This window comes from Ruegeria atlantica (assembly GCF_013032455.1).
Classification (GTDB): domain Bacteria; phylum Pseudomonadota; class Alphaproteobacteria; order Rhodobacterales; family Rhodobacteraceae; genus Ruegeria; species Ruegeria atlantica_B.
In genome coordinates, this window is sequence record NZ_WQCF01000003.1 from 335,533 (window position 1) to 386,890 (window position 51,358).

Here is a 51,358-nt window from a genome sequence, read left to right on the forward strand (position 1 = left end):
CGCGCGCGCGTGCGGGCCCGATCAATGAATGAGTTCGACGGCTGGGTGCGCCATGACGGTGAAGAATTCCTGTATGTTCTTACCGGAGTCGTAAAACTGTACACCGAGTTCTACGAACCCGTTGAAATGCGTCGCGGCGACAGCGCCTATTACGACGCGAGTATGGGGCACAACGTAATTTCCATCAGCGACGAGGATGCGACGATCCTTTGGGTCACATCACTTGCTTAAAGACCGGCTGAACTCTTGGTTCAGGCCTTCGGTAAATAAAAAATCCTCTAGCTCTTCATGCGCTTCGTTTACGGTCAGGTGATGGCGTTCGGCCAGATACGCTTCAAACCCTTTTCGATCTTTACTCAGCCGCAACTTGTCCTGATCACGCAGATTTGGAAAACGCCGTTTAGCGCGGGAATACATTGCATCCCAGTCTTGCGTCAGGTCGGTCCACTTCAACATTTGTCAGCTATCCGTAGTTCGGGTTTCACGGCTGCTCGGCCCTTATTTCAGGGTACGGATCACATGGCAATCAGCGCGCATGACAAAATGTCGCACCCACGCATGGGTGACGTTAGGTAAAAAGGCCCGTTGAGCTAAGCGCACAACGGGCCTACGGACCTAAGTTTGGAGTGAGTGGAGGCCGGTCCGCAAAATTCTCGTTTTGCGCGTCAGGTGAAAAGCTATCTACTGAATATATCATAAATATTCCGTTCACACGGCGCGTCTTAATACAGTTATGTTACATCGCAAACGGGTGGTCCGTAAAGTCCCTTGTATGTGTTCCAAGGCTTTTCACTGGAATTAGGTTCCGTCCCAACATCTGGCGGTTTGTGGGGAAAGTTAATTCTATATTTAGGTAGTTATGGCAGATGTGCCGAAATCCGCCGAAAGACGCCAGCCACGAGCATGGCGTTTAAGCGAATGGTAATATGCGCAGGTAATCATTCGATACAGGAAAGCTCCCTGATTTGATGTCTTCGGCGACGTGCCACAGATGGCTATTCTTCGTACCACCAAACCTGCGGCATATATTCTGGCCCATCGCCATAGATCGGTAGGGTTTTGGGTTGCTTAAGCTCTTTCGCATGAGCGATGCGCCCCACATCGAAATTCCAGATCGGAATCACATAACGACCAGCGGTCAGAACACGGTCCAACGCGCGGGTGGCGGCGACGAAGTCCTCATGGCTTTCTGAAGACAGCATTGTGTCGATCAACCCGTCCACGGCCAGAGATGCGACACCCATCAGATTGCGCGTGCCAGGAGTATCCGCGTTTTCACTGCCCCAATACAGACGCTGCTCGTTGCCGGGTGACAGGGATAGTGCACGCCGAAAAACTGTCATGTCGAAATCCAGTTCGGCGGTGCGGCCGGTGAACTGGGCACTGTCCACCTGTTCGACAGTGACTTTTACACCCAGACGTTCAAGTGCTCGGGAATAGATTTCGATGGCGGTCTGACTTTCGCTGTCGCCTTGTTGCAGCAACACGGTGATGGTGAAATCCTTACCGTCTTGATTGCGCAAAACGCCATCTTGAACGGTCCAGCCAGCCTCGGACAGTAGCTTGTTGGCCTTGCGAATGTTGGATCGGTTGCGGGCCGAGCCGTCCCCGACAGGCAGGGCATACCCCTCCAACGTTCCTGGGGGCAAGCCGTCTTGGTAGGTCTCCAGCAACTCGGCAACTTTGCCTGTGGCCGGACCAGGTTGCATGCCCAGATCGGAGCCAGAGAAAAACGAGGTGATCCGAGGCTGTGCGCCACCTGTGATCGTGTCGTTGATGTATTCGAAGTTAAACGCCAGCAAAAGCGCCTCACGCACGCGCCAGTCGTCAAATGGAGCTTTGCGCGTGTTCATGACAAAGCCTGTCATGCCCGAAGGCTTGCCGTGCGGGATTTCGGTTTTGACGACATCGCCGCGTTGCACCGCAGGAAAGTTGTATTGCGTGTCCCACTTGTCGGCGTTGAATTCGCGGATGGCGGTCAGTTCTCCGGCTTTGAAGGCTTCGAACAAGACTGTGCCATCGCCGTAGAATTCGATCCGTATTTCGTCGAGGTTCATGGTGCCTTGGCGGAACGGGATATCCGCACCCCAATATTTGGGGTTGCGGCGCAGGTTCACATAGCGTCCAGCCTCGTAGCTATCGACAAAGTAAGGTCCCGAGCCCACTGGAACATCGTGCAGCGCGGCATCTGCGAAATCCTTCCCCTCCCACTGAGCTTTTTGGAGGATCGGGCGCAGACCGGCGATCAGGGCAAGCTCTCGATCCGGTTCATTGAAGCTAATTCGAACGCTGCGTGGGCCAGTTTGCTTGATGCTATCGATCTTGCCCCAAAGCCCCCGATACCGCAGGTGTCCTTCGGTGCCCAAGGTCTCATACGACCAGATAACATCATCAACGGTCACAAGACTGTCATTCGAAAACCGGGCGTCTTCGCGCAGGGTAAATTCGACCCAAGACCGGTCCGGCGCAGTCTCAACTGATTCGGCTAACAACCCGTAAAGAGTGAAAGGTTCGTCCCAGGATCGACCCATCAGGCTTTCGTGGGTCCAAAATCGCAATTGCCAGGGCGAGGTGCCTTTTTGCACAAACGGGTTCAAGCTGTTATAGCCCCCGGTATTTCCGAAAACGACTTTACCGCCTTTGGGTGCATCCGGGTTGGCGTAAGGAAGAGACACAAAATCCGGTGGTAGGGCAGGGTCGCCATACATAGCTATGCCATGACTCGATTCTGCACTGGCAATTGTGGCGGCAAAAACAGAGGCGATTCCCGCAATCACATGACGGACGGGGCGTAGATAATCGGGGCTCATTTTGGAAACAATCCTGCTCAGGCCTTATTTTGTTGGTGTTCAACGTACTGATGATTTTTCATATTTTCAAACTTTTAGCTTGGACGGATGCAAGAAATTGCTTATAAAGGTTGCACTGCTCGATAGGTTTCTTGCCTGTATGAAACCTGCCTCAATAACTTAACGCCCGCTTCGTGCGGGCGTTTTTTTTGGGCTAATCGCATCAAGGGTGCGGAACCCTGATGTTTCCCCGTTCCCTTTGCAGATGCAGCATGGCACTGTGCCGCCAAATCGGACTTTGAGGGAGAGAGCATATGAGCCTTTCAGGAAAAACAGCGATCATCACAGGGTCGAACTCGGGGATCGGGTTGGGTGTTGCGCGTGAACTGGCCAAGGCCGGCGCCGATGTCGTTCTGAACTCGTTCACCGACCGGGATGAGGATCACGCCCTGGCTGCTGAGATCGCGCAAGAGACCGGAACCAACGCGCGCTATATCAAGGCGGACATGTCCAAAGGGGATGAATGCCGTGCGCTGATTGAAAAGGTCGGTGCCTGTGACATTCTCGTGAACAATGCGGGCATCCAGCATGTCGCGCCGATTGATCAGTTTCCGACCGACAAATGGGACGCGATCATTGCGATCAACATGAATTCGGCTTTTCACACAATGGCTGCGGCGTTGCCAATGATGCGCAAGGCGGGTTGGGGTCGGATCGTCAATATCGCCTCGGCACATGGTCTGACGGCCTCGCCGTTTAAAGCGGCCTATATTGCTGCGAAACATGGTGTCGTTGGGATGACCAAGACCGTGGCGCTGGAGACCGCGCAGGAACCGATTACCTGTAATGCAATCTGCCCGGGTTATGTACTGACCCCGCTGGTTGAGGCACAGATTCCGAACACGATGAAAGAATACAACATGAGTCGCGAGGATGTGGTGAAGAACATCCTGCTGGAACGCCAACCCTCGAAAGAATTTGCGACGGTCGAGCAACTGGGCGGCACCACGATTTTCCTGTGCTCGGATGCAGCGGCGCAGATCACTGGAACGACGATCTCGGTTGACGGAGGCTGGACGGCGTTGTGAGGGTTCATGGGGGCTCTGTCCCCATACCCCCGGAGTATTTCGGAAAAGATGAAAGGGCGGCGTTGTGAAACGGATCAATCTGGCCCTTCAGGGCGGCGGGGCGCATGGGGCGTTCACCTGGGGCGTTCTGGATCGTTTGCTGGACGAAGAAGATATCGAGGTGGCAGCAATCACTGGAACTTCGGCCGGGGCGTTGAATGGCGCTGCATTCAAATCCGGCATGGTTCATTCGGGCCGGAAAGGCGCGCGAGAAAGCCTGGACAGGCTGTGGCAGCGGATGGGCGCGACTTCGGATATGCGCGTGTCAAACTGGTTCCGGGGGATTGAACCCGGCAGTATCTCTCGGGCCATTGAGTATTCGCTGCCTTATTCAATTGGCGATGCGTGGTCGCGGATGGTGTCACCCTATGCTTATGGTCCGTTTTACAGCAACCCGTTGGAACCTGTGGTGGACAGGTTCAATTTCGATGAGATTTGTGCCGATGAAGGTCCACGTCTGTTTGTCTGCGCAACCTGTGTGCGCAGCGGTAAGATTCGGGTTTTCACCGGCGATGAGATCTCGACGGATGCTATTCTGGCTTCGGCTTGTTTGCCGACCCTATTTAAAGCTGTCGAGATTTACGACCCTGCGACCGACCGGATCGAGGCTTATTGGGATGGTGGCTATACCGGAAATCCGGCGCTGTATCCTTTGTTCAACGATGACTTGCCGGATGACGTAGTAATCGTGAATATCAACCCGCTTGAGAGGGACGAAATTCCCATCACACCGCAACAAATCCAGAATAGGATCAATGAGATAGGATTTAACTCATCGCTGTTTCGGGAACTGCGGGCCATCAACTTTGTGCAGCGCTTGCTGGCCGAAGGCAAGCTGAAGGCAGGTGAGATGAGCCGGGTTCTGGTGCATATGATTGCCGACAACGAGTTGATGAATAGTCTGTCGGTGGCAACCAAGACCGTGCCCAACCCTGTGGTCTTGCATAAACTGAAAGAGGCCGGTCGCGCGGCGGCAGATGGGTTTCTGTCGCGCCACAAGAATGACCTGGGGCAGAACAGCACCGTCGACCTGCCAACGATGTTCGGTTGATCACTCGGGCGGCTGGGTCGGGTCCTTGCCGTTCGGATAGACCAGACCGGCTGAGATCACCAGTTTGGCTGCATCTTCGATACTCATGTCCAGCAGGATCACGTCTTCGGCCGGGAAGAACAGTAAAAAGCCCGAAGTCGGGTTGGGCGTGGTCGGAATGAACACGCTCAGCAATTCCCCGGCTGTTTCAGCGCGGTGCGTGACCTCACCTTTTGCTGTGGTTGAGACAAAGCCGATGGCCCAGATACCCCGGCGCGGATACTGCACCAGGCAGGCTTTCTCAAAGGACCGTTCGGTCTGGGCAAAGACGGTCTCGGATATTTGCTTGATCCCGGAATAGATCGAGCGGACGACTGGCATCCGGTCCACCAGACTTTCGGTGAACGAGATGAAGGACCGCCCCAGAATACCCTTGGCGATCCAGCCCACCAGAACGGTGAACACCAGAAAGATGATGACACCGACGCCACGGAGGTTGATACCCACATATTCCTGCGGCTGGAACTGCTGTGGTATCAGCGGCAGGACGGCACTGTCGATCCAACCGACCACCGACCAGATCAGCCAGATCGTCAGCCATACAGGTGCAATGACAACGATGCCCGTCAGAAACGACGCGCGCAGCCGGGAAAACAGGCCCGGGCGGCGATGGGGTTCTTCGTCAAACGGTGTGTTCATTACGATCCTGAATGGTTTGCGGATTTAGGTAAGCTGTCAGGGGCTTTGGTGCAATAGGCCAGTCTTACGTGCCTTTGGCCAGCGCTATTGCGATACCTGACGCCAGCCGCGCATTGTTGCGAACCAGTGCGATATTAGCGGTTAGTGAGCGACCCTCGGTCTGTTCATAAATTCGTTGCAGCAAGTAAGGCGTGACGCCTTTGCCGGTGATCCGGTGCGTATCAGCATCGGCCTGGGCCGAGGCGATGATTGGGGCTAGTTCCTCGGCCGGGATTTGATCTGCGATAGGGATGGGGTTGGCAACCAGCTGGCCACCAGGCAGGCCAAGCGCACGACGTGTGGAGTGGGCCTTGGCGATGTCCGTGGCGCTGTCCATGCGCAGTGGCGCAGCGTAGGGGGATTTGGCTGACCAGAAGGCAGGGAAATCGTCCTGACCATGCGCGATGACGGGAACGCCCAACGTCTCAAGAACTTCCAGCGTTTTGGCCAGATCAAGGATCGCCTTCGCGCCAGCGGCCACAACAGTAACCGGTGTTTGCGCCAGCTCGTGCAGGTCTGCAGAGATATCGAAAGAGGTTTCCGCCCCTTGATGCACGCCACCAATGCCACCAGTGGCGAAGACTTCAACCCCGGCATAGTGTGCAGCAATCATGGTGGCCGCCACCGTCGTGGCCCCGGTGCCGCCAGTGGCAATGCAGGTGGCCATATCTGCGCGTGACAGTTTGGCGACGCCCTGTGCCTGACCCAAGGCGCTTAGTTCATCGGCTTCCAGACCTACATGCAGTTTGCCGGTAATCACGGCAATCGTAGCCGGAACAGCACCCGCGTCACGGATATCCTGTTCAACCTGCGCCGCAACCTCAATGTTCTGAGGGTAGGGCATGCCATGGGTGATGATGGTGCTTTCCAGCGCAACGATGGGTTGGCCCGCGTCCTTGGCTGTGCGAACCTCGGCAGAGTATTGGATATCAATCACAGTGGGGTTTCTCCGGAAACGTATGTGGCGGCGGCGTGCAGGGCGCGGCTCAGGGCCTCGTCGTTGGTTGCTCCGCCGGATTCTGAGGCGATATGGGCCGCCATGAAAGTATCGCCTGCGCCGGTCACACGCGTGACCAGAACGGACGGGGGTGTCTGGGTCAGGATTTCGTCTGCACTGCCGATGGTGGCCGAGTTGCCGCCGTCGGTGACCAATACCCGCAGCGCACCACGGTCCAGCAGGCCTTTAGCGGCGCTTTCGGAATCGGTGAACTCGCGTTGGCACAAGATTCCCGCCTCTTCGAGGTTCACATAAAGCGTTGCACGGGCGTGTTTCAGAAACGGAAGCAAACGCTCGGCCTTACCAGGTGAGGCCGGGGCCACACGCAGGTCGGCCTTCGCAAAGGCGGGACTTTGAGCGATTTCTTCCAGCAGGTTAAGCGTCAGATTGCCATCCAGCGCGATGGGGCCTTCGAAGGGGGCGTATTCAGTTCCCAGCGGCCCATGCATCAGTGGTCGCAGGATTTTGGCCCCGGCGGCCTCAAGCGAATGGGCATCAGCGATTGCGGCGATCAGACCGTTCGCCCCCTCGACGGCCATATACCGGTCGGTCGGCAAATCCTGCGAGCGGTAGATGTGGTCTGTGACCATTCCCAGACGCGCGCAGGAATTGACCAGTTCGTCGCCCTCGGGATCGCGGCCAATAGCGGTCAGCAAGGTCGGTGTCATTCCGAACCGCACCAATGTCATAGCGATGTTCATAGCCACACCGCCGGGCAGGCGGGTGATCCGCCCCGGCACGTCCGAGCCCTGCCGCATCGCGCTGGCCGAGCGTCCGATCACGTCCCACAGGACCGAGCCAATACACAGGATTTCGCTGTTCTGAGTCATGACAAACTCATGCCGTAGCCCCGGCCCGGGCGCAAGGGTTAACGCTCACATCTCGTCGGTCAGGGCCTTGAGTGCGGCCAGCGGGTCTTCTTGTGACCAGATCTCATCGCCGATGCCGAAGAAGTCAGTGTGGGGAGACAGCTCGCGGACCAGTTTGGGGGTCAGACCGCCTTCGGCCACAACTGGCACCTCGATCATCTCGGACCACCATTGAAACAGGTCCTTTTCGGCTGTGGAGCCGTCGCCCAAGGCCGACGCGCCGACGGGGCCGAACGCCACGTAATCCGCGCCTGCTTCACCGGCGGTCATACCATCATGGCTGGAGGCACCGCAGAAACTGCCAACGATGGCATCCGCGCCCAGCTCTTTACGCGCGGCCCGGACGGAACGTGCGGCGTCGTCCAGATGCACACCGTCCAACCCCAGTCGTTGCGCCAGCAGGACATGGTTTGAGATTACCAGAGCCACGTCCCGGGCATGAGCCACCTCACGGCAGGCATCTGCAGCACGCGCGATTGCGTCTTCGTCATTTCCACCCAAGGCCATGCGAATGCAGGCGATCTCGGCCCCGTCCAGTACGCGCCCCAGCTGGGTGGGGAATGTGCTCAACGAGATGGTCGGCGGGGTGATCAGGTAAATCTGCGGCTGCTCGGGGGTGTCCATTGGCGCGTCCTTCGCTTTCAGTCTTTGGCGCGGTTTAGCGGATTGCGCCGGGGAAGCAAACTTTTATGCCGGAATAACGCGCGATTGAAGCCCCGGACGGCTTGCCCTGCGTCGGCGCGCCGATTACAGCAGGCGCAGTTTTCCGGAGACAGCCATGCCCAGCGATAAATCTCAGCCTTCCTTTGTGCTTGTGCGCCCTCAGATGGGGGAAAACATCGGCGCTGCCGCGCGAGCGATGTGGAATTTCGGGCTGGACCGAATGCGGATCGTGGCGCCGCGCGACGGCTGGCCGAACCCCAAGGCGGTGGCGATGTCCAGTGGGGCCGGGCGGCTGCTGGATGAGGCGCAGTTGTTTGATGATCTGGGTGGAGCACTGGCCGACAGTACCTTTATCTTCGCGACCACAGCGCGGCAGCGGGGCCTGACAAAGCCTGTTTACAGCCCTGAACGTGCCATGCAGATCGCGGCCGAGAAGGTCGCGGCGGGTGAGAAGGTTGCCGTTCTTTTTGGCCCCGAACGGGCGGGGCTTGAGAATGAGGATATCGCCAAGGCCAATGCCATCATCTCGGTGCCGGTAAACCCGGAATACGCGTCGCTAAACCTCGGCCAATGCGTGCTGCTGACCGCGTATGAGTGGATGCGCCAGACCGGCGATGTGGTGCACGAAGCCACCGATCTGGGTAAGGGCGACTGGGCCACGGGGATCGAGGTCGAAAAGCTGGTCGAACATTACGAAGATCGGCTGGACGAGGCAGGCTTCTTCTATCCTCCCGAAAAGGCCGAGGGCATGAAGACCAACCTGCGCAATCTGTGGTCTCGAATGCGGATGACGCGGGCCGATGTGCAGATGCTGCACGGGATCATGCGTCAGATGGTCCGCTGGAAGGAAAAGGGCTGAGGCTGGACCTATCTCCACTCAAGCCCTAGCTTGCGACGAAATCCAAGGCACAAGAGGACAGCATGAGCGGCAAGCGCAGCATCTTCGAAGAAGTCTCAGACACTGAAAAACAACAGGCGGTTCAACCGGGAATGATTGATCGGGGCCGGGGCGGCGCCCGCGGGGCCATTCGGGTCTGGTTGATGATCCTGTTTGCGTTGGTCGTAGTCATGATTGCCGTTGGTGGATTGACCCGCCTGACCGACAGCGGCCTGTCAATCACTGAATGGCGCCCGATCACTGGGGCCATTCCGCCGATGACCGAGGCCGACTGGCAATCCGAATTCGACAAGTACAAAGAGATCGACCAGTGGCGCATCCAGAACCAGTGGATGGAGCTAAGTGATTTCAAATCCATATACTGGTGGGAATGGGGTCACCGCCAACTGGGCCGCTTGATCGGCCTTGTCTGGGCGCTTGGATTCTTCGGTTTCCTTGTGGCGCGTAAAATCCCAACCGGATGGACCGGCAAACTGCTGATCCCCGGTGCTCTGGGCGGTGTTCAGGGTGCGGTCGGCTGGTGGATGGTGGCTTCGGGCGTGACGCAGGGTGAGGGCATGACCGCTGTGGCCAGCTATCGACTGGCAGTGCATCTGGGGCTTGCCTTTGTAATCCTTGGATGTCTTGCTTGGTACATCTTCGAACTGGGCCGCGAGGAACGTGACCTGATGCAGGCCCGGCGCGCGAAAGAGGCAAAACTGTTCTCGCTGTCGACCGGCCTGATGCATTTCGCCTTTTTACAAATACTCATTGGTGCGCTTGTTGCAGGGATCGACGCTGGACGCTCATACACCGACTGGCCGCTGATCGGTGGACAAATCCTGCCGCCCGACGCGACGATGCTGGAGCCCATGTGGCGCAATTTCTTCGAAAGCCCCGGTCTGGTGCAATTCATTCACCGCTGTGCTGGCTATCTGCTCTTCATCTTCGGCGTTATCGTCTGGCGGCGTGGCAATACCAGTGCCCACCCGCAAACGCGCTTTGCCTTCAACGCAGCCTTTGCAGCACTGTCGCTGCAGGTGGTCATCGGTATCGTGACAGTGGTCTACGCCGCACCCTGGCAGATCGCCATTCTTCATCAGTTCATGGCTGTCGTCGTCTGGACCCTGATCCTGCGCGCGCGCTTCCTGACAGCTTATCCTGTCGCCACTTCAATCCGCGGAGCCTGACCTTATGACCGCCTATGACGACCTGATGGCCTTTCAACGCGAAACCTCGGCCCTCGGTCAGATTGCCGGGCGGCTGGGTTGGGATCAGGAAACAGTGATGCCGCGCGGCGCGGCGCCTCAACGCGCCGAGGAAATGGCCGCGATCGAAGCTGTTCTTCATGCCCGCCGCTCAGACCCGCGAGTGGCTGAATGGTTGGATCAAGCCGAACCTCTGGACGAAGTAGCCCAAGCCCAACTGCGCGATATACGCCGGTCCTACGAGCGAACGGTCAAGGTACCTGCCGATCTGGCCAAAGCCATTGCGCGCGTGACATCTGCTGCGCAAGGCACCTGGGCCCAAGCCCGCGCAGATGAGGACGTGGCTGCGTTTTTGCCTGTTCTGCAAGAGGTCGTGGCGCTCAAACGTGAAGAAGGTGCTGCCCTAGCGCAAGGTGGTGACGTCTATGACGCCATGGTCGAGGACTATGAGCCTTATACAACCGGTTCGCAGATCGCTGACATCTTTGACCAGATGCGCCCGCGTCTCGTGGCCCTGCGTGCGGCTGTTCTGGACAGGCCCGGGCCACAGGCTTTGACGGGAAGATTTGACGAACAGGTCCAAATGCAGCTTTCGCAGAAACTGGCGACGACCTTCGGCTATGATCTGAACACTGGCCGCGTGGACAAGGCTGTACACCCATTCAGTTCGGGCAGTGGGCTGGACGTACGGATTACCACCCGAACCAGCGAGACCGACCCTTTCAACTGTTTCTATTCGACCATTCACGAGGTCGGCCATGCTGCCTATGAGCAAGGTATCAACCCGGCCTATGCGTTGACGCCGCTGGGGCAGGGAGTGTCGATGGGCGTTCATGAAAGCCAAAGCCGCATCTATGAAAACCAACTGGGCCGTTCACGCGCCTTCACCGGCTGGCTTTTCGATCAAATGGTCGATGCATTTGGCGATTTTGGTGTCACGGATGCTGATGCCTTTTACGTCACGGTAAATGGCGTTCATAACGGGTATATCCGGACCGAGGCCGATGAGGTGCAATATAACCTCCACATCATGCTGCGTTTTGATTTGGAACGCGCCCTTATGAGCGGCGACCTTCAGGTCAGCGATCTTGAGGCCGCGTGGAATGATCGGTTTAACGCGGATTTCGGATATGCTGTCGACAAGCCGTCGAATGGGTGTCTGCAGGACGTTCACTGGTCGGTCGGGCTGTTCGGTTATTTTCCGACTTATTCATTGGGCAATGTCTATGCCGGTTGCCTCTATCAGGCATTGCGAGCAGCAGTGCCGGATCTGGACGCGCAATTGGCTGAGGGGAATACTTCGGGCGCGACCGGTTGGCTGCGAGAGAATCTTCAGCGTCATGGTGGGCTTTACACTCCACGCGAGACCATCCAACGCGCCAGTGGGATTGAACCGGGACCGGAACCCCTGTTGGAGTATCTGGAACAGAAGTTTGGGGTTCTCTACGGTCTGTGACAATTGGCCGAAGTAAGCCTGCCAGAAGAATAGCACAATCTCTCACACAGATCGAAAAAGGTGACGGAAGTCTGCTGTGAGCCCTTACCGGAGGCGCCCGTAAAACTGTGCGTGCATTAGCAGCATTCTCTTCGTCGCCATGCAGATAGGTTTAAAGCCGTGGTGCAGCAAAATAGCGGCCGTAGATGCGGCGTACAGCGCGGTTCAGGTTGTTGGCGACGGGTCCGCGAACCAATCGGCCGTTCGTATCAGAACCATTTGTTGTGCTTAAAAATTCGGCGACGGCTGAACCGGGCTGCGGCTACAGTCATTTACCTTTGTTATTGAATAACAGCTTACACAGGCCCTAGCCTCGGATTCGGATGTGGGCCTATCGATGACTACGGACTCTATATCGGTGCTCAAAATAGTTAGAAGGGTATGTTGATGAAGCGAGCTGTATTGGTATTGGCTGTATCGGTGTTGGCAGGATGCGTATCGACCACCGCTCCTCCATCGGCTCCTCCATCGGCACCTATCCCAAACCCCGGTCGCGCGAGCGCCCCTGTCAGTTCAAAGCAGGCGCAAATAAGATTTCGTCAGGTCGCTTCTCGTATTGAGCCAGTGGCAGAGCGAGAATGCCGTCGCCGTACTCAGGGTGTGAATTGCGATTTTCTGATCCGCATAGATCCAAACAAAAAAGCCCCCTCGAACGCTTATCAGAGTCTAAGCAAGTCGGGGCGCCCGATGATCACAATGACCCAAGCGCTGACACGGAATGTGAACAATACCGATGAACTTGCATTTGTGATGGCGCATGAAGCCGCTCACCACATTCAAGGGCATTTAGCTCGACGTGCTCAAAACGCTGCGGCTGGTGCGGTGATTTTGGCGGGTCTGGCAACAATAGCCGGAACTGGGCCGAATGATATCGCCGCAGCACAAGATCTTGGAGCCTTTGTTGGTGGACGCAGTTATTCAAAGAACTTTGAATTGGAAGCTGATCAACTGGGCGCAGTAATTGCCTACAAAGCGGGTTATGATCCACTCAAAGGTGCGCTGTACTTCGCACGAGTTCCTGATCCTGGTGATCGCTTTCTAGGAACGCACCCGCCCAACTCTCAAAGATACCATGCGGTTCAGGCTACAATGTCCCGGATCGGTGGCTGATAATCTAGAGCAATAGATTTTCGTAGAACTGCGTCAGCAATAGCTGATTGTGTAGAACACTGCTTTGTCCCGTAGCGCAGCCACTGGAAAAAGACCGAGGCTAGTGCACCTCGGCCTTCTGTTGTTTATTCGTTCACTTCGTCCTCGTCGCCCTGATCGGCGATCCAGGCGACGCTGACTACTTCTTCGCCTTTACCGGTGTTGAATACCCTCACACCGCCGGCGCTGCGCGAGCGGAACGAAATACCGTCGACCGGCACCCGGATCGACTGACCCTTGGAGGTGGCCAGCATGATCTGGTCGTCGATCTCAACCGGGAAGGAGGCAACAAGTTCACCACCCCGCATGGCCTTGTCCATGGCAGCGACGCCCATGCCGCCACGTCCGCGGACCGGGTAGTCGTGGCTGGAACTGAGCTTGCCTGAACCGCCCTTGGTGATGGTCAGTATCAGGTTCTCAGCGGCTGACATCTCGGCATAGCGTTCCTGAGTGATTGAACCGGGCGCGGCTTCGTCCTCATCCGTTTCGCCATCATCCGTAATACCTGCCACGGCGCGGCGCATCTTGAGGTACGCGGCCCGTTCATCCGGGTCGGCCTCGAAATGGCGGATTACGGACATCGAGACGACGCGGTCACCATTGCTCAGCCTGATGCCACGCACACCGGTAGATTCGCGTGAATTGAAGACACGCACATCGGTGGTGCGGAATCGGATCGCGCGGCCCGAATTGGTGACCAGCATCACGTCTTCATCTTCCGAGCAGATGCGGGCGTTTACCAATTCCACACCGTCGGGCAGTTTCATTGCGATCTTGCCGTTGCGGCGCACGTTGGTGAAATCCGACAGGCGGTTGCGACGCACGTCGCCAGCGCTGGTGGCGAAGACGATTTGCAGGTTCTCCCACTCTTCATCCGGCACATCCACGGGCATGATCGCCGCAATGGAAACTCCGGTCGGGATCGGCAGGATGTTGACGATCGCCTTGCCCTTACCGGTCCGGCTGGATTGCGGCAGACGCCAGGTCTTGAGCTTGTAGACCATGCCTTCGGTGGTGAAGAACAGCAGCTGAGTATGCGTGTTCGCCACGAAGAGGTTCGTGACAACATCCTCTTCCTTGGTCTGCATACCCGACAGGCCTTTGCCGCCACGCTTTTGCGCCCGGAAATCGGCCAGCGGGGTGCGTTTGATGTAGCCGCCTGAGGTGACGGTCACGACCATATCTTCGCGTTCGATCAGATCTTCGTCTTCCATGTCGCCAGACCAGTCGACGATCTCGGTGCGGCGGGGAACGGCGAACTGCTCGCGTACGCTGCGCAGCTCATCGGCGATGATGCCCATGATACGCTCGCGCGAGGACAGAATATCCAGATATTCCTTAATCTTGGCGGCCAGTTCTTCCAGCTCATCCGTGACCTCTTTGACACCGATCTGGGTCAGACGCTGCAGGCGCAGGTCGAGGATGGCGCGGGCCTGAACTTCGGTCAGGTTATAGGTGCCATCGTCGTTCATCTTGGACAGAGGGTCGTCGATCAGACGCAGGTAGCCTTCGATTTCTGAGGCAGGCCAACGGCGGGTCATCAGCTTTTCGCGGGCCTGAGCGGCATCTGCGGACGACCGAATGGTGGCAACCACCTCGTCCACGTTCGATACGGCTACGGCCAGGCCACACAGGATGTGGCTGCGTTCGCGTGCTTTGCGCAGGTCGTACGCGGTACGTCGGGCAACTACGTCTTCGCGGAAGTCGATGAACGAAGTCAGGAACCGGCGCAGGGTCAGCTGCTCAGGCCGGCCGCCGTTCAGGGCCAGCATGTTGCAGCCAAAAGACGTTTGCATCGGCGAGAAGCGATAGAGCTGGTTCAGAACCACCTCGGGCGTTGCATCGCGTTTTAGTTCGACCACAACACGTACGCCGTTACGGTCGGATTCGTCCTGAACGTGGGCCACGCCTTCGATGCGCTTTTCACGAACCGCTTCGGCGATCTTTTCGATCATCGCAGCTTTGTTCACCTGATAGGGGATCTCGTCCACGACAATGGCGTAGCGGTCGCGGCGGATTTCCTCCACGCGTGTCTTGGCGCGGATGATGACGCTGCCTCGGCCCTCAAGATACGCTTTGCGCGCGCCGGACCGGCCAAGCATCACGCCGCCGGTCGGAAAATCGGGGCCGGGCACGTATTCAATCAGTTGTTCAGACGTCAGGTCCGGGTCGTCGATCAGGGCCAGCGTGGCATCAACCACTTCGCCGAGGTTGTGCGGCGGAATATTCGTCGCCATACCCACCGCGATACCGCCGGCACCGTTGACCAGCATGTTTGGGAAACGGGCGGGCAGGACGGTCGGTTCCCGGTCCTTGCCGTCATAGTTGTCCTGAAAGTCGACCGTCTCTTTTTCGATATCGGCCAGCAGGGATGCGGCGGGCTTGTCCATCCTTACTTCGGTATAGCGCATGGCCGCCGGGTTATCGCCGTCCATCGAACCAAAGTTGCCCTGACCGTCCAGCAGCGGCAGCGACATCGAGAAATCCTGCGCCATCCGCACCAGCGCGTCATAGATCGCGCTGTCACCATGCGGGTGGTATTTACCCATCACGTCGCCAACCGGGCGCGCCGATTTGCGGTACGCTTTGTCATGCGTGTTCCCGGTTTCGTGCATCGCATAGAGAATGCGTCGGTGCACCGGTTTCAGGCCGTCACGCAGGTCGGGGATCGCGCGTGAGACGATAACCGACATCGCATAGTCCAGATAGGACGTGCGCATTTCGGATTCGATGGACACCGTCGGGCCGTCATAGACTGGGCGCTCGGGCGGGGTTTCATCCATGTTTTCTGGGGTTTCTGGCGTATCGCTCACGTAAACTGCCCGTTCTTTGTGCAGGGTCTATATCTTGTGGATGTACCTTATCAGACCCGGCACATAAGGTGCAAGCAAGCAACCTTTATGAGTGCGAAAAACCCCCGTAACATCCAAGTAACATATTGTTAACTAAGGGTTAGGAGGTTTTTGTGTTACCCTTAAGAGACCTTGCAACAAATTTGGAGGTCTGCATGGCGCAAAGCGAAACCGAGTTGATGCTTAAAGGATACGGGCTGACGACGGCTGAATTCTTCTACCACATGCCCGACTACATCCACGTTCTGAACACGTTCATCTGGCAGGAGTATGACTTGGCGCCAGATCACCCAAAGCTATTTGAATTCATTGATTTTTGGCAGCGCGAGATCGAAGGCCCGCTGCATTCAGTTCGATTCACGCATCGAAAGATGATTGCACCAGGCGAATGGCGCAACATGGTGGGTGAGTTCAGGGTGAACTGAGTACCGTTTTTTTTAATCGGTAACGATCAAGGCCAGTTATTTTTTTATGTCCTTAAGCTAAGGTGTCGACCAAACCATTGGTCACACATGGAATCGTTCTATGCACCGTTATTTGCTTTTAGCTGCCGTTTTATTGATGTGCGGCCCTGCCTCAGCCGAGGGCGTTCTGGATAAAATCAAGAAAGGCGCTGAAAGCACTGCCGATGCAATTGGGCGCGGGGCGGAAACCGTGGGCGACACCATCGGGAAAGGCGCGGATGCCGTGGATGAGACCCTCGATTCAACAACTAATCTTGTAACGAACGAGGCCACCCCGGAAGAGACGCGCGCCAAGTTGGATACAATCGCCAACGAAGTACTTACTCAACTTATGGCGGAAAATCCTGATGCCAAAGCGCTGTATGACATCAGCGCAGGCTATGCGGTATTTGATTCACGCAAGGTTACGGTATTTCCCGTTTCGGCCGGATATGGGCGCGGTGTAGCGGTGTCAATGGATACCGGCCAACGCACCTATATGAACATGGGTACCGGAGGTGTTGGTGCGGCCGTAGGTATTGGTGGTTTCGTTACCAAATTCGTGATCCTGTTCGAAACGCAGGCAGATCTCGAAAAATTCATTGAAAACGGTTATGACGCCACCGCCGAAACCGGGGCCATGTATGGCGACGAGAGCAAGGGCGAAACGGTTCGCTTTACGGATGGTCGGTCATTTTTTGTTTTGGGCAAGAAAGGTTGGCGTGTCTCTGCCGGGGCCTCTGGAACGAAGTTCTGGAAATCCCCCGAACTGAACTGATCAACCCGAGCAACTCGCGCCGCCCAGAACGCAAAACTTGGCGCAGTGGGGGTGGTTGAGGTGCACATCAGCTTCGGCTTCGGCCAATGTATGGCCCATCTCGAATTCGGGCGCGTATGGAAGCAAGGTACAAGCCAGAACTGCCGGGCGATCAGCTCCTTTGCGTTTTACCACCATTCGGGCACTTGCACACATCACGGCGTCTGGTGATTTGTTCAGAATGCCCCAGCAGGCTGTTGTTATTTCGGGTACTTCCACGTTTTCGTCCATCTCTGGGAACAAAACGGTTTGGCCAGGGTTTTGTGCGTCGATGTCAAAGTTGTTGTCAGCAAAAAACGCCGCGTAGCCAGCTCGGCTTTCGGCGTCGTTTTCACCCCAGACCGTTCGCCCGGCAATGGCCATGTTGAACCCGTTATCGCGCAGCCACTCCATCCCTGTAAGGGTTCTGGCAAAGCTACCTTTCCCACGTTCTTCGTCGTGCAATTCCGGGCGATAATGATCGACCGAAATACGTAGGGTCAGCTTGTTTCCATAGTCGTGCTGAAGTTCCAGCAGCCCTTCACGCATTTTGCGGCGCATCATGGGTAGCATCGCATTGGTCAGTATCAGCACTTCGTAGCCGCGTTCCAGCGCCGCGCGGGTCATGTCGATCATTTCGGGATTCATGAAGGGCTCACCCCCCGTGAAACCGATTTCGCGGATCGGCCAATTGCGGGCCTCTATCTGATCCAGATAGTCCCGTACTTCATCCGCACTGATATAGACCAACGCATCATTGGTCGGGCTACTTTCGATGTAACAATTAACGCATTCGATGTTGCACAGGGTGCCGGTGTTGAACCACAACGTATCGGGATTGCTGAGAGCCACCGAGGCGCGCGTTTGCCCGTCGGCTGTCACCAGTTTGTCCTGAAACTTGCCGATATTGGCGGTTGGAAGGGCGTTGTCTTTCATTCCGGTATCCGGTTCTTTGAAATCTCTATGCTGACTTAGTCTCTGGGACGAAGTTAGTTAAGAGCAACACGCCGGACCTGACGGAGTTTTGATGATAGGAAAAAATTAAAAAATGATTGCGCTAACATTGGACATGCAAACGGCGGTAAGGTAGGGAAAATTATGGTTTCTCGTGTCATACCTGTTGATCCGTTCGATCTGATCATCTTTGGCAGTACCGGCGATCTTGCGCTACGCAAGATTTTGCCAGCACTGTTCCGGCGGTTTTGTGCTGGGCAATGGCCCAAAGACGTACAGATTATCGGTGCGGCCCGGGCTGCCTATGATCGGGGGGCGTTCCATGAAATCGTCGCCGAATCGTTGCGTAAACACGCGCCATATCAATGTAATGATGCAAAAATGCTTGCCTCATTTCTGCAGCGCGTGGATTATGTTCCGCTAGATGCGCAATCGGATGAAGGTTGGGCACAGCTTGCAGCAAAACTGACCACCGATCGTGTGCGGGCATTTTATTTCTCGGTCGGACCACGCTTGTTTGGGCCTTTGGCCGAACGGATACATGCGCACAGCTTGGCGACAGAGCAAACGCGGATCGTTGTTGAAAAGCCCTTTGGTCACGATCTAGAAAGTGCGCGATCTTTGAACGCAACTCTCGCGGCGCACTTCAACGAGGGGCAGATATATCGGATCGACCATTATCTGGGGAAGGAAACTGTTCAGAACCTGATGGCCGTTCGATTTGGCAACATGCTGTTCGAGCCGCTCTGGAACAGCCAATACGTTGATCATATCCAGATCACGGTTGCCGAATCCGTCGGTATCGATGGGCGCGAGGAATACTACGATCGCGCGGGTGCTATGCGCGACATGATGCAGAACCACCTGATGCAGCTTCTGTGCCTAATTGCGATGGAACCTCCGGCCAAGTTTGATCCCGACGCGGTGCGGGACGAAAAGCTAAAGGTGATCCGCGCATTGGACCCGGTTGAGCCGCACCACATCGTGAGAGGCCAGTTCGAAGGCGATGGCCCAGGTTATCGTGAGGTAGTGGGCAATCCGCGTTCGAAGACTGAAAGCTATGTCGCGCTTAAGGCGCACCTTAGCAATTGGCGGTGGGCGGGAACGCCGTTCTATTTGCGCACAGGCAAGCGGCTTGTGGCGCGATCGTCGGTGATCAATGTAATGTTTAAGGATGCGCCTCATTCGATCTTTGGGGCCGATGCCGGGCGCCACGCCAACGTGTTGTCGATCCGTTTGCAGCCGAACGAAGGCATCACGCTGAAGGTAACGATCAAAGAGCCGGGACAGGGGGGAATGCGTCTGGTCGACGTTCCATTAGATATGAGTTTTGCCGAGGCGCTGGGACCGGAAAACCAAGACCCTCCGGACGCCTATGAGCGGCTGGTGATGGACGTGATCCGGGGCAACCAGACCCTGTTCATGCGTGGTGATGAAGTCGAAGCCGCCTGGGCCTGGACCGACCCGATCATCGCTGGTTGGCAGGCGCGAGGCGATGTCCCCAAACCATATGATAGTGGCAGCACGGGCCCGGGCGACGCCGAACTGCTCATGAAACGTGATGGTCGCCGTTGGCAAGGGATAAACCCATGAAACTACAAGAATACGCTGATCGGGACATGCTGGCCATCGACGTTGCAAACGTGCTGGCGGGCGAGTTGGAGTCAGCTTTGTTGCATAACGAGATGGTTTCGCTGGCGGTGCCGGGAGGAACGACGCCGGGCCCAGTGTTTGACGTTCTTTGTGCGGCGGATCTTGAGTGGGACCGGGTGATGGTTCTGCCCACGGATGAACGTTGCGTGCCGGGCGATCATGAACGCTCGAACGAGCGTTTGATCCGTGAACGTTTGCTGACCAACCGCGCCTCGGTTGCGCAATATATTCCTTTGTATGTACCGGGTAAGGAACCCGAGGATGTATTACCTGAACTCGAAAGCCTGATAACTCCGATCCGGCCTTTGTCGGTGCTTGTCCTTGGCATGGGTGAAGACATGCACACGGCATCGTTGTTCCCCGGCATGGACGGTTTGGAGGCCGCGCTGGACAGTCACGCGCGCCCTTTGGCCGTTGCACGGCCCGAGGTTCAGCCCGAGCCGCGTATAACCCTGACCGCGCCGGTATTGGATGGTGCTTTGTCGAAACACCTGATCATTTTTGGAGCTGAAAAACGGGAAGCATTGAACCGCGCTATGTCCTTGCCGCCAGAGGACGCCCCAATAGCTGCAGTGCTTAGCGGCATGACTGTGCACTGGGCGGAGTAAACATGATGAAACTTGATACCCTCACCGCACTGGCCGCCGAACGCAGAGATCAGACCATTTTGGGCCTGTTCAAGAAAGATGGTAACCGGGCCGGTACGTTTTCGGCGTCTACCGGTGACCTGCTGATTGATTATTCCAAGACGCAGATTGATGAAGATATCCGCGCGGCCCTGATTGCCCTGTGTGACGACGCGGGGCTGTCTGAGCGGCGCGAGGCGATGTTCTCGGGTGCGAAAATCAATGAAACCGAGGGGCGCTCGGTTCTGCATACAGCGTTGCGCAATCTGGATGGTGGACCGGTTGAGGTCGACGGGCTGGATGTAATGCCAGATGTGCTGGACACGCTGCAACGAATGCGCGTTTTTGCCGAAGAGGTGCGCGGCGGCGCGATCTCTGGGGTGGGGGGCAGCTTTACCGACGTCGTGAATATAGGCATTGGCGGTTCGGATCTGGGGCCGGTAATGGCTACACTTGCGCTGGCTCCGTATCACGATGGGCCACGGCTGCACTACGTGTCCAATGTGGATGGTGCACATATTGCGGACACTCTGAGGCAGCTTGATCCGACACGGACGTTGGTAATTGTGGCATCCAAGACGTTTACCACTATCGAAACGATGACCAATGCACGCACAGCGCGGGCGTGGATGGTGGATGGTGGTGGCGATCCGGCCAGACAGTTCGCCGCCGTGTCCAGCGCTGTGGACAAGACCGAAGACTTTGGCATCCCCGAGCAGCGCGTGTTTGGTTTTGCAGACTGGGTTGGTGGCCGTTACTCGGTCTGGGGGCCGGTGGGCTTGCCGGTGATGATTGCGGTCGGCTCGAACGCCTTTGACGCATTTTTGCGGGGCGGGCAGGCGATGGACGTACATTTCCGCGCCGCCGATTGGGTCGAGAATATGCCGGTGATGCTGGCCTTGGTCGGCATTTGGCATCGGCAGGTTCTGGGGCATGCCAGCCGCGCTGTTCTACCTTACGACCAACGTTTGTTAAGGCTTCCTGCTTATTTTCAACAACTTGAAATGGAGTCAAACGGCAAGTCTGTCGCGATGGATGGCAGTTCTCTGACCTTGCCATCTGGCCCTGTGGTCTGGGGGGAACCGGGCACCAATGGCCAGCACGCATTTTATCAGCTGATCCATCAAGGAACCGATGTGATCCCATGTGAGTTCATGGTTGCGGCCGAAGGCCATGAACCCGAACTCACCCACCACCACCGCCTTCTGTTGGCCAATTGTCTGGCCCAATCTGAGGCGCTGATGCGCGGTCGGACGCTGGAAGAAGCGCGGCAGCGCATGGCCGACAAGGGGCTGACGGGTGATGAGCTGGAGCGACAGGCCCGCCATCGCGTGTTCAAAGGTAATCGCCCTTCCTTAACCCTAATGTACCCAAAGCTCACGCCCTTTGTGCTGGGCCAGATCATCGCGCTGTATGAGCATCGCGTGTTTGTCGAAGGCGTTCTTTTGGGCATCAACTCGTTTGACCAGTGGGGCGTCGAGTTGGGCAAGGAATTGGCAACGTCTCTGGGACCGATCGTGGATGGTGAGGAAAAAGCGGACAGCAAGGATGGATCAACTGCGGCCCTAGTCGCTTATGCGCTGCGTCATCGGGAGTAGACAGCCTGTATTTTAAGGGCTGTTGGTGCGGCAAACCGCATTCTTTTATTGTCAGACAATTAAATGCTTGGCAGGGTTCTTTCTGAGGAAATGCCACGCCTCCCGCTATAAACCGGAGGCATAGATGGCACCGCCAAAGGGAGGATGTCCATGCTGGGACAGATGATGACGCAGCCTTTGCTGATCTCGTCGCTGATTGATCATGCTGACCGCTATCATGGTCGAACCGAGATTTTTTCGGTTGAGACCAACGGGACGGTAACCGAAACCAGTTGGGCGCAAGTGGCGGAAAACGCGCGAAAACTGGCTTCGGCGCTGACTAAGCTGGGACTGGAGCCACAAGCACGGATCGGGACGCTAGCCTGGAACAACCGTCGCCATCTTGAGATTTACTACGCGACGTCCGGCGCTGGCTTTGTCTGCCACACCGTCAATCCGCGACTGTTTCCCGAGCAGCTGACCTATATCATGAACCACGCACAAGACCGTGTTCTGTTTTTTGACGCGACCTTTATTCCTCTGGTCGCGGCCCTGCATGATCAGTTGCCAGAAGTTCAACATTTCGTCCTGATGGGACCAAGATCCGAGGACGCCATTGCGCAGATTCCGGATGTGCAGTTCTACGACGATCTGTTCGAGACAGGAGAGGCGAGCTTTCAATGGCCCAGCTTTGACGAAAACACGGCCTCTGGCCTGTGTTACACATCTGGAACGACGGGACATCCAAAGGGCGTTTTGTATTCACACCGCTCGACTGTTTTGCACAGCTTTGGCTCGAATACACGCGATGTCGTCGGGTACTCGGCGATGGATGTGGTGATGCCGGTGGTTCCGATGTTCCACGTTAACGCATGGGGATCGCCTTATGCCTGTGCAATGTCGGGGTCGCGTATGGTGCTGCCGGGGCCGGGCTTGCATGGTGACGCGCTGGTGGAACTGATCGATACCTACGGTGTCACCTTGGCCATGGGTGTTCCGACGATCTGGCAAGGGCTGCTGGCCTGTGCTGAGCAATCCGGAAGCAAACTGGCCAGCTTGCAGCGAACAGTTATTGGCGGGGCGGCGTGTCCGCCCTCGATGATCGAAACTTTCCGCGAAACCTATGGTGTTGATACCATCCATGCTTGGGGGATGAGCGAGATGAGCCCACTGGGTACTGCGAACCATCCACTGGCGCGACATCTTACCTTGCCGCTGGATGAACAGCACAAGATCAGGGAAAGCCAGGGACGGCCTTGCTATGGCGTCGAACTGAAAATCGTCGACGACGACGGAAATGACCTGCCGCATGATGGCGTAACTCAGGGGGACCTGCTGGTGCGCGGGCCTTGGGTTTTGGATAGCTATTTCCAGATGCAGGATGAGGAATTGCTGCAGGATGGCTGGTTTGCCACTGGTGATGTCGCTACGCTGGATCCTGACGGCTACATGACCATCCGTGACCGGTCCAAGGACATCATAAAATCTGGGGGCGAGTGGATCAGTTCGGTCGAATTGGAGAATATCGCCGTCGCGCACCCCAAGCTGGCCAGCGCCGCTGTGGTGGGTGTTCCGCACCCTAAATGGGACGAGCGTCCGCTTTTGGTGGCCGTCAGGGCCGAAGGGGAAAATCCGACCGAACAAGAGGTTCTGGCATTTTATGACGGTAAGATCGCCAAATGGCAGGTGCCGGACAAAGTGGTGTTTGTGGATGCCTTACCGCTGAATGCTACGGGTAAAATTCTAAAACGCAAGCTGAGAGCGGATTTTGAAAACACTTTGAACGCTTGATTTTCGGGTTGAAGGATTTGGCTCCGGCGGTAGGGATCGAACCTACGACCAATTGATTAACAGTCAACTGCTCTACCGCTGAGCTACGCCGGAACTGAGGGGCGTGTATCAACAGGTAAAGTGGAGGTCCAGATGTAAAAACTTATTTTTTGGTGGGTGAAGCACACGGCTCCTCATCAGATCCGGCAGCGACTCAGAGCGGACCTTTCTGTATAGCGCAGCCAATGGCCACTTTGAGCCCAGAGCCGACGTCAAGATTTTAACAGAAGGCGTGGCTATGCTATTACTCACTCACAATTCAAACTTTAACACGACATGCCATGGAACCGCGCTTCATTGATTATCAGACTGTTGAAGCCAGCCTTGACTTGCTTGCACTGGCACGGGCGCTGGAGGCGGGACATCGATTGCCGAAGGCCGAAATTAGTTCGACATATCTGGAACGCAATGGGAATACTGTAATTTCACTATGGGCGTGGATCGACAAAATTGGAATAGCGGTAAAAACACCGACAATATTTCCGACAAATGTCGGATTGGGACTATCGAGCGTCAATGGTGGTTTCTGTCTCTATTCAGCCCAGACGGGCGTCTTGCTCGCGCATATAGACTTTCACGCAATCACCAAATGGAAAACTGCGGCGGACAGCTTGCTCGCTTCGTTGAAACTTGCCCCAAAGAGCTCGAAGAACATTGTCATCGTGGGGGCAGGTACTGTGGCGCGCTCTATGTTCGAAGCTTACCAAGCCGGGTTCCCAGGTGCGCATATCAACGTTTGGAACCGAACGCTTAAACGCGCAGAAGAGTTGGCGGTGGATTACCCCGAGGTGACTATGGTTGACGAGCTGGAACGGTCGGTAAGGTGCGCCGATATCACCTGTTGCGCAACGATGAGCACGGAGCCGTTATTAAGAGGAGCTTGGCTGCGCCCCGGTCAGCATGTCGACTTATTCGGTTTCTACCTGCCCCATATGCGCGAAGCAGATGACGAAGCAATCCTACGTTCAAAGGTATACGTCGATAGTCGAAAATGACATTGGAGAACTCAGGTGAATTAGCAATTCCGCTGGCTTCTGGTGTCATCGGTGCCAAACACATCATTGCGGATTTCTACGATATGCCAAAAGGAAGGTTCTCCAGATCCTCAGACCAAGACATCACCCTATTCAAAAACGGCGGCGGCGCACATCTTGATCTTATGACCGCCCGTTACATCTTGGACGCCTGTGCCAATTTGACTGAACCAGGCTGACCATCTCCCAGTACAGTCGCAACGAAAGCCCATGTGAATGGTCGCAATGTCCGCCAAGCGTGCGTTTGCCTGTCGCCGAACTTCGCACCCGCAGCGATGGTCGGCAATGCGGGCTGCAGAAGCAGCATTCAGCTGCCATGCTCAAGGTCTCCTCTGGGCCGCCTACGATAGCGGCCCGTAGGTATTAGATTTCAATTGTTTCTGCTATGGCATGTGCATCCTCAAGCTCAACACCGAGATACCGAACGGTACTGTCCATCTTAGTATGCCCGAGCAAGAGTTGTACCGCGCGCAGATTTCCCGTCTTTTTGTAAATTTGGGTGACCTTGGTCCGCCGCATTGTGTGTGCCGTATGCGATTGCCTCTAAACCTATAGACCTGACCCAATCACGCACGATCCGCGCATACTGGCGTGTTGAAATGTGTGAACGCTCATGGAAACGCCCTGGCCAAAGGTATTCAGACCCGACCATGAGTTCGTCTTCCAGCCACTTCTCGACTGACGTCCGGGTTCCTTTGGTAATCTCGAAGCAGACCGGTTTCTGAGTCTTGCTTTGCAGCACCGAAGCGCGCTCCTTGATCTGCCCAGAAGCCATGATGTCAACGACTTTCATCTTCGCCAAGTCACAGCCGCGCAACTTATTGTCGATGGCCATATTGAAGAGAGCGAGGTCGCGATGGTTCTCTGCGAGCTCTAACCTTACTCGAATTGCCCAAACGTGTTTTGGTTTCAACGGTCGTTTCTAACCGACGATGCGTCCCTTGTTCCAAGCTGGGCGAAGAGTGCGAATGACAGATAAGTTCGGTGTTTCCATAACTGATCCTCCGATCCGCCATGCCCGCCCACAACGACAACCCGACGTTGACGAGGGACGATATCACAGGATGTTGCGCCGCCACCGAGATCGGTCCTGAGCGCAAACTACCAATTTACTGCGGCGCGACGAATGTCGGCTATTACCAATTACGGTGGCTTCAACTGAATCAATTTTACCACTTCTCACAACACTTCGCGTCTCGCCCTTCGTAGGGCTCCAAAACCTTCGCCTGGTCCAGTTGGAATTGATATTCGTTGTCTTTGGTAGCGCCGTCATACGCATGCATGTTCCATGCGGAAGTGCGCGGTAGAAACGCGCCGGTGGTGTTTTCCAGGCTGCGTCCGATACCAAACAGCAGGCGTTGCGCCCTCTGCAGCGTCTAACTGATATGTCGGACGGGGGCGGACCCGCTTGTCCGGTATTATGGCGGCAGCTACAGTGAAGGGACCGAATGCAAATGGGAAAGCTCGGATGTCTGTTCAAACCGGTTACCTGCTAATCGCCGATATTACCGGTTATACCGGATACCTGACCCGGTCAGAGTTGGAACATGCCAACCCAATCATCCGTTCTTTGCTTGAGGCGGTTGTAATTGAGCTGAAGGACCCAATGAAGTTGCGGGGCCTCGAGGGTGACGCCGTTCTCGCTTATTCGAGTGGACCGTTCCCTTCAGGTGAAACTTTCCTCAACATATGTGAAAGCCTTTATCGGGGGTTTGCCGAACGTCGTCGGAACATTGTGCAGAACACGACTTGCCCCTGCAATGCATGTCGCAACGTTGTCGATCTCGATCTGAAGATCCTTGCGCATCACGGGAAATTCGAAGAGCTTTCGATTGGCCCGATGAAAGATATTTCCGGTGCTGACGTCATATTGGTGCACCGCATGGCAAAGACCGATGTAAAGGAAGATACTGGTATCCTCAGCTACGCACTGTTCTCAGAAGACGCGTTCCGGGCAATGGGCATCGAGTCTGACCTCATGCAATACAGCGCTCAGTTCGAGCACTTTGGTGACGTGCCCATGCGGGTCTACGATCTTGCAGCCGCCTGGCAAAGATACCGGGAGATCGCCGGACCCGTTCGCGTTACCGATGAGGATGCTGTGTTCACAACCCAGCACATACTGAAGGCACCGCCGGTCATAGCCTGGGAAATGCTTACGGATCCCAGGCTCAAGATGCGTTGGATGATGTTGAAGGACGCCTATCGGGAAGGGGATGCGTCGCGAACGTCCGCCGGCGTCCGCCTGCACTGCGTTCATGAAGCAGCTCACTTTCAGATGCTGATTGTCGACTGGCATCCATTCGAATACGTGACCGATATCTTGCACAATTCTTCCATTGAGGGCCTTACAAACCTGGAGACCTATGAGTTGATCCCGGTAGAAGAAGGAACCGAGATCGTGTTTCGGATGGGGCAGCTGACTGACACCGAAGGCAAACATCATCCCGCCGAGGAATCTGCAGTAATCGATCTGTTCGAGAATTTTTATCCGGTGGCCTTCGGTATTCTGGACGAAATGGCGTTGGAGCTTCATCAAGTGAAATAAGAGTAATGAGAATGCTGCTTGGGCGACTCTTAATCGGAACCACCACTGCGAAACAGTCGGTCGCTGACGCAATCATGTTGAACGGTGGCATCGTTACGCTCTTCGGGCCTCCTCCCGTCTTCCAGTTTCGCTCGCGCAACGAATGCCTCCTTTGACGGGCGGCACCGCAGCGACAGTGATCAAGGTGGAACGACCGCTATGGGCCGTCCGCATCGGAGCGACATAGAACCAGCAGGTCGTGGTTAAACGTTGCACCCGGAGGCACGATTATTCGCGTGAATTCGTCCCACTATCGGAGTTAATCCTTTTATCCAGCGTCTTCAGAAGCCTGTTCAAACCTTCGGCTTCTGCCGGAGCTAGTCCCCGTAAAAGGCGATGCTGCGTTTCGACATGATCGCCGACGGCTTGATCGATTGTCGCAAATCCGGGTTCGGTCAAACGGATCAGAAACCCGCGCTTGTCTTCGGGGTTTGGAACCCGCTCGACGAGGCCGTGTTTGACGAGTTGGTCGATGCGATTGGTCATTGTTCCCGAGGTCACCATGGTCAGGTCCAGCAACTCACCAGGGGATAAGCCATCAGGTTTTCCGGATCTGCGCAGGGTCGCCAGAACATCAAAGCTGGCGGCGTTCAACCCGTAAGCTTTCCAGGTTTTTTCCATTTCGCTCCGAAGCTTGGCAGTCAAACGTGAAAGCCGGCCGATGACTTCCATCGGTCCGACATCAAGGTCGGGCCGGGCCTTGTTCCATTGAGCAACGATGCGGTCTACGTGGTCCATGAAAATTAAAATGCAGGATTTTATCTTGACGTCAAGTTAAAAGAGTATATCTTGACATCAAGATAAATGGGATCTGCGATGAGACATCTCGATATTGTACTCACAGCTCTTGCGCCATTGGTTTGGGGCAGCACCTACTATGTGACGACAGAATACCTTCCTGCAGGGTATCCAGTGACGATGGCCGCCCTCCGCGCTTTGCCTGCCGGCCTGTTGCTTCTTGTATTGGCACCGCGCTTGCCGAAAGGTATTTGGTGGCTGCGCATCTTCATTCTCGGAGCACTCAACTTCACGCTATTCTGGGCCTTTCTGTTTGTCGCAGCCTACCGGCTACCGGGGGGAGTTGCGGCGACGGTCGGTGCGGTTCAGCCGCTGATCGTCGTATTCCTCGCCGCACTGCTGCTCGGCACCGCAATCCGAAGCGCATCCGTGCTGGCCGCCCTGATCGGTATCCTTGGTGTCGGGCTGCTCGTCTTGGGGTCAGGCATATCGCTTGATCTGGTCGGCGTGATTGCGGGGGTAGGTGGTGCAGCCTCGATGGCGGCGGGCACAGTCTTGACCCGGAAATGGCACCCTCCTGCGCCGCTTCTGACCTTCACCGCCTGGCAACTGACCGCTGGCGGTCTGTTGCTGGTACTTTTGGCCATCCTCATCGAACCTCCGCTTCCGCCACTGGATGCACGAAATCTATCCGGCATCTCTTACCTTGCTCTCATTGGGGCGGCACTCACGTATGTCCTGTGGTTCCGCGGTATCTCACGGATAGAGCCGGTTGCAGTCTCAGCACTCGGTTTTCTCAGCCCGCTCTCCGCCGTTCTGATCGGCTGGGCGTTGCTAGGTCAGGCGCTGACACAGATGCAGATCGCTGGGGCCGCGCTTGTTGTTGCGGCAATCTGCCTTGGTCAAAGGGCCGGGCGCGTCCGTCCGCCCAACCTTCCGAAATATCCCATCCGCAATTCAGTATAACGGAGAACTCCAATGAAACTCATTGTATTTGGTGCCACCGGCGATGTCGGTTCTCGCGTCGTAACAGAAGCGCTCGCACGCGGGCATCACGTAACCGCAGCTGTCCGAAACGAAGCAGCGCTTGCCAAATTGACAGAGGGAGTCAGACCAGTCATCGCAGACGCGACAGACCCAGCAGCCCTCGCCGCCGCCATGGAATCGCAGGATATGGCGATCAGCGCGTTGCGCTCTCCGCCCGGGCGCGAAGGCGAGATCGTCGCTCTGACACGTTCGATCCTCAATGCTGCGTCACGCACGGGCCTTCGGGTGATCATCGTTGGCGGCGCCGCGCGGCTCCATCTGCCAAACGGCAGTCCACATACGGTTTTGTCTGACCCCGATTTCTTACCTGAAAACATCGTTCCGATTGCCCGGGCATCGATGGCGCAATGGGAACTCTGCGCCTCTGAAACATCGGCAAATTGGACCTATGCCAGCCCGTCCGCCCTCTTGCAGCCCGGTCCACGCCTAGGCTCGTTCAGAATCGGTACGGACACGCTGCTCGTCGATGATGCTGGCAAATCGGAAATTTCAATGGAGGACTTTGCTGTTGCGCTGATAGATGAAGCACAATCAGCAAAGTTCCCGCGCGCTGCGTTCACGGTCGGTTACTAAAACTCGTCTCAGAGCACTATGGAAAGGAAGCCCAGCTAAATGACTAACAGGCCGGGCGTTACCTCAAGGGAGCAGTCCGCTGACACAAGACAATGGTCAATGCAAGGCCGACGCAGCTTCTTCCGCGATACAGTCCCGCGCCTGTCCTAAATTCTGCTCCCAGGTGTAGACGTCGGTTTTCAGGAAGCTGCAATGCAGAGTTGTTCAGATTGATGGATGTCTCCTTTGGGCCGATGAGCGTAGTGAGGGCTCATTACTGATGGAATTTACGACAAGTTTGCCGTATCGGAGCTGCGAAGCTCAGCCGACAAAAATCGTCCTCGATAGCCTGATCGACTAAAGTTCTTTTCTAGAAGAGATACTTTTATGGAAACACTCAAATTCGATCCCTATAGCACGCAGATCAAACACGAGATTGAACAGTATTTGAGATCCGTCAACGAAGGCGAGCAGGCTGTAATCTGTATGACTCAAGTTGTACCTTTGAACCTGAGGATTGTCTGACTGTCTGGCCCCTAGATACCAAGGTTTGTTTGGAGAAATTTCGCTGAAAGCTCTTAAAGTCCTCAAGCGAGCGCAATAGCCTATTTTCGGTAACATTGACCAAATGTTTAGGGTGGGCAAACATAGAAAAAAGAACGAAATCTGACTTGGCGGGGGTGGTTGATTGACACGTTTATTCATAATTGCCTTGGCCGTTACCGTTCTAAATACGATGCCAATTTGGCTGGCTGAACTGGCCGAAAAAAGCGGGATTTCCGACGTGGCGGTTGGCCTGTTGGCAAGCGTCGTCTTGCTGTGCTCCGCGGTCGGATGTGCGATTGGGGCGGACACGCGAAATAAGGCTTTACTGCGTGGAGCCGGGATCGTTGCGTTCAGCGGCATTGCCGGTGCTGCGACGGTACAGGGTATTTCAACTGCGGTTTTGTTTGTCGGGGCAGGCGGTGTTGGTTTGGCGTTTGGCGTTGTTTTGGCTTTGCCCCTGTCGCGCAGTTTCACAGAGGCAAAGGTTCTGCAAACTATTGGCAACGGAATGGCGATCGGGTGTGCCGCTTCGTTCATTCTGTTGGTTGTAATTCACGTAGCCGAGTGGCCACTACTGACATTTTTGGCCCTTCTTTCGGCGATACAGGTAATCCTGTTGTTTCGGAAAATGCCTGCGCAAAACTATCGCAATAGAGGGCATTTCAGCTGGAAGCGGGACATTAGCTTGCTGCCCTTTTTTATCTGTATGGGTGCATATTGGGCCTTTCTCGAAGTATTTTCGGCAGAGCAAGATCTTGGCAGTCTCAGCGCTTGGTTGGCCGGCAGCTTGTTGCTGTCCGGCTTGGGGTCCTACCTTGCTGGTATTGTGCCCAAGCGATTGGGCCTGCGCGCCAAGGTATTAGGCCTGCTGCTCGCGGCATTTGCTGGCGGGCTCACCTATTTGTCTAAAACCGAGTTTTTGGTTGGCATGACTATCCTGCTAAATGCTTTCGGACTTTTTCTGTTCTTCCCGCTCTATCTGGATCGGACTGATACTCCAGCGGCAGGCATGGCACGCTACCTTCTTTGTTTTGCATTAGGTGGCGTGATCGGGAGCCTTGCGATTGCTGTGGGAGGTTACACGGCATTGGCCGCCGCTGTCGTCCTCTCGGGCTTAATTGCTGTACCTGCTATGACGCGTCTGCGGCCTAAGACGGATATTCCGGAATATTGAGCCCCGCCTTGCGCCATCCTTGGATAGCCATTTCACCGCGCTCCGGAGTGATACCGGTCATCGCGAGTTCTTCATAGACGACGTCCTCGAAGATCGGAAACATCTCGCGCATGATCGCAGCCGCCGCGCGGGCTTTTTCGGTATTGCCCAATTCGCCGTGGAGCCAGGCAAGATGTGCCTGGTACCAGAAGAACTCAGGCATAGGAAACTTCTCAATCTCCACCAGAGCGGCCTCGGTGAAACCCTGCGATGCGTATAGCCAGCATCGCGCGTAGTGATACCATCCGGGGTGGACTGGGCTCAGGTCCATTGCCCGATCCAACAATTCGACTGCTCGATCATATTCTCCCAGAAACAGATGGCAGGACCCAATCTCGGCCAGAACATCGCAATGGCCGGAATTCAACTCTAGCGCACGCTCGGCGGCGACCCTAAACCCCGCAATATCCATCTGATAGAAGATGGTCAGCGCCAGTGTCATTTGCGCGAAGGCATTCAGGCCGTCGCATTTCACGGCCTTGCGCGCAGCTTCTGCCGAGAGCGCCAAGGCGTCGATATCGGGGCGCTGGTTGACGTGATAGCGGTACTCTTCCAGCAGCAACATGGCGTAGGCCGCCCACCCATCCGAAGATTGAGAGTCAGTTTTGAGCGCGTCTTTTAACCTGTCCCGAATTTCCGCATGTATGGAATGATCGTAGGATCGGTAGTACTCATAAAACTGCGCAACGAGGAAATAAGTGTCCCAGGACTGGGTGCGTCCGTCGGGCAGGGACCGAGCGATGTTTTTTGCCACAAGGCCGTGGCGACTACCAAGGCGACCGGCAATGAGGGCGGCAATGTCTTCCTGAATATCAAACAGTTCTTCTGGTCCGCTGCCACGATCGAATTGCTCGGTCGCAACCAACGTTCCGTTGCTGGCCTCGGTTGCTTGCACGGTCACCCGCAATTGGTTTTGGGACCTTCGAACGCTGCCCTCGACGACATGAGTGACCGCATATCGGTCTGACATTTCCGAGTTTGAAGCCTTGTCAGTTGCCAACTGTACGGTTGTGCGATGTGAGAGCAGGGTAAGTTCGCGAAACCGGGACAGATTGGTAATCGTATCTTCGGTCAAACCTTCGGCCAGAAATCCATCGTCGGAGTTTGAACTGAGACTTTTGAACGGAAGTACCGCAAGCACAATACCGTCGGGTGTCGAGGTGTTTTGAGCCTTGGTTACGGGCATGTCGATATCAGCGACAAAGCGAAACCCTGTGCCATGTATCGTCTTGATTGTGTGCTGGTCCCGGCCTGTGTCGCCAACCGCTTGGCGAGCTTCTTTCATCGCGGTCGACAAAGTGGCGTCAGTGATGAACCGGCCTTGCCAGACCTGTTCGACCAGCTCATCTTTCAGAACCACCCGGTCCCGGTTGGAAATGAGGTATTCCAGAATTTGCAGGGTCTGCGGGGTGAGACTGTTACACGCCTCGCCACGCGATATCTGAAAGAGATCGGTATCAATCGTACAGTCATTGAACGCATATTTCATGGCCCGGAACCGATCATGGTTGAAACAATTCTCGTTTGAAACAAGCCTAGCCCTCATACTTTCTCAGGAAAAGCTCAGATGCGGCTCGAGGTTCGAATTCGTGCCGCCGCTATTCCCATTTCATCCTTAACGGTCCGCTTTGGGGCCTGGAAACAGGAGAATAGCAATGAAATATCGCAATGCGTTACCGCAGTTGAACGGCACCCAGATGGTGGCTGATGGCGGCCTTGAAACTACCTTGGTCTTTCACGACGGGATCGACCTGCCTCTGTTTGCAGCATTTAAAGCGTTGGAAAGCCAGGAGGGTATCGACGCCATAGACAGATACATGCGCGGGTTCGCCCGGCTGGCTGTAAACCATCGCCGTGGGTTCATAATGGACACTCCGACTTGGCGTGCAAGCCCCCGTTGGGCGGCTGAACTCGGAGTTGACCGTGAGGAACTCAAAGAGGTTCATCGCGAAGTTATCGCAACGCTGGTCAAGATGCGGGACGAGCACGAAACCCCAGAGTCACCCTTTGTGATCAACGGAGTAATCGGGCCGCACAGCGACGGTTATGCCCCGACAGAAATCATGAGCGCGACCGAAGCCGAAACCTATCACCAGACACAGGTGGGCTGGTTCGCCGATATGGGTGCAGACATGGTTTCGGCCATCACCATGACCTATGTCGAAGAAGCGATCGGCATCGTGCGCGCTGCACAGGCCGCTGATATTCCGGTGGTGATTTCGTTCACCGTCGAGACCGACGGCCGGTTGCCATCGGGTCAGGATTTGCGTTCTGCCATAGAGCAGGTCGACGCCACCACAAAAGGTGCAGCGGCATACTTCATGATCAACTGCGCGCATCCCGATCATTTCAGTTCTGTCCTTGAGCAGGGCGGCGATTGGACGAAGCGGATCATGGGAGTGCGGGCCAATGCGTCACGCCTGTCCCATGCCGAGTTGGACGAAGCTGAAGAGTTGGATGACGGGAACCCGCAGGAATTCGGTGAGCTTCATCAGGAGCTTGCAAAAATTCTGCCCAATCTGACCGTCATCGGTGGGTGCTGCGGCACCGATCATCGCCATGTCGAGCATGTTTGCATGGCAACCCGACAACCGACCACCGTAACCGTCTGACCGACGAATTAGTCACATAATCCCGGACCGCGAAAAGCAGACTGTCATCGCAATAGGTCGAAGTTACCGCAAAGCTTGGCGGCTCTGCGGTTCGGGAATCTTCGGGGCGATCACGCCGAACATAGGAGGTAAAAATGACAACCGAACGTAGTTCTTTTTCTGTCCCGCCCAGCGTGGTGTTCCAATCGGTTGGCGCCAAGGCGCCAAATAAAAGGGGAAAGAGTGGCGTCTCATTTACTGGGGTTTCCGCCACGCTGTTTTCGCAATTGCGTAGCGCCGTTATTCGTGAATATCGCTTTAGGCGGGATCTCCGGCATGTGTCTCAGCTTGATAAACGAATGCTGAAAGACATTGGCCTGAACCCGGAACTCTACCACAAGGATTTGCGTTATGGACGTGATACAAGTTGGAGTTTTTGACCTTAAAGGATTTGAACGAGTCTTATAGGGAATGCTTACCCCATAGCGTCAAGGTGTGCTTAAAAAATTCTGAGCACACCAACATTCAAGTACCATGGCTAGAGAACTCCGATGCTCGCTCGTATTACTTACTGTGACCAAATTGTTGGCAATACGGTAGAGCCTATCGATAGCTTAGTCCGCTGCCTGAACGCCCACCTATACCGTGATCGAGCAGGTGTCGCGAATGTCAGCAATGCGGATAGCGACCGCAGCATCCAGACCTGGGTGCCAAGGTCGGCTCTGGGCCGTAACTGACAGAACCACTCAAATTCGATCAAAATTGCTGAGGTGCTCCACTAAAGGAGGTGAGATCGCCAAAACGTTGGAAATTTTTTTGCGTGATCGCATTGGTCGGTCCTCAATTCATTTGAAGACGCCGAAATCCGACGCTCCAATGTCGCAAATTCTAACAAGATGTACGCTCTGACCGACAGTCTCACACCGCCAAACTTGGTTTCTTCCGCAGATCATTAAGGCTCTGGACCAATCTGAAGGAGGAGACCCATATGTCTGGGAATGAAGACAACATACGGCAGCCCGGCTTGGTGCTGGCGCTCGTGCCAATAGTGCTGACCCTGTGTATGCTTGGGTTGCAACTATTCTATTACGGTGACTTTACTCCGCATATTCCGCTGGCATTCGGGATCGCAATCACTGGCATCGTTGGCCTCATGCTGGGTCACAAATGGCCCAGCATCGAAGAGGGCGTATTCCACGTTATCAATATCTCACTGCCTTCCGTTTCGATTCTGATCACAGTGGGAATGATCATCGGCGTGTGGATCGCAAGCGGAACTGTGCCAACGCTGATCTATTATGGTCTCAATATTTTGTCGCCTGAGCTTTTCCTCGCTGCTGGAATGGTCCTTTGCTCCATTGTCTCCGTTTCCTTGGGCACTTCGTGGGGAACGACAGGCACTGTCGGTTTGGCGCTGATGGGAATCGGTGCCGGATTCGGTATTCCAATGTATTGGACAGCGGGGGCGGTCGTCTCTGGAGCATTCTTTGGAGACAAGATCTCACCTCTATCGGACACGACGAACTTGGCACCAGCCGTGACAGGAACCAATCTGTTCGATCACATTCGGAATATGCTTCCAACCACTGTTCCTTCGATGCTTATTGCACTCGTGATCTACTTTGTCGTCGGCTTCACTCTGATCGACACGTCGCAGGTTTCGTTTGATCGTATTCATGCGATCACCACCGCGCTGGATGACGCTTTCTGGATCTCGCCGATCATGCTGTTTCCGGCCGTTCTGGTCATCGTGCTGGCGGTCATGAAACAACCTCCGATCCCGTCACTGTTTGCAGGCGCCGTTGTGGGCGGCATCATGGCTATCTTCTGTCAAGGAGCTGGTCTGCATGAAACGTTCACCTTCGCCAATAGCGGGTACTCGATCGATACTGGGGTTCCAGAAATCGATCCTCTGCTGAACCGCGGAGGTATTCAGTCGATGATGTGGACGATTTCACTGGTGCTTCTGGCTTTGGGGTTTGGCGGAGCGCTTGAACGCGTAGGTTGCCTTCAGGCGATCATAAAAGTTGTCATCTCGAAGGTGAAAACGTTTGCCGGCATTCAAACCTCGGCCATCCTGACCTCTGTCGCGACCAACACAGTTGCAGGTGACCCCTATCTGTCAATTGCACTGCCAGGACGGATGTATGCACCTGTCTATCGCGCAATGGGCTATTCCCCACTGAATCTGTCCCGGGCGGTCGAGGAAGGCGGAACACTGGTGTCCCCTCTAATCCCGTGGAATGCGGGTGGTGCGTTTGTCATCACGGCGCTTGGCTTGGGTATCGCAGACGGCAACTTTGAAAACCTGCTGTATATTCCGCTCGCGTTTGCTTGCTGGTTGTCACCTGTCATCGGTATCATTTACGCAATGACAGGGCTGTTCTCGCCCAAAGCGAGTGAGGACGAAATCCGCTCTTGGGAGGACAGCAGTGAGCCCGTCGCGCAGTTGAGCGCTTGACTGTTCCACACCAATACCAAGTCGGGTGTTGGTGTGTTTCATCCGCCGTGGTCGACACTGGGAGGAGAGAAAATGAACCCGAGAAACTTTGTCCCAAAGGGCGCGGCCAGCTTTCGCATTGACTATGATGGAACGGCCAAGGAGATCTATTTCCTGCTACTGCCTAAGCTGACCATGTTGGCCTTTAGCGCTGCAGTGGAACCTCTGAGGGTCGCTAATCAGGTTACAAACAAAGAACTGTATAAGTGGTTTTTGATCACCGAAGATGGAAACCCGGTTTCTTGTTCGAATGGGATTGAGATTACGCCGGATTTTGCGTTGCACAACTTACCGCGATCCTCGCGGCTGTTTGTTTGCTCAGGTATTGAACCGGCAGAAAGCACGAATCCTAAAGTCCTGTCGTGGATCAGCCGCCAAAAAACCTTTGGTTGTAATCTGGGTGGTATTTGTACAGGAGCTTTCGCCCTTGCTAAGGCTGGAGCTCTGTCAGGAAAAAGGTTCACATTGCATTGGGAAAACCACCCTGCTTTCGTCGAACATTTTGATGATTTGGAGCCATCGTCAAACCTGTATGAGATCGACAATGAGCTTATGACATGTGGCGGCGGACATGCCGCGACCGACATGATGTTGGACATGATCGAAACCGATTTCGGAAATGACCTAGCGGTCATCGTTTCGGACATGTGCATCCATTTTCGGTCCAACAATAGTAAAACGCTTCAGAAATCAGCCTTTTCGGTGGCGTTGGGTAGTCGTAACCAGTACCTGATCAATGCGATGCAGATCATGCAAGAAAACTTGGAAGAACCGTTAGATATCTCTGAAATAGCAGAAGCCGTGCAGATATCTCGTCGTCAGTTGGAGCGTCTTTTCCAAAAGTATGTCGAAACTTCGCCTGTACAGTTTTATATCGAACTGCGCGTTTCGAGGGCTTACGCATTGCTCAGCGAAACAGAGATGACGGTTGCGGAAATCGCGGCAGCCACCGGTTTTAGTAGCGCTACTCAACTTACGGTACGCTTCAAGAAGCGCTATGGCGAAGCGCCAACTTCATTTAGAAGGGGGTGGTCTGAAAGACGGGAATAATTTGCGTCTGAACAGTCATGATTTGAGACATCTGAACGTATTCCAGTACTTTCTCTGCAACCAACCAAGGTTCGTTTTTACAACGCCGCGATGCGGCACTTGCAGTATGGCAAATGTCCGCAAAGGGCCGTGTGCTTCAACCTCGTTTTGTGGAGCTCCTAATGACGAGCCGTGCGTCGAGTCTTTCAGGTTTGGGGGCCTGTTGGGTCGTGATCCAATGCGCCAGCGCGTCTGCAGCGCGTTCCCCCATTTGAGAAACGGGCAAATGTACGCTTGTAAGGGGCGGAACCGACACAGCCGAGGTTGGAAGATCATCAACGCCCACCATGGAAATCTGGTCCGGGACGGCAATCTTCTGGGCCTGTAGGCCCAACAAGACTCCCAGTGCAACAACGTCGGACAGGCACAGAACTGCGTCCGGCTTTGTGTCCAGCTTGCCAAGCTGTTTTGCTACGTCCGCACCGCCCTGATGACTGATCTGGGTCTCGAAGGTCGTAAGCTCTCCAGCGATTGGAAGGGCTTTGAGGCCGGCAAGACGCGCACGCGTGCGGTCATTGTCATGAACAGGGCCATGCACGACCGCTATGTTCCGATGGCCGAGGTCGGCAAGGTGTTGCAAGGCAAGCTGTGCGGCGGCCGCGTTGTCATATCCGATGGTCGGCAGTGGGTTTTCAGGGTCAAAGAAAGACGTGATGAGCGTTGGTAGCATTGTACGCTCGATCAGATCGTGAAAGGCGGGGCTGTGCGTGGCCCCGGTAACGATCAGGCCCTCAGCTCCGATATCCACCAGGCTTTTGGCTTTCTCGGCTTCTATGTCCGGGCTTGAGTCGGTGGTGGCTACGATCAGCGACAATTGATGTTCTGACAGCTTGCGTTCTAGCGCGGCCAAAAAGCGGGCAAAGATCGCATTGTCCAGAGTAGGGACCAAAGCCCCGACAAACTTGGTGCGGCCCGAATTGATCGCGCGGGCTGCGGCGCTAGGGACGAACTTCAGTTCGGTTATGGCGGCTTGAACTTTCTCCAGCGTGTCTTTCTTCACCACTGTAGGATCGTTTAGGACCCGAGAGACCGTGGCAACGGACACATTTGCCGCCTTTGCCACATCCCTGAGATTTGCACGTTTTTTAGGCTCTGGGGCTTTTTGCATCGTAGGTTTCAAAGTCCGTCTGACGGGTTTCTAAGGAAAGTGTTGACATATGTAACTAGTTTCATCAACCTCTGTAACTAGTTACATTATGGGAATCCGACGCTGCCATGCAGGGGTCATCTGTCTTACATACGTTTACGAATACAGGGTTTGACGGCCCTGGCCGCCGGTTTCCGGGCTTTCCGAAGGCCTCTGACACCAGCACACATATCCTGGCCCCACGCGAATCCATGCAACTGACCCTGAAGCCCGGAGATTTACTTTCAATAGATGGGGTTGGCCCGGCGCAGCCGCTAGATGTGGTGGCGTTTGCCAAGGTTGGGAAACCAGCTCTAGCGGCCCTGGGGTTGACGGCAACTGGGCTGATCGAATGGGACGGTTTTGACAGCGCGCGCTTCTCGGGTTGGGTTACGGCGCAGGGCGGAGATCGACGAATTCCCTGCCACAGGTTGGAGCAGGTGTCCGAGGCCCTGATTCTCCGCCCGGACCGGGCGCTGACCGTCTGGTTGGTTCGCGCCACCCCGATTGCAGGGCTGATCGAGGGTAGCGGGGCGGGATGCGTCACGGTCCTGCACAAATCAGCGGCCACGCAAGGGCCGCAGCTGCCGCCCTTGCTGGGTGACACGCGGGATGAATTCACCGTGCCGCGCGGCAGCGCGCTGGCGTACGAACTGAAGGCCGGAGAATTTGTTCAGATCATTGATGTTGAGGGCCAGCAGTGTTCCGACTTCATGGCCATGCGGGCGGATGGGTTGGATCGTGGCGAAGAATGGATGATCGATTCGACCGCCACCCGCTCGATGGTGCGCCGGGCCTATCCCGGACCTGGCTTGTTAGACAAGTTCTTTGACCGCGAGATGCGTCCGCTGTTGAACGTGTTACAGGACACGTGTGGCCGTCACGACACGTTCGGTCTGGCCTGCACCGCTCGTGGCTATGAGGACCGGGGCTTTCCCGGCCATCTGAATTGCTCGGACAATATGTCGAACGCACTAGCCCCTTATGGTGTGGAGCGCCGGGGGGCTTGGCCTGCAATCAATTTCTTCTGGAACACGTGGATCGATCCAGCGACGCATCACATACTGACTGAGGAGTCTTATTCCCGACCCGGCGACTACATCGCTATGCGCGCATTGGAAGATCTGGTCTGTGTCTCGACCGCCTGCCCAGACGACATTGACCCGATCAATGGCTGGAACCCTACAGATGTGCACGTGCGTATTTACCGCCCGGAAACGCCGATCCGTCGTGCGGTTGCCTATCGCGAAAAGGAAGACGCCCCCATGTCGATCAGTCAGGAATCTGCCTTTCACGACCGTCTTGCCCCGCTGACGCAGAATTTTGCTCCGGCACGTGATCTGTGGACGCCGGTCAGCTATCCCGCACATGGAACGTTGGGCGAATATTGGGCCTGTCGTCAGGCGGTGACAGTGCAAGACATGAGCGGTCTGCGCAAATTCGACATTGTCGGCCCGGATGCCGAGGCTTTGATGCAACTGGCAACCACACGCAACGTGGCGAAGTTGCCGGTCTGGCGCGGGTCGTACACGTTGATGTGTGACGAGAGCGGCTCGGTCATCGATGATGGCACCTTGTTCCGCCTAGCGCCCGAGATTTTCCGGTGGTGTTGCGGGTCAGAAGAAAGCGGGCGCGTATTGCAGGAGCTGGCGCAAGCACGCGGATTGCAAGTGCGGGTCCATGCGCTGCGAGGCGCGATGCCGAACCTCGCGATTCAGGGCCCTGAGTCTCGGGACTTGTTGCGCAAAATCGCCTTTACGCAACCACATGTGCCCGGTCTGGACCATCTGAAATGGTTCGGCGTCACTATCGCACGGCTGAATGATCGCGAAGGCGCGCCGTTCATGCTGTCGCGTTCGGGCTATACCGGGGAATTGGGGTATGAGGTTTTCTGCTCCAAATCCGATGCGGTTGCGATCTGGGATGCAATCATGACTGCTGGTGAGGAGTTCGGGATCACCCCCATGGGCTCGGCCGCGCTTGACATCATCCGGATTGAGGCGGGTCTGGCTGCCGCTAATGCCGAATTCGCGCCGGGCATAGATGCTTTTGAGGCTGGGTTGGGCTTTGCTGTCGATCTGACCAAGTCCGAGTTCACCGGCAAAGCGGCACTGGACCGCAACGCGCGTGAGCCGCGCCGTGTGCTCAAAGGGCTGCTGATCGGATGTGACGACGTGCCCGCCCACGGGGCCCCAGTCTATGCAGGTGAGCGGCAGGTGGGTGTGGTCACCTCGGCCACGCGCTCACCGATGCTGGAGCATGCGATCGCCATGGCACGGTTGTCCGTCGAACACGCGGATAACGGCACCCAACTGGAGATCGGTCAGCTTGACGGGCGGATGAAGCGCCTGCGGGCGACCGTCTCGGACATTCCATTCATAGATCCGCAACGAAAGCGGGCGCGCGCCTGACGGCGTAGGAAACTCAACTCAACGGGAGATTGAACATGAAAAAACTCACTGTAACCGCAACTCTGGCTCTGTCCCTTGGCGCGACAACAGCGATGGCGCAGGAAAAGGTGATGGTAGGTGAACCCAGCTGGCCCGGAGCCAAGATCATGAGCCGGGTGATCGGTCAGGTCATCGAAACCCGTCTGGGTGGCGAGGTCGGCTATGCCCCCGGTGCCAACGCTGTGATTTTTGCCTCGATGGACGGCGGGCGCGGAGATATTGACGTGCACCCGGATGTCTGGCTGCCAAACCAGTCGTCCTTCACGGACGAATACGTTGATCAGAAAGGCACTGTGGCGCTGTCCTCGGGCAGCTATGAAGGCCGCGCCGGGATTTGCGTTCCGAACTACATGGTCGAGGATCACAACATTCGTTCGATCTATGATCTGGCGACACCGATGGCGCAGGAGCTGTTCGACTCGGACGGTGACGGCTTGGGTGAGGTTTGGGTTGGAGCCTCGGGCTGGGCTTCGACGAACACCTTCAAGGTGCGGGTACGGGATTATGGGATCGAAACTTTCCTGACGCCGACGACCGAGGATGAAACCGTGTTCTATTCGCGGTTGAAAGATCAGATCGATCAGCAGAAAGGCGCAGCTTTCTACTGTTATGCGCCGCACTACGTGCATGCGCTCTATGACGTGACCATTCTGGAAGAGCCAGAGCACGACGCGGCCACTTACAAAATGGTGCAGCCGGATCAGGATGCCGATTGGTACAACAAGTCCCATGTTAGCACCGGTGAGCCGGTCAAGACCGTGACCGTGGCCCATTCGAAGTCGCTGGAACAACGCAACCCGGCAGCAGCCTCCTTCCTGGCCAATATCGACATGGATGCAAATGAACTGAGCGGGCTGACCTATGAAGTCGTTGTCCAAGGGCGCGACACCGACGAAGTCGTGGCTGAATGGATCGCGGCCAATGGCGACACCGTCGACGGCTGGCTTGGTTTGGCAACCAACTAACGCCATCGCGCCCCCGGAGTTTGGGGGCGCCACTCAAGACAATCAACAGCGGTGGGTCCAGTATGACAGCGGATATCGCAATCGACGCAAAGGGCGTGTGGAAAGTATTCGGCGCGCGGTCGCAAGAGGCTTTGCAAGCCATTCACAGCGAGGGACTGAGCAAGGCCGAAGTGCTGGATCGTTTCAACTGTGTGGTCGGTGTGGCCGACGCCAGTTTTGAGATTGAGCGCGGAGAACTATTCTGTGTCATGGGCCTGTCGGGCTCGGGTAAATCGACCCTCGTGCGTCATGTGAACCGACTGTTGGAACCGACGGATGGCCATATCTATCTGGATGGCGACGACGTGATGGGTCTGAATGACGAAGGTCTGCGCGATCTGCGCAACCGGCGTGTTGCGATGGTTTTCCAAAATTTCGGCCTGATGCCCCACCGCACTGTGCGCGACAACGTGGCGATGCCGCTCGAAATCCGCGGCACCGGCAAGGCTCGCCGCTGGGAAGAGGCCGACCGGGTGCTGGAACTGGTCGAACTGAACGGCTGGGAAGACAAATACGCCCATGAGTTGTCGGGCGGGATGCAACAGCGCGTCGGTCTGGCCCGCGCCATTGCAGCCGACCCGGAAATACTGTTGATGGACGAGCCGTTTTCGGCCCTCGACCCGCTGATCCGCAAACAATTGCAAGATCAGTTCATGGAACTGAGCCACAAGCTCAACAAGACCACGATGTTCATCACTCATGATTTGGATGAGGCGATCCGTATCGGTCATCGTATCGCAATCATGAAAGATGGCCGTATCGTGCAGATCGGGACACCAGAAGAGATCATCCTGAACCCCGCCGATGATTATGTTGCAGACTTCGTGGCCGGCATTTCCAAGCTCAACATGATTTTCGCCCATTCGGTCATGAAACCTGTGGACGAATTCGAAGCCCATCATGGCGAGGTGCCGGATGATGCAAAGGAAGCTCACCCGGAGATGGACCTATCGGATTTGATGACGCTCTGCGTCGATGGGCATGGGGTGGTCGCAGTGACGCAGGACGGCAACACAGTGGGCGTGATCAACCGTGCGGGCCTGATCCGTGCGATTCAGGACAGCCAAGCATAAGAGGGCCGCTATGAAACATGTTGATGTTCAACAGATCCAACCAGAAACCGCTGACCGGCTAAATGGTTTGATCGGAGATTTCGTCGGACAGGGGCAAGCGTACTACCAAAAGACCTTTGCCTACATGATGCAGGCGCCTGGTTATCGGTTCACGTTGAACAAAGCAGCGGCAATCCTGGGCCCGATCTGGTTTGGCGCGCGCGGATTGTGGTCGTGGTTTCTGGGGTTCTTGGTGCTGGAAACGCTGGCCTATATCCAGATCGGGCTGGGGTTGTTTGGAGATTTGGGGCGTGAGTTCCGCGAACGTGCCGCGCAGATCGAACAGACACTTGAGCTTCGTCGCCAGCAGATCGAAGCGGCCGAGCAATCCGGGGCTACCACGCTGGAGTCCTTGAAACGTGCATCGGAATCATTGGAGGGTGCTCTGGTCAGCGCGCAAGAAGCTGCGCGCAGCGCAGATTCTACGGGCCTCGCTTATTTGGCGGTTGGGATCGTCCTGTTGCTGGCGGTCAAGTTTCTGGCCGCCTCGCTGGCCAACTGGACGCTTGAGGGTCAGTTTGCGCGCTGGCGCTCGGACCCCAGTGTGGCGCATGGTTGGTCGGCCACTCGGCTAGTTGTCGCGACAGCGCTGGCCGGCGTGGTCGTCGTGCTGTCGATGATCAAATTCGCTCAGCCAGATGCAGTGGCCGTTCTCAAGACCTTTCCGACCAACCGGGATTGGCGCCTAAACGTGGGCGACGGGGTGCAAGCGGTGTTCGAATGGACCAAAACCGCCGGTCGCGGCTTTTTCGACGGGCTGACCTATGGGATGCGCACGCTGCTAGACTGGATCGAGGTTGTGTTGGTCGACACACCTTGGCCGGTGGTTGCACTGGTGATCATCATGCTGGCTTACCTGTCAGCTGGCCCCCGCGTGGCCATCTTCACCGGCGCGGCGCTGGCCTATCTGGGCCTGCTGGATTTCTGGGAAAAGGCGATGACCACGATTGCGCTGCTGGGAGCGGCGGCGCTGATCTCGATCACCCTAGGCATTCCTCTGGGCATATATTGCGCCCGCCGCCCGCGCGCCTTTGCCATCGTGCGGCCCATACTGGATTTCATGCAGTCTATGCCGTCCTTCGTCTACCTGATCCCGGTGGTTGCTTTCATCGGATCGGGAAAACCGGCGGGAGTGGTCGCGACCATGATCTTCGGCAGCCCTCCGGTAATCCGGTTCACCGTGCTGGGCCTACAACAGGTGCCCGAAACCGTGCGCGAGGCCGCCTTGGCATTCGGCGCGACCCCTCGCTACCTACTCTGGAGGGTTGACCTGCCGCTAGCGCACAAGACCATCATGGCAGGTGTGAATCAAACCATCCTGATGTCGCTGGCCATGGTTGTTGTTGCTTCGCTAATCGGGGCCAAGGGGCTGGGCGAGGACGTGCTGGAGGCACTGCAATACGCGGCGGCGGGGCAGGGCATTCTGGCCGGTCTTGCGATCCTTTTCTGCGCGCTCATCCTGGATAGGATCGTGGCCGGGAAGAAATGACGAGCTATGGTCAGGAGTCGTGTGCGCAGCTTTCAACTGAGCGCACGACCTCGATTGCCACGTTGAGCTTACGTCACAGACTACGTACCAGCGGTGATCAGATTGCTGGCCTTTTAGCCGATCACAATCGCGGGGGCGTTCGGATCGCCATATTGGGTTGTTGATGCGAATAGGGTAAGCATCTCGCTCAGTGGTAACTCAATCTTATCGATGCAGCTATCAATCTTAGCAGGACTCTCAGAAAGTAGTTTCCCTGTCTCTATTTAGAATTGACCGGTTTGTTCATTCTCAATTGTCATGATTTCGCCCTTGCAGCGAACGGCAGCAATTCGGGGCAACCGCAGAAATGCCATAGAGCGACCAAGGGCAGGAATAGGCCGTCTTCAACCCAACCGTTTCTTGAACCTCAGAGTGGCCGCCAACAATCCGAATGCTGCAAATCCGATCATCCAGAGAATCCCCCAGCGCAACTCGTAGAGCGAGGCATCTCGCAGAACCACACCGCGGATCATGTCCATAAAGTGCGTCGCAGGTAGAATTTGGGCAATCAACTGGACCGGTTTAGGCATACCGTCGAAGGGGAACATGAAGCCGGACATCAGGATCGATGGTAGCAGGACAAAAATAGTCATCTGCATCGACTGAAGCTGGTTCTGGGCGAGTGTTGAGATCACCAGCCCAAGTGACAGGCTAGCAATGATGAACAACAGCGTTACGACCAGCAAAACACCCAGCCCGCCATTGATCGGGACATCGAACAGCACGTGCCCCAGGCCAAGGATTATTGCGACCTGGATCAGGCCCAGAAAGATGTAGGGGATGATCTTGCCGACCATCAGCTCGATTGACTTGATCGGAGTGTTGATCAGCATCTCCATATTGCCCCGCTCGCGTTCGCGGACGATGGCGGCTGAGGTGAACAGGATCATCGTCATCGTGAGGATGACGCCCACCAGACCTGGGACGATATTGACCGCAGATCTTTGTTCAGGGTTGAAATAGAGTGTCACCTCGAATGTGGGCACCTGCCGATTTGGCGACAATTTCAACAGCTCGGTCAGGGGCATGGTGCGAAGCGACTTGATCGCACTTGCAACCATCGTGTCTGAACCATCGACGATCCAATGGGCAACAGGCCGGCTGCTGGTCTGGTCCGTTGCGTTGGGCAGACCCAGCCCTACGGACGGGCTGCGGGCAAGGCGTTGGCTGACGTCCTGTGGGATGATCAGCGCGGCACGCACGCGGGATTCGGTGATCGCGCGTTCGGCTTCTGGCGGGGTGGTCAGTTCTTCGGTGATGGTAACAACCTGCGTGGCCTGAACGATCTGCGCCAATGTGCGCGACAGCTCGGTTCGGGACTGATCTACCAGCGCGACAGGCACGTGTCGCAGGTTAGTGTTGATCGCGTAGCCAAACAGCAGCAGCTGGATCAACGGGATCATGATGACCATCGCGAAAGTCATCCTGTCCCGCCGCAGTTGCAGCAGCTCTTTCTTCAACACTGCGGCGATGCGGCGTGGCGAGATCACTGTCCAGGCCCTCGTGTTGCGCTGACAAATACATCTTCCAGATTTGGCCGTTGTGATGTCAGGGACAGGCCCGGGAACTCGCCCAGTTGTGTCCGCAGCATATCCACAGGCTGAGGTTCAGATTTGTCGACAAGCACGCGCAGTCGCGAGCCGACCTGTGCGGTCGACAGTATCTTGGGCTTGCTGTCCAACTCATGTTTGACCTTTCGCAGGTCTGGCCCTTCGACTTCGACAACGTCGGCCTGCAAATCGTCCATCAACTGCCGAGGAGACCCGTCCGCCTTTTTCACCCCGTGCTGCAGGATGGCCAACCTGTGACAGCGCTCTGCCTCGTCCATGAAATGAGTCGAAACGATCATGGTTGCGCCCTGATCTACCAGATCAAACAATTGCTCCCAAAACGTGCGACGGGTTTCGGGATCGACGGCCGATGTCGGTTCATCCAGAAATAATAGCTTCGGCCGGTGCATCACGGTCGCTGCAAGGGCCAGTTTCTGTCGTTGTCCGCCGCTCATACTGCCGCTGAGCTGATGTATATTCGTCGTCAGATCGTACGTGTGCAGCAATTCGTCAATCCGGTTCCCAGCAGATTTCGACGGAATGCCATAGATTTCAGCCGCGAACCTGAGGTTTTCCAGCACTGTCAGGTCGCGGTAATACGAAAATATCTGGGTCATATACCCGATTTCATTCTTCAGCGGCTCTGCCGCCTCGGGCATCGACCGACCCAAAACCGAAATGGCCCCACTGCTAGGGGTCAGCAAGCCAGTCAGCATGCGCATGGTCGTGGTCTTACCGCAACCATTGGGCCCGAGAAACCCGTATATCTGGCCCGTCTGGATCTCTAGGTCCAGATTATTGACAGCGATGTTTTCTCCGAACCGGCGGGTCAAGCCTTTCGTCGAGACGACCACACCGCTCATGGCATGGGGACCTGCACGGGCACACCGGCGGGTAGGTCTGGCGATGCAGTGGGCAGATCAATTTCGGCCAGATAGACAAGCCGCGTGCGGTCGTCCTTGTTCAACCCGTAGTAAGGTGTGAACGACGCTTCGTCGCTGATCCAGCGGATTACGCCGTCCAGCGGCTCGGTAAGCCCGTCAACGCGCACTTCCAGCCGATCGCCGGGCTTCAGGTTGACGCGATGCGGCTCGGGAACGTAGACGCGCGCATAGGGGGTTTGGCCCGTGACCATAACGGCCACCGGGCTGCCGGATGTTACTCGTTCGCCCAAATTCCACGGCAAGGAATCCAGCACGCCGTCTCGGGTGGCCGCAACCGTCAAGTTGTCCAGAACGGTTTGCTCGGCGGCAACCAACGCCTCGGCAGCCCGCACATTGGCTTCGGCAACCGCCAGGTCTTCGGGTCTGGTGCCGTTCTGCAACTCCTTCAGAGATTCCTGAGCGCTGGCCAGTTCAGCCCGTGCGGAATCGCGCAGGGCCAGATCGTTTGCCACTTGCGCTTCAGTCACAACCGAGTTCTCGACCAGTCTGGCGTTTCGGTCATAGGTCGCCTCGGCATCGGCAAGGCGCGCAACAGCGCCCGCAACCTTGGCTTCGGCTATCGCAATCTCCTCCTCTCGCGGCCCCACTTGCAGTTTCAGAAGTGTGGCCTGCGCCTTTTCCAGTTCAGCCTGCGCCAGTGCCAGCTTTGCGCTTTGCAATGTGGGATCAAGCTGAACCAGCGTGTCGCCTGCCTTGACCACGGCACCTTCTGCAATCGGCAAATCGACGACGATTTCGCTGGCTGTCGCCGTCAAAGCCACCCGATCGCGCGCCAATACGCCCAAGGCGACGCTAGTATCGGACCCAGAGCACCGGTCCAAAAAGGCGGGCAGTGCCGCCGCTAGTATCAAAGGTATGGGGATCGTTAGATTCAACAGGGCTTCCCTCCGGTGATTGGCCTTTGAACGCGTTGGGCAATAGTCAAAGCATAAAATCAGGAAATCCGATTTATGTATACGGTTCAGCCGCTACACATGGCAGGGCGGGGTCATGCGGGAAGCCGCGCCGACCACTCCGCTAGCTTTTCTCCGATCAGATGAGGGTTATCTTCCTTTAGGAAATGAATGCCTTTTCCGATATCTACCACTTCGAGATACTGGATGGTCTGACGGCACGAGGCGACCTCTTTTGGGCCCATGGTGCCTCCGGGCGTGGCGTGGAACATCAGCATCGGGGTTTGGGTTTTCCCCAGCCAATGGCTATAGCCATTGACGATCTCATGCACATCTGCGGGTGAGCCGTCGATTGGAAGCTCGCGGGGCCAGACGCGATCCGGTTTTCGGCTGCGCGCGGTGGGGTAGGGCACGCGGTAGTGGTCCATCTCTCCAGGGGGCAGGTCCCGCACAATGGCACTTGGCAGGATTTTCTCGACAAACATGTTCAAGCCCGAGATCATAACCCACCCTAGACCGGGTGTCCGCATCATGCGAAACCCCGCGCGAAAGTCGAGCGGGAATCCGTCCCAGGTCATCGGATGGACGACGCCTTCCATAAAGACGATGCCGCTTATGTTCTCGGGATGCCGGTGTGCATAGTGGAACCCCAATTACGAATGACGAGCGTCACGTCCTTCAGCCCCAGCACTTTGATGAATCCGTCAACGAAGGGACCGTGGTCGACAAAGCGGTAGGGAATATCCGGCTTATCCGATTTGCCCATACCGATCAGATCCATCGCGATGGCGCGGCCCTGCCGGGCGGCATAGGGAATGATGTTGCGCCACAGGTAGGACGAAGTCGGATTGCCGCGCAGAAACAGCACCGGCGCGCCTTCGCCTTCGTGGACATAGTGGATGCGCTGCCCGTTAACCTCGACATTTTTCGAGTCAAACGGGAAGTCGGGTGAAATCCCCTGATCGGTATTCATTGAGCATCCCTTTCTGCAGTACGGGTCTCTTCGAACAAACCCAGCTCCGAATCATAGCGCGCAGGTTGGGACGCCCATCCGACAATCGCGGTAACAGGGCCGGATGGAGGGTGGGACAGGCTACCGGCGGGAACGACCAGAAACTTGCTGTTTTGCGTCTCAAGGGGCAGGTTCGTCCGCAGGTGCGGCAAAACACTTGGCGGATCTGGGTATTTGGCACATCGAAGGAAGTCAGCATGTCCGCATAGCGGATGTCGCCTCCTTAATGTGAAATCGGCTGAAGCTTCCAACCGTCCTGATTGCTGTCTTTGCGGATCACGTGACTCATGAGCTCAAAGCTCCCATCGCGGACACGGTGGTTCAGCAGCCTAGTACCTTCGCGCTCAGCCTCGTCGCAACCATTCCTTCCAGTCGAAGCCTCATCAAATGCTGCGACGCTTCTGCCTGCCGAATGGACAATTTTTCTAGAATTTCAGTGACAGAATTTTCTCCGCTCAGAAGGTAACAGAGAGTTAGCAGCCGCCCCTCATGAGAAATAGCTTTTTAAAAGTTTGCAGCTTCCAACGCGCTATCTTCCATCTCTGACTGCAAGCCACCAGTCCTTTTTTGATTGCCGCCGCCGAGGTGAAAATTGAAGCCTAGGCCTCAAACCGTCTCGCCGACGACTTCTCGTTTCCTCTCAATCTCGGGCATACGAGGCAATGCGCATCTGTCCTGTTTGCGTACACCTTTCGGCTCAGTTTTTCCTTTTAGAGCCGGGATCAATTTCTAGCCAAAAGCATCGCAAAAGCCAAAGCGACGTCACCGATTACCCAAAAAATAATAGCCAATCCAGTACCATCCAAGGCGGTCAATTTCTCAGAACTGGCGGCTGCCAATATGGCCATAGGAACATTGAATGCAAGCATGGCCAGCTTCAAAGAAACCTTTAAAGAACTGCCTCCCGTACCTGTCGGTACAGCTCCGCAGCATGGGCATCTCAAAGCCGTTTCTTGCTGCGGTCGCGTGGGCCGCAACTGACGAAAATTATGCATAAAAAACACCAAAACAATCTTATCACCTACGTAAACTTATCTATACAATGGTGTTTGTGTCTATGAAATTTCATCCATAGATTGCAAAAGTGGTCGCCCTTATTGTTTGTCACACCAGCACACAGGCTCCCTTTTATTGACTTTTGATTGTCCGCTGTGAGCCCATTCCAGCCGATGCTGCAAAGACACCAAAGGTTGGTTACACACATATTCAGAAACGCGCTTATGTCCACCAATCTACATTCGTCCCCAAGGCAACGAAGCCAACGAATCTCTGTGTGCCGCAGTGCATAAACTTAGACAAAAGTCTCTTGGGATTTTTTTCCATCGACCTGAAGATCGGTCAATGCCAACTAATGCGCGTTCAGTAAACCTGGGGTTAAAGAGGCCAAATCAACAATCTCATTGGCGCGGCATTCCCGATCCGAAGTCAGTGTGGCTTGCACCCAAGTGCAAGCTCCGTGCGACGAATCTGGGCAGATATTTCGAACCAACACGGTCAGCCCATGCTCCGGTATATTGGCAACACAGGTTCCATCGGGCAGCCGTGCAATCGCTTCAATACCGTCTGATGATAATATCTCGCACAGATCGGGGGCCACAGTGCCCTGTGCGGACACGATGCAATTCCAGCTGCCTGGATAGATGTGATAGTTCGCCATAAAGCCGACGCGGGTAAAGTAACCGTATGCGTCATTTTGCCAATCAATGGTGAAGCCTTGAGATTCAAAGCTTTCCCGTAAGCTCGCAGCAGTCGTCCTTCCAGACGCACAGGTCGCATTGAAGACTGCGACTATATCAACTGATCCTGACGAGACAGCGGCCCTAGCATCTGGCGCCTCGGCGATGGCGGGACCGGTTACTCCGATTGATAGCGAGAGTAAGAACGTCTTGAGCGTTATCCGCTCGGTCATCGGTCCAACCTCTTTTTTACGAAACCTCAATGGCGTAGAGTTGACGCTTGGTGCCGATAATATTCGGCTTCGAAAGCGGATATGCCTTCGATCTTTGTCACAACATACGAAGGTTTGGCTGCGAATAGCAACTTTCCAATCAGTCACAACCGTTCATCTCGTTTGCTTGGGTGTCCCGCTTCTCACCTGTTTGAGCGCAAAGTACTCGATGTCTGGTTCGTCCTGATATTGTTGAAAAAGTCTGTTGATTGGATCCTGCG

General features: G+C 55.9%; 46 protein-coding genes, 1 tRNA gene and 1 pseudogene (1 of these 48 cut by a window edge). 27 read left to right on the forward strand and 21 right to left on the reverse strand.

The features are described from left to right. Window positions 1–231, forward strand: partial view of a helix-turn-helix domain-containing protein gene (locus GOW93_RS08530; RefSeq protein WP_170383123.1) — the end only. The gene continues 393 nt to the left of window position 1, outside the view; 231 of the gene's 624 nt are visible here — the last part of the coding sequence; its start codon lies beyond the left edge, outside the window; its stop codon occupies window positions 229–231. Here GOW93_RS08530 and GOW93_RS08535 read toward each other — a convergent pair. Next, window positions 220–456, reverse strand: coding sequence for a hypothetical protein (locus GOW93_RS08535; protein ID WP_170383125.1), 237 nt, complete (start codon window positions 454–456; stop codon window positions 220–222). The genes GOW93_RS08530 and GOW93_RS08535 overlap by 12 nt on opposite strands. A gap of 539 nt (window positions 457–995) precedes the next feature. Continuing rightward, a complete protein-coding gene (locus GOW93_RS08540) occupies window positions 996–2,810 on the reverse strand; it encodes an extracellular solute-binding protein (RefSeq protein ID WP_170383126.1) in 1,815 nt (604 codons plus the stop codon). Between the two features lie 293 nt (window positions 2,811–3,103). Here GOW93_RS08540 and GOW93_RS08545 point away from each other — a divergent pair, with 293 nt between their 5' ends. Next, the gene (locus GOW93_RS08545; RefSeq protein WP_170383128.1) at window positions 3,104–3,877 is read left to right on the forward strand and encodes a 3-hydroxybutyrate dehydrogenase; all 774 of its coding nucleotides are present in this window, start codon (window positions 3,104–3,106) and stop codon (window positions 3,875–3,877) included. A gap of 64 nt (window positions 3,878–3,941) precedes the next feature. After that, a complete protein-coding gene (locus GOW93_RS08550; RefSeq protein ID WP_170383130.1) occupies window positions 3,942–4,967 on the forward strand; it encodes a patatin-like phospholipase family protein in 1,026 nt (341 codons plus the stop codon). On the opposite strand, the gene GOW93_RS08555 is transcribed toward GOW93_RS08550, so the two are convergent. From GOW93_RS08555 to GOW93_RS08570, 4 genes are all read right to left on the reverse strand, one after another. After that, window positions 4,968–5,645, reverse strand: coding sequence for a DUF502 domain-containing protein (locus tag GOW93_RS08555; protein ID WP_170383132.1), 678 nt, complete (start codon window positions 5,643–5,645; stop codon window positions 4,968–4,970). A gap of 64 nt (window positions 5,646–5,709) precedes the next feature. Next, the gene (locus tag GOW93_RS08560; protein WP_170383134.1) at window positions 5,710–6,621 is read right to left on the reverse strand and encodes a pseudouridine-5'-phosphate glycosidase; all 912 of its coding nucleotides are present in this window, start codon (window positions 6,619–6,621) and stop codon (window positions 5,710–5,712) included. Continuing rightward, window positions 6,618–7,511, reverse strand: a complete 894-nt coding sequence (locus GOW93_RS08565) for a PfkB family carbohydrate kinase (protein ID WP_170383135.1) — start codon at window positions 7,509–7,511, stop codon at window positions 6,618–6,620. The genes GOW93_RS08560 and GOW93_RS08565 overlap by 4 nt, the downstream gene beginning before the upstream one ends. Window positions 7,512–7,556: 45 nt before the next feature. Next, complete coding sequence (locus tag GOW93_RS08570) at window positions 7,557–8,174, reverse strand: thiamine phosphate synthase (protein ID WP_170383137.1); 618 nt, start codon at window positions 8,172–8,174, stop codon at window positions 7,557–7,559. 154 nt (window positions 8,175–8,328) lie between these two features. Here GOW93_RS08570 and GOW93_RS08575 point away from each other — a divergent pair, with 154 nt between their 5' ends. From GOW93_RS08575 to GOW93_RS08590, 4 genes are all read left to right on the forward strand, one after another. After that, on the forward strand, window positions 8,329–9,072 hold the full coding sequence (locus tag GOW93_RS08575) for an RNA methyltransferase (RefSeq protein WP_170383139.1): 744 nt from the start codon (window positions 8,329–8,331) through the stop codon (window positions 9,070–9,072). 62 nt (window positions 9,073–9,134) lie between these two features. Continuing rightward, on the forward strand, window positions 9,135–10,280 hold the full coding sequence (gene ctaA / locus GOW93_RS08580; protein ID WP_170383141.1) for a heme A synthase: 1,146 nt from the start codon (window positions 9,135–9,137) through the stop codon (window positions 10,278–10,280). A gap of 4 nt (window positions 10,281–10,284) precedes the next feature. Next, entirely contained in the window at window positions 10,285–11,754 is a 1,470-nt protein-coding gene (locus GOW93_RS08585) for a carboxypeptidase M32 (RefSeq protein WP_170383143.1), read from the forward strand. Window positions 11,755–12,180: 426 nt separating this feature from the next. Next, window positions 12,181–12,903 (forward strand): M48 family metalloprotease, encoded by a 723-nt coding sequence (locus GOW93_RS08590; RefSeq protein WP_170383145.1) that lies wholly within the window; start codon window positions 12,181–12,183, stop codon window positions 12,901–12,903. A 125-nt stretch (window positions 12,904–13,028) separates the two neighbouring features. Here the strand turns inward: GOW93_RS08590 and gyrA are convergent, their stop codons facing one another. Beyond that, window positions 13,029–15,755 (reverse strand): DNA gyrase subunit A, encoded by a 2,727-nt coding sequence (gyrA, locus tag GOW93_RS08595; protein ID WP_170383147.1) that lies wholly within the window; start codon window positions 15,753–15,755, stop codon window positions 13,029–13,031. 194 nt (window positions 15,756–15,949) lie between these two features. Between gyrA and GOW93_RS08600 the strand changes: the two genes are divergently transcribed. Both GOW93_RS08600 and GOW93_RS08605 read left to right on the forward strand, forming a co-directional pair. Further along, window positions 15,950–16,219, forward strand: a complete 270-nt coding sequence (locus GOW93_RS08600; protein ID WP_170383149.1) for an usg protein — start codon at window positions 15,950–15,952, stop codon at window positions 16,217–16,219. Between the two features lie 100 nt (window positions 16,220–16,319). Beyond that, a complete protein-coding gene (locus tag GOW93_RS08605) occupies window positions 16,320–17,015 on the forward strand; it encodes a hypothetical protein (protein WP_170383151.1) in 696 nt (231 codons plus the stop codon). Here GOW93_RS08605 and GOW93_RS08610 read toward each other — a convergent pair whose 3' ends face one another. Next, window positions 17,016–17,969: a radical SAM protein gene (locus GOW93_RS08610; protein ID WP_170383152.1), complete on the reverse strand. Its 954-nt coding sequence runs from the start codon at window positions 17,967–17,969 to the stop codon at window positions 17,016–17,018. A 162-nt stretch (window positions 17,970–18,131) separates the two neighbouring features. On the opposite strand from GOW93_RS08610, the gene zwf reads away from it, so the two are divergent. The 4 genes from zwf (at window position 18,132) to GOW93_RS08630 (ending at window position 23,634) form a co-directional block, all read left to right on the forward strand. Further along, window positions 18,132–19,580, forward strand: a complete 1,449-nt coding sequence (gene zwf / locus GOW93_RS08615) for a glucose-6-phosphate dehydrogenase (RefSeq protein WP_170383153.1) — start codon at window positions 18,132–18,134, stop codon at window positions 19,578–19,580. Further along, window positions 19,577–20,248 (forward strand): 6-phosphogluconolactonase, encoded by a 672-nt coding sequence (gene pgl, locus GOW93_RS08620; RefSeq protein WP_170383154.1) that lies wholly within the window; start codon window positions 19,577–19,579, stop codon window positions 20,246–20,248. Before zwf ends, pgl begins: the two co-directional genes overlap by 4 nt. A gap of 5 nt (window positions 20,249–20,253) precedes the next feature. Further along, window positions 20,254–21,864 (forward strand): glucose-6-phosphate isomerase, encoded by a 1,611-nt coding sequence (gene pgi / locus GOW93_RS08625; RefSeq protein WP_438826188.1) that lies wholly within the window; start codon window positions 20,254–20,256, stop codon window positions 21,862–21,864. 150 nt (window positions 21,865–22,014) lie between these two features. Further along, entirely contained in the window at window positions 22,015–23,634 is a 1,620-nt protein-coding gene (locus GOW93_RS08630; RefSeq protein WP_170383157.1) for a long-chain-fatty-acid--CoA ligase, read from the forward strand. An 18-nt stretch (window positions 23,635–23,652) separates the two neighbouring features. Here GOW93_RS08630 and GOW93_RS08635 read toward each other — a convergent pair. Then, window positions 23,653–23,727 (reverse strand) — tRNA-Asn (locus GOW93_RS08635). Window positions 23,728–23,954: 227 nt separating this feature from the next. Between GOW93_RS08635 and GOW93_RS08640 the strand changes: the two genes are divergently transcribed. Both GOW93_RS08640 and GOW93_RS20895 read left to right on the forward strand, forming a co-directional pair. Beyond that, window positions 23,955–24,668 (forward strand): ornithine cyclodeaminase family protein, encoded by a 714-nt coding sequence (locus GOW93_RS08640; protein ID WP_368039649.1) that lies wholly within the window; start codon window positions 23,955–23,957, stop codon window positions 24,666–24,668. Continuing rightward, window positions 24,665–24,886, forward strand: a complete 222-nt coding sequence (locus tag GOW93_RS20895) for a hypothetical protein (RefSeq protein ID WP_368039650.1) — start codon at window positions 24,665–24,667, stop codon at window positions 24,884–24,886. The genes GOW93_RS08640 and GOW93_RS20895 overlap by 4 nt, the downstream gene beginning before the upstream one ends. 184 nt (window positions 24,887–25,070) lie before the next feature. Here the strand turns inward: GOW93_RS20895 and GOW93_RS08645 are convergent. Then, window positions 25,071–25,542, reverse strand: a pseudogene (locus GOW93_RS08645) (tyrosine-type recombinase/integrase). Between the two features lie 633 nt (window positions 25,543–26,175). On the opposite strand from GOW93_RS08645, the gene GOW93_RS08650 reads away from it, so the two are divergent. Beyond that, complete coding sequence (locus tag GOW93_RS08650; RefSeq protein ID WP_170383159.1) at window positions 26,176–27,255, forward strand: DUF2652 domain-containing protein; 1,080 nt, start codon at window positions 26,176–26,178, stop codon at window positions 27,253–27,255. 267 nt (window positions 27,256–27,522) lie between these two features. On the opposite strand, the gene GOW93_RS08655 is transcribed toward GOW93_RS08650, so the two are convergent. Beyond that, window positions 27,523–28,032: a MarR family winged helix-turn-helix transcriptional regulator gene (locus GOW93_RS08655; RefSeq protein WP_170383160.1), complete on the reverse strand. Its 510-nt coding sequence runs from the start codon at window positions 28,030–28,032 to the stop codon at window positions 27,523–27,525. A 78-nt stretch (window positions 28,033–28,110) separates the two neighbouring features. On the opposite strand from GOW93_RS08655, the gene GOW93_RS08660 reads away from it, so the two are divergent. From GOW93_RS08660 to GOW93_RS08670, 3 genes are all read left to right on the forward strand, one after another. Continuing rightward, window positions 28,111–28,998, forward strand: a complete 888-nt coding sequence (locus GOW93_RS08660; RefSeq protein WP_170383162.1) for an EamA family transporter — start codon at window positions 28,111–28,113, stop codon at window positions 28,996–28,998. A gap of 12 nt (window positions 28,999–29,010) precedes the next feature. Next, window positions 29,011–29,652: an NAD(P)-dependent oxidoreductase gene (locus GOW93_RS08665; protein WP_170383163.1), complete on the forward strand. Its 642-nt coding sequence runs from the start codon at window positions 29,011–29,013 to the stop codon at window positions 29,650–29,652. 667 nt (window positions 29,653–30,319) lie between these two features. Continuing rightward, the gene (locus GOW93_RS08670; protein WP_170383164.1) at window positions 30,320–31,351 is read left to right on the forward strand and encodes a hypothetical protein; all 1,032 of its coding nucleotides are present in this window, start codon (window positions 30,320–30,322) and stop codon (window positions 31,349–31,351) included. Here GOW93_RS08670 and GOW93_RS08675 read toward each other — a convergent pair. Further along, window positions 31,326–32,879, reverse strand: coding sequence for a winged helix-turn-helix domain-containing tetratricopeptide repeat protein (locus tag GOW93_RS08675; protein ID WP_170383166.1), 1,554 nt, complete (start codon window positions 32,877–32,879; stop codon window positions 31,326–31,328). The genes GOW93_RS08670 and GOW93_RS08675 overlap by 26 nt on opposite strands. A gap of 166 nt (window positions 32,880–33,045) precedes the next feature. Between GOW93_RS08675 and GOW93_RS08680 the strand changes: the two genes are divergently transcribed. From GOW93_RS08680 to GOW93_RS08695, 4 genes are all read left to right on the forward strand, one after another. Beyond that, window positions 33,046–34,002 (forward strand): homocysteine S-methyltransferase family protein, encoded by a 957-nt coding sequence (locus GOW93_RS08680; protein ID WP_170383167.1) that lies wholly within the window; start codon window positions 33,046–33,048, stop codon window positions 34,000–34,002. A 134-nt stretch (window positions 34,003–34,136) separates the two neighbouring features. Then, window positions 34,137–34,421, forward strand: a complete 285-nt coding sequence (locus GOW93_RS08685; RefSeq protein WP_170383169.1) for a DUF1127 domain-containing protein — start codon at window positions 34,137–34,139, stop codon at window positions 34,419–34,421. Window positions 34,422–34,969: 548 nt separating this feature from the next. After that, window positions 34,970–36,442: a Na+/H+ antiporter NhaC gene (gene nhaC, locus GOW93_RS08690; RefSeq protein ID WP_170383171.1), complete on the forward strand. Its 1,473-nt coding sequence runs from the start codon at window positions 34,970–34,972 to the stop codon at window positions 36,440–36,442. A 72-nt stretch (window positions 36,443–36,514) separates the two neighbouring features. Continuing rightward, entirely contained in the window at window positions 36,515–37,531 is a 1,017-nt protein-coding gene (locus GOW93_RS08695; RefSeq protein WP_170383173.1) for a GlxA family transcriptional regulator, read from the forward strand. A gap of 136 nt (window positions 37,532–37,667) precedes the next feature. Here the strand turns inward: GOW93_RS08695 and GOW93_RS08700 are convergent, their stop codons facing one another. Continuing rightward, complete coding sequence (locus tag GOW93_RS08700) at window positions 37,668–38,678, reverse strand: LacI family DNA-binding transcriptional regulator (RefSeq protein WP_170383174.1); 1,011 nt, start codon at window positions 38,676–38,678, stop codon at window positions 37,668–37,670. Between the two features lie 230 nt (window positions 38,679–38,908). Between GOW93_RS08700 and GOW93_RS08705 the strand changes: the two genes are divergently transcribed. The 4 genes from GOW93_RS08705 (at window position 38,909) to GOW93_RS08720 (ending at window position 44,751) form a co-directional block, all read left to right on the forward strand. Then, the gene (locus tag GOW93_RS08705; RefSeq protein ID WP_254443494.1) at window positions 38,909–41,107 is read left to right on the forward strand and encodes a DUF1989 domain-containing protein; all 2,199 of its coding nucleotides are present in this window, start codon (window positions 38,909–38,911) and stop codon (window positions 41,105–41,107) included. A 35-nt stretch (window positions 41,108–41,142) separates the two neighbouring features. Continuing rightward, window positions 41,143–42,111 (forward strand): ABC transporter substrate-binding protein, encoded by a 969-nt coding sequence (locus GOW93_RS08710; protein ID WP_170383177.1) that lies wholly within the window; start codon window positions 41,143–41,145, stop codon window positions 42,109–42,111. Between the two features lie 62 nt (window positions 42,112–42,173). Next, window positions 42,174–43,223 carry a quaternary amine ABC transporter ATP-binding protein gene (locus GOW93_RS08715; protein ID WP_170383178.1) on the forward strand — a complete coding sequence of 350 codons (1,050 nt, stop codon included), beginning with the start codon at window positions 42,174–42,176 and terminating at the stop codon, window positions 43,221–43,223. A gap of 10 nt (window positions 43,224–43,233) precedes the next feature. After that, window positions 43,234–44,751 carry an ABC transporter permease gene (locus tag GOW93_RS08720; RefSeq protein ID WP_170383179.1) on the forward strand — a complete coding sequence of 506 codons (1,518 nt, stop codon included), beginning with the start codon at window positions 43,234–43,236 and terminating at the stop codon, window positions 44,749–44,751. A 383-nt stretch (window positions 44,752–45,134) separates the two neighbouring features. Here GOW93_RS08720 and GOW93_RS08725 read toward each other — a convergent pair whose 3' ends face one another. The 8 genes from GOW93_RS08725 to GOW93_RS08755 all read right to left on the reverse strand — a co-directional run bounded on the left by GOW93_RS08725 (window position 45,135) and on the right by GOW93_RS08755 (window position 51,098). Beyond that, complete coding sequence (locus tag GOW93_RS08725) at window positions 45,135–46,280, reverse strand: ABC transporter permease (protein WP_170383180.1); 1,146 nt, start codon at window positions 46,278–46,280, stop codon at window positions 45,135–45,137. Beyond that, complete coding sequence (locus GOW93_RS08730; RefSeq protein WP_170383181.1) at window positions 46,277–47,203, reverse strand: ABC transporter ATP-binding protein; 927 nt, start codon at window positions 47,201–47,203, stop codon at window positions 46,277–46,279. Before GOW93_RS08730 ends, GOW93_RS08725 begins: the two co-directional genes overlap by 4 nt. Next, a complete protein-coding gene (locus tag GOW93_RS08735) occupies window positions 47,200–48,159 on the reverse strand; it encodes an HlyD family secretion protein (RefSeq protein WP_254443495.1) in 960 nt (319 codons plus the stop codon). Before GOW93_RS08735 ends, GOW93_RS08730 begins: the two co-directional genes overlap by 4 nt. 113 nt (window positions 48,160–48,272) lie before the next feature. Then, the gene (locus GOW93_RS20690; RefSeq protein ID WP_217354784.1) at window positions 48,273–48,755 is read right to left on the reverse strand and encodes a hypothetical protein; all 483 of its coding nucleotides are present in this window, start codon (window positions 48,753–48,755) and stop codon (window positions 48,273–48,275) included. A 35-nt stretch (window positions 48,756–48,790) separates the two neighbouring features. After that, complete coding sequence (locus GOW93_RS20695; RefSeq protein ID WP_217354785.1) at window positions 48,791–49,150, reverse strand: alpha/beta fold hydrolase; 360 nt, start codon at window positions 49,148–49,150, stop codon at window positions 48,791–48,793. 360 nt (window positions 49,151–49,510) lie between these two features. Continuing rightward, on the reverse strand, window positions 49,511–49,687 hold the full coding sequence (locus tag GOW93_RS21005) for an ArsR/SmtB family transcription factor (protein WP_438826189.1): 177 nt from the start codon (window positions 49,685–49,687) through the stop codon (window positions 49,511–49,513). A 224-nt stretch (window positions 49,688–49,911) separates the two neighbouring features. Beyond that, complete coding sequence (locus tag GOW93_RS08750; protein ID WP_170383182.1) at window positions 49,912–50,058, reverse strand: hypothetical protein; 147 nt, start codon at window positions 50,056–50,058, stop codon at window positions 49,912–49,914. A gap of 479 nt (window positions 50,059–50,537) precedes the next feature. Further along, the gene (locus GOW93_RS08755) at window positions 50,538–51,098 is read right to left on the reverse strand and encodes a hypothetical protein (RefSeq protein WP_170383183.1); all 561 of its coding nucleotides are present in this window, start codon (window positions 51,096–51,098) and stop codon (window positions 50,538–50,540) included. Window positions 51,099–51,358 lie beyond the last annotated feature (260 nt).

Excerpts from the sequence above, each read along its gene's own strand:
- GOW93_RS08535 (WP_170383125.1), bottom strand. The coding sequence starts at position 456 with ATGTTGAAGTGGACCGACCTGACGCAAGACTGGGATGCAATGTATTCC.
- GOW93_RS08540 (WP_170383126.1), bottom strand. The coding sequence starts at position 2,810 with ATGAGCCCCGATTATCTACGCCCCGTCCGTCATGTGATTGCGGGAATC.
- GOW93_RS08545 (WP_170383128.1), top strand. The coding sequence starts at position 3,104 with ATGAGCCTTTCAGGAAAAACAGCGATCATCACAGGGTCGAACTCGGGG.
- GOW93_RS08555 (WP_170383132.1), bottom strand. The coding sequence starts at position 5,645 with ATGAACACACCGTTTGACGAAGAACCCCATCGCCGCCCGGGCCTGTTT.
- GOW93_RS08565 (WP_170383135.1), bottom strand. The coding sequence starts at position 7,511 with ATGACTCAGAACAGCGAAATCCTGTGTATTGGCTCGGTCCTGTGGGAC.
- GOW93_RS08570 (WP_170383137.1), bottom strand. The coding sequence starts at position 8,174 with ATGGACACCCCCGAGCAGCCGCAGATTTACCTGATCACCCCGCCGACC.
- GOW93_RS08575 (WP_170383139.1), top strand. The coding sequence starts at position 8,329 with ATGCCCAGCGATAAATCTCAGCCTTCCTTTGTGCTTGTGCGCCCTCAG.
- ctaA (WP_170383141.1), top strand. The coding sequence starts at position 9,135 with ATGAGCGGCAAGCGCAGCATCTTCGAAGAAGTCTCAGACACTGAAAAA.
- GOW93_RS08585 (WP_170383143.1), top strand. The coding sequence starts at position 10,285 with ATGACCGCCTATGACGACCTGATGGCCTTTCAACGCGAAACCTCGGCC.
- GOW93_RS08590 (WP_170383145.1), top strand. The coding sequence starts at position 12,181 with ATGAAGCGAGCTGTATTGGTATTGGCTGTATCGGTGTTGGCAGGATGC.
- GOW93_RS08600 (WP_170383149.1), top strand. The coding sequence starts at position 15,950 with ATGGCGCAAAGCGAAACCGAGTTGATGCTTAAAGGATACGGGCTGACG.
- GOW93_RS08605 (WP_170383151.1), top strand. The coding sequence starts at position 16,320 with ATGCACCGTTATTTGCTTTTAGCTGCCGTTTTATTGATGTGCGGCCCT.
- GOW93_RS08610 (WP_170383152.1), bottom strand. The coding sequence starts at position 17,969 with ATGAAAGACAACGCCCTTCCAACCGCCAATATCGGCAAGTTTCAGGAC.
- zwf (WP_170383153.1), top strand. The coding sequence starts at position 18,132 with ATGGTTTCTCGTGTCATACCTGTTGATCCGTTCGATCTGATCATCTTT.
- pgl (WP_170383154.1), top strand. The coding sequence starts at position 19,577 with ATGAAACTACAAGAATACGCTGATCGGGACATGCTGGCCATCGACGTT.
- pgi (WP_438826188.1), top strand. The coding sequence starts at position 20,254 with ATGAAACTTGATACCCTCACCGCACTGGCCGCCGAACGCAGAGATCAG.
- GOW93_RS08630 (WP_170383157.1), top strand. The coding sequence starts at position 22,015 with ATGCTGGGACAGATGATGACGCAGCCTTTGCTGATCTCGTCGCTGATT.
- GOW93_RS08640 (WP_368039649.1), top strand. The coding sequence starts at position 23,955 with ATGGAACCGCGCTTCATTGATTATCAGACTGTTGAAGCCAGCCTTGAC.
- GOW93_RS20895 (WP_368039650.1), top strand. The coding sequence starts at position 24,665 with ATGACATTGGAGAACTCAGGTGAATTAGCAATTCCGCTGGCTTCTGGT.
- GOW93_RS08650 (WP_170383159.1), top strand. The coding sequence starts at position 26,176 with ATGTCTGTTCAAACCGGTTACCTGCTAATCGCCGATATTACCGGTTAT.
- GOW93_RS08655 (WP_170383160.1), bottom strand. The coding sequence starts at position 28,032 with ATGGACCACGTAGACCGCATCGTTGCTCAATGGAACAAGGCCCGGCCC.
- GOW93_RS08660 (WP_170383162.1), top strand. The coding sequence starts at position 28,111 with ATGAGACATCTCGATATTGTACTCACAGCTCTTGCGCCATTGGTTTGG.
- GOW93_RS08665 (WP_170383163.1), top strand. The coding sequence starts at position 29,011 with ATGAAACTCATTGTATTTGGTGCCACCGGCGATGTCGGTTCTCGCGTC.
- GOW93_RS08675 (WP_170383166.1), bottom strand. The coding sequence starts at position 32,879 with ATGAAATATGCGTTCAATGACTGTACGATTGATACCGATCTCTTTCAG.
- GOW93_RS08680 (WP_170383167.1), top strand. The coding sequence starts at position 33,046 with ATGAAATATCGCAATGCGTTACCGCAGTTGAACGGCACCCAGATGGTG.
- GOW93_RS08685 (WP_170383169.1), top strand. The coding sequence starts at position 34,137 with ATGACAACCGAACGTAGTTCTTTTTCTGTCCCGCCCAGCGTGGTGTTC.
- nhaC (WP_170383171.1), top strand. The coding sequence starts at position 34,970 with ATGTCTGGGAATGAAGACAACATACGGCAGCCCGGCTTGGTGCTGGCG.
- GOW93_RS08695 (WP_170383173.1), top strand. The coding sequence starts at position 36,515 with ATGAACCCGAGAAACTTTGTCCCAAAGGGCGCGGCCAGCTTTCGCATT.
- GOW93_RS08700 (WP_170383174.1), bottom strand. The coding sequence starts at position 38,678 with ATGCAAAAAGCCCCAGAGCCTAAAAAACGTGCAAATCTCAGGGATGTG.
- GOW93_RS08705 (WP_254443494.1), top strand. The coding sequence starts at position 38,909 with ATGCAACTGACCCTGAAGCCCGGAGATTTACTTTCAATAGATGGGGTT.
- GOW93_RS08710 (WP_170383177.1), top strand. The coding sequence starts at position 41,143 with ATGAAAAAACTCACTGTAACCGCAACTCTGGCTCTGTCCCTTGGCGCG.
- GOW93_RS08715 (WP_170383178.1), top strand. The coding sequence starts at position 42,174 with ATGACAGCGGATATCGCAATCGACGCAAAGGGCGTGTGGAAAGTATTC.
- GOW93_RS08720 (WP_170383179.1), top strand. The coding sequence starts at position 43,234 with ATGAAACATGTTGATGTTCAACAGATCCAACCAGAAACCGCTGACCGG.
- GOW93_RS08730 (WP_170383181.1), bottom strand. The coding sequence starts at position 47,203 with ATGAGCGGTGTGGTCGTCTCGACGAAAGGCTTGACCCGCCGGTTCGGA.
- GOW93_RS20690 (WP_217354784.1), bottom strand. The coding sequence starts at position 48,755 with ATGACCTGGGACGGATTCCCGCTCGACTTTCGCGCGGGGTTTCGCATG.
- GOW93_RS20695 (WP_217354785.1), bottom strand. The coding sequence starts at position 49,150 with ATGAATACCGATCAGGGGATTTCACCCGACTTCCCGTTTGACTCGAAA.
- GOW93_RS08750 (WP_170383182.1), bottom strand. The coding sequence starts at position 50,058 with ATGCTTGCATTCAATGTTCCTATGGCCATATTGGCAGCCGCCAGTTCT.
- GOW93_RS08755 (WP_170383183.1), bottom strand. The coding sequence starts at position 51,098 with ATGACCGAGCGGATAACGCTCAAGACGTTCTTACTCTCGCTATCAATC.